Genomic DNA, 56,743 nt, shown 5'->3' with positions numbered 1-56,743 from the left:
CGACGGTGCGTGCGCGGTCGTGCTCGGCGACGAGGACACCGCGAAGGCCGCCGAGCAGGCCGGCCGCCGGGTGGCGTGGATCCATGCCACGGCGATGCGCACCGAACCCACCACCTATGCCGGGCGCGATCAGGTGAATCCGGAGGCCGGACGGGTCGCTGCCGCAGCACTGTGGAAGCAGGCCGGTATCACCGATCCGCTCGGCGAGATCGACTGCGCCGAGATCTACGTGCCGTTCTCGTGGTTCGAGCCGATGTGGCTCGAGAACCTCGGTTTCGCGTCCGAGGGGTCGGGGTGGAAACTCACCGAGGCCGGCGAGACGGCGATCGGCGGTCGGCTTCCGGTCAACATGTCCGGCGGCGTGCTCTGCTCCAACCCCATCGGGGCATCGGGCATGATCCGGTTCGCCGAAGCCGCGATCCAGGTGATGGGCACGGCGGGAGATCACCAGGTCGACGGCGCCCGCAAGGCACTCGGACATGCCTACGGCGGTGGATCCCAGTACTTCTCCATGTGGGTGGTGGGCTCCGACCGGCCCACGAATTAGGAGGCATCATGGTCTCGTTCACCGTCGGGGTCGCGATGACCCCACTCGACCAGCTCACCGGCATCGCGCAGACCGCCGAGGAGTGCGGATACACCTCGATCGCACTGCCCGACTCCCTGTTCTACATGGAGAAGCAGACGGTCGACTATCCGTACACCCCCGACGGTTCGCGGATGTGGACGCCCGACACCCCCTGGGTGGATCCGCTCATCGCCGCGGCGTCGATGGCGGCGAGCACGTCGACGATCCGGTTCTACACCCAGGTGCTCAAGCTCGGCTCCCGCAATCCGGTGCTGCTGGCGCGGCAGGTCGGATCCGTTGCGAACCTCACCGGGAACCGGTTCGGACTGGGTGTCGGAATCGGCTGGGCGCCGGAAGAATTCGAGTGGTGCGGTGTGCCCTACGCGAAGCGCGGCAAGCGCGTCGACGAGATGATCGACGTCCTGAAGCTGATCCTCGACGGCGGCATGGTCGAACATCACGGCGAGTTCTACGACTTCGACCGGCTGCAGATGAGTCCCGCGCCCACCGCACCGGTACCGCTCTACGTCGGTGGGCACACCGAGGTGGCACTGCGTCGTGCGGCCCGGGTCGGTGACGGCTGGACGTCGGCGATGATCGGGTTCGACGATCTGGTCGGGGTCATCACCCGACTGCGCGAATTGCGGGCCGAGTACGGCCGCAGCAACCTGCCGTTCGAGATCCAGACGGTGTGTGTCGACAGGTTCGGTGGTTCCGGTTACGCCGAACTGGCCGACGCCGGGGTCACCGACATCATCGTGGTGCCGTGGATCTTCGACGGCCACGGTTTCGACTCCCCGCTCGAGGCCAAACAGGAATCGCTGCGGAAGTTCGCCGACAAGTACATTCCCGGAAGGGATGCCGCATGAGCGAGGAACACCCGGCGCGTATCGCAGCGAAGGCATCGCAGGCGGCGGCGAGCGGGAAACGCAAGGACGAGTGGCTCGCGCTGTTCGCGGAGAACGCGTGCGTCGAGGATCCGGTGGGTCCGTCCGGCTTCGATCCGGAGGGCAAGGGGCACCACGGACACGAGGCGATCGCGAAGTTCTACGACATGACCATCGCGAACACCGACAAGCTCGAGTTCCTCGTCGACGACGTGCTGGTGTGCGGCAACGAGTGCGTCAACATCGGCACGATCCGCACCACGATGGCGGGCAATCTCATCGACGCGGAGGGCGTGTTCGTCTACCGGGTCGACGACGACGGCAGGATCGTGTCGCTGCGTGCGTTCTGGGAAGTGGATCGCGCGATGAAGACTCTGCGGCCGGTCTCGTAGCATCGGCGGTATGCCGACCGCCGGAATCGTTCTCGCAGCAGGGGACGGCTCTCGGTTGGGTGGACGCGCGAAGGCGTTGCTCCCCCACCGTGGCCGTCCCCTGCTGCATACCGTCGTCGAGGCACTGCTCGGCGGTGGCTGCGACGAGGTCGTGGTGGTAGTCGGGGCGTTCGGCGACGAGGTCGCCGCCGCCTGCCCGACCGGCGCCACGGCGGTGCACAATCCCGACTGGTCCGACGGCATGTCGACCTCCCTGCGCCATGGGGTCGACGCCGCGCGCACTCACGACCGGGTCGCGCTCACCGTCGTCGACTTTCCCGGCATCACGGCCGATCTGGTGCGCCACGTCCTGGACGAGCACCGGCCGGGCACGGTCACGCTCCCCGTCTTCGGAGATCACCCCGGTCATCCGGTGGTCTTCGACATCGCCGACGCGCTGACCGCGGCCGACGAGGCCGCCGGCGACGAAGGTGCGCGGTCGTTCCTCGCCCGCAACCGCGATCGGGTACGCCGGGTGGACTGCAGTGATCTCGCCGAGGCCGGCGACGTGGATACGCCCGAGGATCTTCGGCGTCTGCGCTGAACTTCCCCGACTGCAGCGCCCGACGTCGAAAGATCGGTCAGCAGGAGGCGCAGTTGTTCGCGCGGGGTGATCGGCACAGAAACGACGAGGTCCCCGGACACCTGACGGTGTCCGGGGACCTGTGCTGTGGTCGCTCAGTGCTGGACCGGGCATCCTCCCGAGGTCTTGTAGTCGACCTGGAACTCCTTGATGCCGTTGAGCCAACCCGACCGCAGACGGTGCGGGTCGCCGATCTTGGTGATGTCCGGGATGTGGTCGGCGATCGCGTTGAAGATCAGGTCGATCTCCATACGTGCGAGGTTCGCGCCCAGGCAGTAGTGCGCGCCCGTTCCACCGAATGCCAGGTGCGGGTTGGGATCACGAAGGATGTCGAACTCGCGGGGGTTGTCGAACACTTCTTCGTCGTTGTTGGCCGAGGCGTACAGCATGACGACGCGCTCGCCCTTGCGGATCGTCTGACCGCCGAGTTCGGTGTCCTCGAGCGCCGTGCGCTGGAACGAGGTGACGGGAGTGGCCCAACGGATGATCTCGTCGGCGGCGGTCTTCGGCCGATCGCGCTTGAAGATCTCCCACTGCTCGGGGTTGTCGAGAAAGGCCGCCATGCCGTGGGTGATCGCGTTGCGGGTGGTCTCGTTGCCGGCCACCGCGAGCACGATGAAGAAGAAGCCGAACTCCTCGGGAGCGAGTTCGTCGCCGTCGATGTCGGCCTCGATGAGGGTGGTGACGATGTCGTCGGCCGGGTTCTCCTTGCGGGCAGCGGCCATCTGGTAGGCGTAGCCCAGCACCTCCATGGAGGCGGCCGCCGGATCGGCGGTGTTGTCCGGATCGTCGTAGCCCGTCATCTGGTTGGACCATTCGAAGATCTTCGCGCGGTCCTCCTGCGGGACGCCGATGAGATCGGCGATCGCCTGCAGCGGCAGTTCCGCGGCGATCTGGGTGACGAAGTCGCCCCGACCGGCCTGGCAGGCCTCCTGGACGATCATCTTGGAGCGACGGTCGAGCTCGTCGCGCAGGCCGTTGATCGCACGGGGCGTGAAGCCTCGGGCGACGAGTTTGCGCAGCTTGGTGTGCTCGGGGGCGTCCTTGTTGAGCAGGACGTGACGTTGCAGCTCGACGGCCTCACGAGGAATGTCGTCGTTGAACCGCGGAATCGCAGTGTTCTCCCAGTTGGAGAACACGTCGCTCCGGCGGGAGACCTCTCGGACCTCCTCGTGCCGGGAGACAACCCAGAAACCCTCGTCGTGGAAACCACCGACGTCGGGAGACTTCTTGTTCCACCACACCGGTGCCGTCTTACGCAGTTCCGCGAACTCTTCGAACGGCATACGGTCTGCGTACAGATCGGGATCGGTGAAGTCGATGTCTTCGGGGATGTTCGGCTGCGCCACTGATATCTCTCCTGCCCTGGCGAGTACCGCTCGCGTGATTTGTAACACGTTCTAGAACCATTCAAACACAGGCGCGCCGCGCGACCAAGAGATCTGCACGTCCCGTGGATAATCGAGTTCTGTTGCCTCTCGGAGAAACCTGTTCTATTTTGCGAAGAACGTAGGAGAAAGGAGCCCGAAGTGGGCACACCAGTCATCGTCGAGGCCGCACGGACCCCGATCGGCAAGCGGGGTGGATGGCTCGCGGGCCTGCACGCTGCCGAGATCCTGGGCGCCGTCCAGGCCGGACTCGTCGAACGCGCCGGCATCGACGCCGAGCTCGTCGAACAGGTCATCGGTGGCTGCGTCACCCAGGCGGGCGCCCAGTCCAACAACATCACCCGCACCGCATGGCTCAACGCGGGGCTGCCCTGGCAGGTCGGCGCGACCACCATCGACGCCCAGTGCGGATCGGCGCAGCAGGCCAATCACCTCATCGCAGGCCTCATCGCCACCGGCGCCATCGACGTGGGCATCGCCTGCGGCATCGAGGCGATGACCCAGGTGCCCCTCGGCGCCAACGTCGGCGACCATGCGGGCCCGCGCCGGCCGGAGTCCTGGAACATCGACATGCCCAACCAGTTCGAGGCCGCCGAACGCATCGCGCGGCGCCGCGGCATCACCCGCGAGGACGTCGACGCACTCGGCGTGCGCTCGCAGCAGCTCGCGAAGCAGGCCTGGGACGAGGGCCGGTTCGACCGCGAGGTGCTGCCGGTCGTCGCACCCGTCGTCGACAAGGAGGGCAACCGCACCGGCGAGAAGGCGACCGTCACCCGCGACCAGGGTCTGCGCGAGACGTCGGCCGAGTCGCTGGCGAAGCTGAAGCCCGTGCTCGAGGGCGGCATCCACACCGCCGGCACCTCGTCGCAGATCTCCGACGGAGCCGCGGCCGTGCTGCTCATGGATTCCGACCGCGCGAAGGCACTCGGACTGAAGCCGCGGGCGCGGATCGTCGCGCAGGCTCTCGTCGGCGCCGAACCGGAGTTCCACCTCGACGGCCCGGTCCAGGCCTCCGCGAAGGTTCTCGAGAAGGCGGGCATGAGCATCGGCGATCTCGACCTGTTCGAGGTCAACGAGGCGTTCGCGTCGGTGCTGCTGTCCTGGGCCCAGGTGCACGGACCCGACATGGACAAGGTCAACGTCAACGGTGGCGCGATCGCGCTCGGCCACCCCGTCGGATCCACCGGTTCCCGCCTCATCACCACCGCGCTGCACGAGCTCGAGCGGCGTGACGCGTCGACCGCTCTGATCTCGATGTGCGCCGGTGGAGCGCTGGCGACGGGCACCATCATCGAGCGCATCTGACATGAGCACCGAAGCGGCGCCGAAGGGCCTCGACTCGAAGGCCACGATCTCGATCATCAAGTGGATGTCGCGGTTCAACGTCGCGGCGTACCGGGCGACCGGCGGTCGCATCGGCGGGAAGTGGCGCGTGGGAAGCGCCTTCCCGTGGGGCATCCCGGTGTGCCTGGTGACCACGATCGGGCGGAAGACCGGGCAACCGCGAACGGTCCCGTTGCTGTTCCTCGAGGACGGCGACAAGGTGGTCCTCGTCGCCTCCCAGGGAGGACTGCCCAAGCACCCCTTGTGGTTCCGCAACATCCAGGCGAACCCGGAGACCACGGTGCAGATCAAGTCGCGCATCCGGACCATGCGGGCGCGGGTCGCGAGCGACGAGGAACGAGCGGCCTACTGGCCACGTCTGACGGCGATGTACCCGGACTTCGACAACTACCAGTCGTGGACCGACCGTGTGATTCCCGTCGTCGTGTGCGAGTGAGCGTCCCGCGCGGCACGGTTCGCCGGGACGGTCCCGTGCGGGAATACTGAGTCTCGTACGTCCAGGTTCTCGACGAAGGGATGTCGCACGATGGAAACCACCGATCACGACAAGGTGCTCGACCGGCGGGAAATCGCGGCCGCGCTGCTCCGGGCGCTCGAACGACGCCACGAGGTGCTCGACGTGATCGTCGAGAGCAAGGATCGGGGCGACGCGGTCGCGAAGCTCGCCTCGCTGCTCGACACCGACGAGTTCTGCGCGGAGGCCGTGCTGAACCTTCCGTTCCGCCGTCTGACTCAGGCGGAGCGGAAGAAGATCCGTGAAGAACTCGACGATCTCGATGCGGTGCTGCAGTGGACGACGGCGGCGCGTCCGTACGCGACCGGCGCGCATTTCCGGTTGCGGCCCATTTCCCACAGCGCGGCCGACACGGCGCTGTTCAAGCAGCGCTGCGCCGACCAGCTGGGGGACGACAGCGACGAACAGGTCGAATCCGAGCGGCAGCGCGGCAGCGAGCTGATGGACGACGAGTCCGGCATGTGGCTTGTGGCCGAAGATCTTTCGGGCGACGAGCCGAAGGCCATCGGGTTCGCGTTCGGCGAGCTGACCGGCAACGAGGTCGAGGTGCGGATCTGGGTGCATCCCGAGTTCCGCAAGCAGGGTTACGGCACCGCCACGCTCAAGCAGGCACGTTCCGAACTCGCTGCCTACTTCCCCGGCTCCACCCTCATCGTCCGCGCGCCCGCCTAGAGCGGCGACGCCGTCCGTGCGCGTTTCCGGTGATGACCACCGGAAACGCGCGGGGACATCACGCTCCGTAGACCGGCGTCGGCGGCTGCGACGCTGCGATCAGCTTCTCGACGACGGGACCGAGTTCCTTCGGATCCCAACGGTCGCCCTTGTCGATCGCCTCACCGTGGCGCCATCCGTCGGCCAGCGACACCTTGCCGCCCTCGGCCTCGAACACGCGACCGGTCACGTCCTTCGCTTCGGCACTGCCGAGCCACACGACCAGCGGCGAGACGTTCTCCGGCGCCATGGCGTCGAAACCCTCTTCGGGTGCGGCCATCATCTCGGCCATCGCGCCACCGGCCCCGACGGTCATGCGGGTGCGTGCCGAGGGTGCGATCGCGTTGACGGTTACCCCGTAGCGGCCGAATTCGGCTGCGGCCTGGATCGTGAGCGTCGCGATACCGGCCTTGGCGGCGGCGTAGTTGCCCTGGCCGATGCTGCCCATCAGGCCGGCACCCGAGCTGGTGTTGATGATGCGGGCGTCGACGGGGTTGCCGGCCTTGGCCTCGGCGCGCCAGTAGGTCATGGCGTGACGCATCGGCGCGAAGTGCCCCTTGAGGTGCACGCGGATGACCGCGTCCCACTCCTCTTCGCTCATGTTGGCGAGCATGCGGTCGCGCAGGAATCCGGCGTTGTTGACGAGCACGTCGAGCCGGCCGAAGTTGTCGAGGGCGGTCCTGACGAGGTTCTCGGCGCCGGCCCAGTCGGCGACGTCGTCGCCGTTGACGGCGGCCTCTCCCCCGGCCGCACGGATCTCCTCGACGACCAGCTCACCGGGGCTCTCCCCCGTGGCGGTTCCGTCACTGCCGACACCGATGTCGTTGACGACGACCTTCGCGCCCTCCGCGGCGAAGGCGAGGGCGTGGGCGCGACCCAGTCCTCGTCCGGCGCCGGTCACGATGACGACGCGCCCGTCCAGCAGTCCACTCACTTCGTCTCCTTCGTTTCGGCCGCTGCCATGTAGGCAGGGCGTTCACCGCCGCCGTGGACGGTCAATGTCGATCCGCTGACGTAGGCCGACAGCGGAGAGGCCAGGAATGCGGCGCAGTGGCCGATATCTTCGGGCTGGGCCAGCCGTCCCAGCGGAACGGTCTCGCCGACTGCGGCGACGCCGGCCTTGTCTCCGTAGAACAGGTGCGACTGTTCGGTTTCGACCAGGCCGACCACCACCGAGTTCACCCGTACCTTCGGGGCCCACTCGACGGCGAGCGACTGTGCGAGGCTGTCGACGCCCGCCTTGGCCGCACCATAGGCCGCGGTGCCCGGCGAGGGGCGGGATCCGCTCACGCTCGAGATGTTGACGATCGAGCCTCCGGTGTCCTGCTTCTGCATCACCGCGTTGGCGGCCTGCGCGACCAGCAGCGGGGACAGCAGGTTCAGTTCCACGATCTTGGCGTGGAACTTCGGGCTGGCATCGGCTGCCAGCGCGTACGGTGACCCGCCGGCATTGTTCACCACGGCGTCGAGCCGCCCGTGGCGGTCGACGATGGTCTCGATCAGCGCGGCCACCTGATCGGCATCGCGGACGTCGCACGTCAGGAACTCCGCGGTCCGCCCGTCCACCTCGAGAGGCTGTTCGGGCTCGTTGCGAGCGCACGTCACGACGGTCGCACCGGCACGCAGGAACACCCTGGTGATGCCTGCACCGACTCCCCGTATTCCCCCGGTGACGAGCACGACCGCGCCGTCGAGTCCCAGATCCATTCGCTGCCTCCACGTCATTCATCCCGCGGGATGCGCGGGTCTCACGTCGACAACTTACCAAGCAATCGCTTGGTTCGGTACCGGCTCCCCCTCACCCCGCCACTGCTCCTGCTCAGTGGGAATCACGGGAACTCGCTTGTCGGCCCCACTTAGCGTGACGACGAACGCGCGCGTCGAAGAGGAGTGACTGGGCCATGCAGACCGTCGAGCAGGATTACGAGAAGTACGTCGGGCAGGTGGCCGAACCACCCCGCGTGGCCCGATACGCCGTCAACGACGCCATGATCCGCAACTGGGTCGAGGCCCACGACGACTTCAACCCGATCTACGTCGACGCCGAGGCCGCGCGCGAGACCGGACGCGACTCCGTCGTGTGCCCGCCCGCCATGATCTCCACCTGGATCATGGCCGGCTACCGCCGCTGGCGTGACGTGCAGCGCAAGCGCGCCGAGGGCGTCGTGGAGGACTTCGCATACTCCCGGATGCTTGCCGACCTCGATCGGGAGGGTTTCACCTCCGTCGTCGCGACGAACGTCGAGCAGGACTACCACCGCGAACTCGTCCCGGGCGACCACATCACCGCCCACTACACGATCGAGTCCGTATCCGAGGTCAAGCGAACGGGTCTCGGCGACGGCCGATTCTTCACGCTGTACAAGCGCTACGAGGACCAGAACGGCGAAGTCGTCGCCGAGGAACGCTTCCGGATGCTCCGGTTCAACCCGAACACCGACAAGGAGACGCGATGACCGCCGTCCCCCGGCTCACCATCACCCAGGACAACCAGTTCTGGTTCGACGCCGTCCGTGAGGGCCGACTCGAGATCCAGCAGTGCAGCGAGTGCGGCACTCTGCGCCATCCTCCGGGCCCGGCATGCCCCGCGTGCCGCTCGTTCGAATGGAAGACCGTCGAATCCTCACGGCGCGGAACGCTTCACAGCTGGACGGTCATTCACCACCCGCAGGATCCGGCCTTCGAGTACCCGCTCGCCGTCGGACTGATCGACCTCGACGAGGGGATCCGCATCGTCGCCGACATCGCGGGCGTCGACCACGACACCCTCGAGATCGGCATGGACCTCGAGGTGGGATTCGCCGAGCACGCACACGGCGAGATCCTGCCTCAGCTGCGCAAGCCCGGAGGAGACGCATGAACCTCGCCGAATGCACTGTCGGACAGGAACTTCCCCAACTCGCCCTGCCTATGGATCGCACCACCATCGTGGCTACCGCGATCGCGTCGCAGGATTTCGAGGATGTGCACCACGACCCGGACGCCGCACTCGGACGCGGCACACCGGACGTCTTCATGAGTATCAATGCCACCAACGGTTTCGTCGACCGGTACGTCACCGACTGGACCGGACCGTCGGCGCGGGTGCGCCGCGCGTCGCTGCGCCTGGGCGTGCCCTGCTTCCCCGGCGACCCCATGCACATGAACGGTGAGGTGACCGCCGTCGACGGCGCGACCGTCACCATGAAGGTGCAGGGCCGCAACAGCAGAGGCGTCCACGTCACCGCGGAGGTCGTGGTGGAGCCGTACGAGAGGAAGAGCCGATGACCGTCAAGGGCTTCTCCGGAGCCGCCGCTATCGCCGGTATCGGAGCCACCGAGTTCTCCAAGAACTCCGGCCGCAGCGAATGGCAGCTTGCGTGCGAGTCGGTCCTCGCCGCTCTCGATGACGCGCAGATCGGCGTCGAAGAGGTCGACGGCTTCGCGCTGTTCACCATGGAGACCAACCCCGAGATCGCCGTCGCCCGCGCGCTCGGCATCCCGGAATTGAAGTTCTTCAGCCGGATCCCGCACGGCGGTGGCGGCGCCTGCGCACCCGTGCAGCAAGCCGCACTGGCCGTCTCGAGCGGTGTCGCCGACGTCGTGGTCGTCTACCGCGCCTTCAACGAGCGCTCGGGTCACCGTTTCGGCGCCGGGCCGCCGCCCTTCGCATACAACTCGAACACCGACCAGGAATACCGGAACTGGATCAACCCGTACGGCCTGCTCACTCCCGCTCAGCAGGAGGCCTTCCTGGCCCGCACCTACATGCACAAGTACGGGGCGACCAGCGCGGACTTCGGGCAGATCTCGGTGCTCTCGCGCAAGCACGCGGCGAACAACCCCAAGGCCTGGTTCTACGAGCGGCCCATCACTCTCGACGACCACCAGAACTCCCGAATGCTCGCCGACCCGCTGCGTCTGCTGGACTGCTGCCAGGAGAGCGACGGCGGACAGGCACTGGTCATCGTGAGTGCCGAACGCGCACGGGATCTTCCGCACCCGCCGGCGATCATCACCGCTGCAGCGCAGGGTGTCGGTCCTCAGCAGATCTCGATGAGCAGCTACTACCGCGAGGACATCGACGCGATGCCCGAGGTGGAGCTCGTCGCCCGGCAGATGTGGGCACAGGCAGGTTTCGGTCCCGAAGGCATCGACGCCGCGATCCTGTACGACGCGTTCACCCCCATGGTCCTGCTCCAGCTCGAGGAGTACGGCTTCTGCGGTCGCGGTGAGGCGAAGGACTTCATCGCCGACGGCAACCTCGAGGTGGACGGGCGACTGCCGATCAACACCCACGGCGGTCAGCTCGGCGAAGGCTACATCCACGGCGTCAACGGCATCGCCGAAGGCGTCCGGCTCATCCGCGGCACCTCCGTGAACCAGCCGGCGAAGACACTCGACAACGTGCTCGTCACGGGCGGATCGCCGGTGCCGCACAGCGCGATCGTCCTCTCGGCCGACCGTTAGGCCCGCAACCCGGGCCCCGACCACCTCTCAGGAGACCACATGCATCCCGAGCTGTCCGACAAGTCACGGCGGCTGCGCACCGAACTGCGGGAGTACTTCGCCCGCATCATCGACGACGACGATCGACGCGCCCTGGTCGATCAGACCGAGGGTGGACCGGTCTTCGACAAGATCTACCGGCAGATGGGCGCCGACGGCTGGCTCGGCCTGGGGTGGCCCGAGGAGTACGGCGGACGCGGGGAGGATCCCGAGGCGCTGTACGTCTTCTACGACGAGACGATCCGCGCCGGCGCGCCGGTCTCGCTGGTCACGCTCAACACCGTCGCCCCCGCACTGATGAAGTACGGCACGCAGGAGCAGAAGGACTTCTTCCTTCCCAAGATCCTCACGGGTGAACTGAAGTTCGCAATCGGGTACACCGAGCCCGGTGCCGGCACCGACCTCGCTGCACTTCAGACGCGGGCACGCATCGACGGTGACGAACTCGTCATCGACGGCAACAAGCTGTTCACGAGTTCGGCCATCTTCGCCGACTGGATCTGGCTCGCCGTGCGCACCGATCCGGACGCGCCTCGCCACAAGGGGATCTCGGTCGTGCTCGTGCCGACCTCGTCGCCGGGCTTCTCCGCCACCGAGATCCAGACGGTCGGCGGTATCAGCACGGCGGTGACCTACTACGAGGACATCCGCGTTCCGCTGAGCAACGTCGTCGGTGAGCTCAACGGCGGTTGGACCCTGATCACGAGCCAGCTCAATCACGAGCGTGTCGCGCTGGCCGCCCGCGGGGGCATCGCCAACGAGATGTACGACGAGGTTCTCGCCTGGGCGAAGCAGGAGCCCTTCGGCCCCGGTGTGCTGTTCGACGTCCCGTGGGTGCGTTCGACGCTCGCGGAGGTCTACGCGCTGCTGTCGGCCGCCGACCTCGTGAACCTGCGCCTGGTGTCGGACATCGCGGCCAACACCCTCGACGGTGGCGACTCCGCCGCCGCGAAGGTGTTCGGAACCGAGGGTGTCGTCGCGGCCTACGGAATGTTGCAGGAGGTGCTCGGCGCTCGCGGTCTGCTGCGTCCCGGTAGCCGCGGCGCGGTGATCGAGGGCCGCGTCGAAGCGCTCGGCCGACGCGCGCAGAACAACACCTTCGGTGGTGGCAGCAACGAGGTGATGCGCGAGATCGTGGCGGCGAAGACCCTCGGAATGACCCTGGGCGCCCGTAGGCGCCCCGACGCGACGGCACAGGCTGTGGTGAAGACGCCGGCCGAGACGAGGAGCTGACATGGAATTCGAACTCGATGACGACCTGATCGCGGTCGAGGACCTCGCGTCGCAGGTCTTCGGTTCGCTGGCCAAGGTCGAGCGTGTGGTCGAGGTGGAGCGCAAGGAGGGCGGTTTCGACGCCACCCTGTGGCAGGCACTCGCCGACGCCGGGATCCTCGGACTCGCTCTGCCCGAGTCCGTCGGCGGCGCCGGCATGGGCATGCTCGGGCTCACGACGATCCTGCAGCAGCAGGGCCGCCGCGTCGCACCCGTTCCCGTGTGGTCCACCGTGGCCGGTGCGGCTCTTCCGCTCGCACAGTTCGGCACGGAAACCCAGGTCGAGCGTTACGTTCCGAAGCTCATCGACGGGTCGGTCGTCCTGACCGGCGCATTCGACGACACCCCCGGCGCGAGCCCCACGGTGACAGCGATCCGCAAGGGCGACGATCTCGTCATCAGCGGTGAGATTCCGTCCGTTCCGTGGGCTCCCATCATCGCCGGCGTCGTCGTCCCGGTCCGCTGCGACGACGACTCGGTCGCCGTGGTGGTCGCACCGGTGGACGCGACCGGCGTCGAGGCCGTCCCGGTCGCCGTGACCGGACGTGGCGCCGAAGCCGCGGTGCGCTTCACGGACGTGCACATCGGAGCCGAGGACGTCCTGCCCGGTGACGGTGAGGAGATCGCGACCTGGACCCGTCGTCGTATCCGCATCGCGCTGGCTGCCGTTCAGCTCGGGGTGTGCGAGGAGACGCTGCGGGCAACGGCGAGGTACACCTCCGAGCGCGTACAGTTCGGCCGCCCGCTGTCGACGAATCAGGCTGTCGCATTGCGCGCGGCCGATGCCTACCTCGACACCGAAGCGATCCGACTCACGGTGCGGAAGGCCGCGTGGTTGATCGACGTCGGACGCGAGGACGAAGCCGACTCCGCGGCCCTGGTCGCCAAGTGGTGGGCGTCCCGCGGCGGTGTGCGGGTGGGCTTGACCGGCCAGCACCTGCACGGCGGCATCGGCGCCGACATCGACTACCCCATCCACCGCTACTTCCTGTGGGGCCGGCAGCTTGCGTTCACCTTCGGCGGCGCCGACGCGACGGCAGCTGCCCTCGGGGACGTCCTGGACACCGCACCCCCGATCGGTGCGGCCGGATAGTCTTCTCGCACCGATGACGTGAGTCCTTCTCCGCAGACCGCGGAGGGGGACTCGCGTCGTTTCCGGTGCCCTACTCCGACAGGTGCGCGAGCAGCAGGTCGCAGCTCCTCCGCACATCGGCCTCGGTCTCCTCGAGGGTCGCTCCGCCGTTGAGATAGGTCACCAGCAGTCCGGACCACAACATCGACAGCAGCCGCACGGCGTTGCGATCCTCCTCTGTCGGCTCGTCGAGGCCTGCCCTCTCGAACAGGATTCGGTGGAACGTCCGCCTCACCTCGGTGGAGTCCGGAACCACCGAGGCCGGCGCGGTGCTGTTGGACAGCAACATCGCGGAGGCCAGGCGTGGTCGGTCGACGAACCGGCGGGTCATCTCGACGAGCGTCTCGGTGATCGCCTCGCGCGCGCTCGTCCCCGGTTTCCGCTCGGGCAACCGGTCGGCGCCGAGCTCGAGCCGGTGGAGCAGCAACGCCACGAACAGGTGCGTCTTCGACGGAAAGTATCGGTACAGGGTGCCGATCGCGACCTCGGCGTTCTTCGCCACCTCGGTCATCTGCACGCGGGCCAATTCGTGCTCGGACCCCAGCTGCGCTGCAGCCTCGAGGATCCGCACATGGCGTCGCCGTTGTTCGACCGAGGTCGGCTCGGCTCCGTCCCGCGCCTTACCGATTCTGGGCACCGGTCCCCCTTTCCACGATGACGACCCGTCGATTCTGCACCGAACCGCCCGGCAGATTGTCGCATCGCGGATCGTCCACGGTCCCGAACGGTGGGAGCACGGGCACCGGACGTCGTGCTGGGACGGCATCGGATCCGAGCGTCCACTGAGCGAGAAGCCGGTCCGTCCCGACTTTCTCGGGCCGTAACGTCGGAGTCGGAGAAGGACGGTCGGAGTCGACCTCCACGATCGAATCGGAGTGAGCCACATGCAGACCCGGATACCGACCCGCGACACCGACCACAGGATCGAACTGCCGGGCCCCGACGAGATGCGACGTGCCATGGGACGGTTCGCGAGCGGCGTCACCGTCGTGACCGGTCTCGACGAGGACGGGCCCACCGGCTTCGCATGCCAGTCGTTCGCGTCGGTCTCGCTCGAACCGCCCCTCGTGTTGTTCTGCGCGGATCACCGCGGGCGCGCGTGGCCGCGGATCCGCCGCGTCGGCCGGTTCACCGTCAACGTGCTCGGTGCCGACCAGAGTGATCTGTGCGCGCGTTTCGGGTCGAGCCGCGGTCCGAAGTTCGACGGTCTCCACTGGGAATTGTCCCGCTGGGACACTCCGTCGCTGCCGGATGTCCTGCTGCGGGTGCACGCATCGGTGGAGGATGTGCACGTCGCGGGTGATCACGACGTCGTCATCGGCCGGGTCGCCGAACTGGAGTGCGTCGGCGACCGGAGTCCGATGGTGTTCTACCGCGGGGCGTTCGGGCTCGACGCGCGGTAACTCCGCCGATACTTCCTCCGTCCGCCGCTACCGACGGGCGGAGGAAGTCGTCGTCACACCCTCACGGAGGGCGTCGCGCCGGCGGCAATCTTCGCGAGACGGGCCCGGCGCGACTGCGGACCGGCGACGGTGAGGACAGCCGCGGGAAGCGCGACGCCTGCGCCCGTCAGCAGGACGACCCGGAAGCCGGACTCCGTGGGAATGGTATGACCGGCGAACGGCACGCTCATCTGTGCGAGGACGACACCGACGACGGCGGAAGCGGAGGACGTGCCGACCGACCGCATGAGACTGTTCACGCTTTTGGCGGATGCGGTCTCCGTGGCAGGGACCTCCCCCATGATCAGGGCGGGCATCGCACCGTATGCGAACCCGACTCCCGTGCTGCAGATCGCGGCGACGACTGCCAGGCCCAGGACCGATCCCATCAACAGCAGCCCTGCCGTGTACCCAGAGCGATGATCAGGCATCCCACCAGCAGCGTTGTCTTCGGGCCGTGGCGAGCCGAGAGCTTTCCTCCGATGGGAGAGACCGCCATCATCATCAGACCACCCGGTGCCATGCACAGACCCATCATGGACTGGCCGAGTCCGTGACCGGTCTCTTCCGGCAGCTGCAGGATCTGCGGAAGAATCAGCGACTGGGCGTACATCGCGAAACCCACCACGATCGAAGCACTGTTGGTGAGCAGTACGGGCCGGCGGGCGGTGACGCGCAGATCCACCAACGGATCGCGAACCCCGGCTCGAACGCTTCAACAACGACATCGAACGCTTGACGGGGCATCCGTGGCCGCGACCCCCCGGGTCCGCAGTGCATCTTCCCCACGGGTCCGTCGGGGGATGTGAGCCGGGGGTACCGTGCGAACACGGTTCGGTGGCCGGCCGAGACCACCGGCAGACCGGAACACCCGCGGTACGAGTGATGCCACCGCCGTCGAGACGGCGGTGGCATCACTTCCGGTCACACGTCAACCACGATACTTTCCGTGGGCAATACCTCCGGCGGGCGTCGTCGACGGCACCAAGGACGGAAGTTCCTCGGTCCTGAGCCGGCGAGGGCGTTCCGTCATCACGGTGGGCTGGACCGTGTGCACCTCGCTGAGGAGAGCGGCCGGGAAGTAGACCGACGCCGTGACACCGGCGTTCGTCTCGGTGTCGAAGGTCGGCCTCAGACGCACGCTCATGCCGTTGCGGGCCGCCAGACGCCCGATCACGAACAATCCCAGTTGACGCGGGGCGTCGACATCGGCATTCTCACCCGCCGCGAGACGGATATTGATCTCCTCCATGATATCTCGGGGAATACCGATTCCGCGATCGGCGATATCGAGAAGCAGGCCACCCTCCACGGCGGAGGAGAACTCGAACCTGACGGGAGTGGTGGGCGGGGAAGCCCGCAGCGCGTTGTCGACGAGTTCGGCCACCAGATGCACCACGTCGTTCACCACCTTACCGACGAGATATCCGCGCGGGGTGTTCCCGATCTGCACCCGCTGGTAGTTCTCCACCTGGGACACCGCACCGCGGAGCACATCGCCGAGCGGTGCGGGCCCGCTGCGAGTACGCGGGCGCGTGCCCGCGAGAACCAACAGGGATTCGCCGGTACGCCGCATGCGCGTCGCCAGATGATCGAGAGCGAACATGCTCTGCAACCGGGCGGGATCCTTCTCCTCGTATTCGAGAGATTCGATCAGCGAGAGTTGCTGTTCGACGAGGGTCTTGTTGCGGCGTGCCAGCGTCTCGAGCATCACGTTCACCTGTTTCCTCAGGTGGGCCTGCTCGCCGGCGAGACGCAGCGCCTGCGTGTTCATCGAATCCACCGCTCGGGAGAGTTCGCCGATCTCCTCGTCCGTATCGGTGCCGACGGGAGCGAGACGGACGGTGTCGATGTCGGCCCCGTCCTTGACCGCCGCGATGGCGGCGGGAAGCTCGGTGTTCGCCGCTGCGAGAGTGTTGTCTCGCAGACGTCCCAGGGGCACCGACAGGGAACGGATGACTGCTATCGCGAGGAGCAGGGCGAGTACGAGTGCTGCCGTGACGAAGAGCGCGTCGCGGGTGGCCGCGGTACGTGTCTCGTCCGCCAGTTCTTCGAGCGTCCCGATGATACGCGCGCTGGCGCTGTCGATCCCTTCCGCATAAGACCGGGACGCCGAAAGTACGGCGTTGCGAAGGTCTTCCCCGAATTGCCTGCTCGACGTGAAGTTCTCGATCAACCTACGGCGCGCTTCGATACCGCCGAGCATCCCGTCGATCTGCCCGGTATCGAGCCCCGATCCTCGAAGGAGCCGCAGCGTCGACTCTTCGGTGTTCATGGCGCCGGTCGCCAGGATCCGGGCGGCTTCGGGGTTGGTGGCCAGCAGCCGGAAGGACTCCATCTGGTCGAGGAGGTTGAGCTGCGCGTCCCACATCAGGAGCAGGTTCGTGGCGTCGACGAGAGCGTCGTGGTTCTCGAACTGATCGAACAGATCTCGGAAGATATCCCTGCACCGCACCAGGAAGTCGGTGGTCAGGCGACCGAACTCCTCGGCTCCGAGGGAGGAGTTCATGACCGCGGCGTAGAGCTGGTCGCCCTGCGCGAGCAGCGCATCGAGTTCTACGGCGACATCGGAGCTGAGATCGCTTTCTGCGGCGAGTTCCCTCAGAGTGTTCATGGACTGCGTCACATCGTCCGCGTCCACGCTCTTGGGCGTGAATCCGAGGCTCGTGGCGGCGGTAATGCTGATCACAGCGATGGAGAAGTCGAGCAGCGCCGGCGCGACAACGGTCTGCTCGGACAATGCGGCCGACCGCTGCGCCTCGTCGAGCTGAGTCGTGACGCGCACGGCACCGAGAGCGACAGCGAGGACGAGGGGAATCGACAGCACGGCCGCGAGTCTGTATTTGAGACGCCAGCGACCGATCTGCAGCGCACCTGTTCGGCTCGGCTCCAATTCTCGGATCTCTCTTTCACGATGAAGAGAACGTGCTTTTCGGACATAAATTACATCTTTCCGAAACGTTCTACACCAGATCCTCGTTCGGGCACATACCCCGTCCCGGGCACGGAGACGAATTCCGTGCCGGTCGTCCTCGCCCGAGGACCGACTCCCTACGAACCGGTCGGCCGAACCGTCGATCGCCGCAGGACGAGCACCGCCGTCGAGGGCTGGACCGCACACTTCCGCACCGGAGACGACGAGGAATCCCGGCGGCAGCCCGCCCCCGCCGGCCCCCGACAACCGTGCCCAGTCCTGTGTTCGTTCATCGATGCCCCCTGTTCGCGGCGTCGAACATACACAATGCGTGCGGAGGACGGTGAGAAGGTCCGCCCTTTTCGTCTACGGCGACAACGCTCCTCGCGTGCTCGAATACCCGATCAGGCCGCGCACCCGGCACCGAGGTCCGGTCGCCGACCGCCGGCGCGAATTGCAGAGCCGGCGCACGGCAGGGGTCGCGAACCCGGCATCGCCCCGTGGCACGCTCGCACGACACGAGACGCGGAGCCCTCCCGGACCCGGATCCGGAATGCTCCGCTCATCGCATCCGAGGGGACATCCCGGTGCCACTCACTTCGCCGCCGCACGCATTCCCGCGTGCCGGCCGAAGAAACTACCGTCACCGAGGGAGATGCCGCTGCAGTAGCCCCACGCCGAGAGGCCGGACGTACAACGGCCCGCCGCATACAGACCGGGAATCGGATCTCCGTCCACGTGAAGAACTTCCGAGTCCACCGAGGTCTGCAGTCCCCCCAGGGTGAAACCTCCGGTCATGCCACGCAGATCGATCGCGGCGATCGGCGATCGGAGGGGCCGCACCCACTCCGCCTTCTTTCCGAGGACCGGATCCGTCCCCGATTCGGCGTGCCGATCGTAGAGCTCCACCGTCGATACGAGAGTTCCTGCGGGAAAACCTATTTCGGACTCTAGTTCCGACACCGTCTCACACACCCAGGTCGGCTGGTGACGGAGTTGCGGACTCGAAGTCGGTGTGGCCATTCCTTCCTCGTAGGCCTGTTCGTCGATGACCAGGAACGCCTGATTGTCGTTCTGGTACATGGTGAGCTGGTCGATCCGCCCGGGAGGTTGAAGGCTCCGTGGATCGCGGCACGATGGTCGGGTTCGATACTCGTTGCCGGCGTGTGGAACACCCGCTGGCTGTAGGCGCCGGGGTTGAGCCGAACCTCGATGTGTTCGATATCGTCCGGCCCCCGGCCGTGTTCACGGACGAGCGCGCGCAACGCATCGATGGAGGCACCCGTGTAGCAGCAAGGCCGGGCAGTACTTCACGGCACTGTCGAGTATCCACCAGCGGTCTCCGACGTCCTCGGTGATCGCCCGTCGACGACCTCCATGAACGAGCATGCGAGGTTGAGCCGCGCGGTCATGTCGTAGCCGACAGCGACGGCACGGAGCAGGCTGTCGCCGGACGCATCGACGCGTTCGGCCTCGGCGCGGGCCGAGGAGACCACGATCGTCGCGAAGTGCGCCGAGTCGAAGAGTGTGTCGTCCGCGTCGAGCGCGTAGGTGATATCGGAGTTGAACGCAGCAGCAACGGCAGCAGGCGCTGTGGTCGAACGGCCGAACACCGTGGCCTCCTCGACCCCACCGAGGCGGTCGATCACCTTGTGTGCCATGCGAGTACGTTCCATGCGTACTGCGGCGAGGCCGCACACGAGGGTGTCGACGACGATGGGTCCGGTGTAGTCGGCGACTTACGGCGGCAGCGCGCGGGCATTGCGCGGCAGCGAAGTCGGCGATTCGTTCGGTCAGCAGTGACGTCACAGGAGCACCTCGGGCATGCGTAGGGACGGCCCGCGTCGAGATGCGTGAGGATCCGGCACGATCTGTAATCCACATCACTCTCCCCGAAGCCTGTGACGCACCGCCTTCCGGTCCCGCTCGCCGGGAGCCGCCCTCCCGGGTGTACCGAGGCGATCGGACAGGGCCACCGACGCGACGATGCCACGGCGTCGTACGCCGTAGCATCGTCGGAAGGCATCCGGGTGGACGAACTCGATCAGCCCACCGGAGGCGAGAACGCCGCGAGCGGCTCGGAGCCCGACCAGTCGTGACCCCAGTAACTGTCCGCGGTGATTTCTTCTGCGGTGTAGAAGGTTTCGTCGACGAGCATGCCTTCGGTACCGAACTCGAGGTCCCATCCGCCGGGGGCACGCACGTAGAAGGAGACCATCTTGTCGTTGGTGTGCCGGCCCAGGGTCGACGAGATCGAGAAGCCCAACTTGTTCACTCGATCCAGGGCCTGACCGACCGCGTCGAGCGTCTCGACCTCGAGCATCAGGTGCACGAGACCGGGTTCGGCGGTGGGGGGAGCCGGGCACAACGCGAGGCTGTGGTGGCGGCGGTTGACGCCCAGGAACCGCACGCGTCGCACGGGCGGCGGTGCCGACAGGCCACCGAGCCGCGTCGCTCCGCGCGGCAGGAATCCGAGTACCTCGGTGTAGAACTCGTAGGACTCCGCGAACGCGGCGGTGGGCAGGACGACGTGGCCGAGTCCCTCCTCACCGGTGTGGAAGACACCGGCGAACGGCGTCACGAGGGGGCTGTGGTCGAGCACCGGACCGAAGAACACCTCGGTGCGGGTGCCGCCCGGATCGTCGAATGCGATGACCTGCTCGGCGTCGCGGTAGGTCGACTCCTCCTCGGAGAGGACCTCGACGGCGATGCCGGCCTTCTCGACCGCTTCGCGCACGCGACGCAGCGCGAACTCGTCGCGCACCTCCCAGCCCACGGCGAGTGCCTTGTCGACCTCACCGGGCAGCACGATCAGGCGTGCCCGCCGCTCGTCGACACGCAGGTACAGGCCGTCGGGTTCCGGGCCGGTACCGATCGCCATGCCGAGTCCGTCGACGACGAGTTCGCGCCATCGTGCGATGTCTGTGGTCTGGATCCTGAGATAACCCAGGCCCCGAATATCCGTCATATCCGAATGTTCCTTCGCCGTAATGGATGTGATGTCAGATCATCGACCGCATCATGCCCTGCGGCTCTTCGCCGAGCTGGGTGAGCGTCGCGGCGTGGAAGATCGAACCGGGGACGTGGATGGCGTGGCTCAGACCGGCGTGCGCGTCGCGCCAGAAGCGCTGCAGCGGATTGCTCAGCTGCAGCGCGCCGCCGCCTGCCCGCGAGAAGATCTCGTCGACGGCGCGCACGGCCCGCCATGCCGCGGCGACCTGGGTCCGGCGTCCGATCGCGCGTTGCTCGAAGGTGACCTCGATGCCCCGCTCGGTCAGATCCCAGAAGCGGTCGACGGTTTCGAGCAGGGCGGCGCGCGACGCGGCGATCTCCGCTGCGGCTTCACCGAGGTTCGACAGCACGTACGGGTCCTGCTTGATCGCGGTGCCGGACACCGTGACCCGCTCGCGCTGGGACTCGATGTAGCAGTTCAGCGCACCCTCGGCGATGCCGATGAGCGACGAGGTGATGCCGAGCGGGAAGATGCACGAGAAGGGGAACTTGTAGAGCGTCTCGTCGCGTCCGGCGTCCTGCCACGCCACCCCGCCCATGACGCGCTCGGCGCGCAGGGTCCGGTACTCGGGGAGGAAGGCGTTCTCGACGATGAGATCCTTCGAACCCGTGCCGCGCAGGCCGACGACGTTCCAGCTGTCGTGGTCGATCCGGTAGTCCGACCGCGGCAGCAACACGTGCAGGCTCTGTGGCGGGTTCAGGCGGTTGCCGTCCTTGTCGCCCACGGCCGCACCGATCATCACCCAGTCGCAGTGGTCGGTGCCCGACGAGAACGACCAGCGGCCGTTGAGGATGTATCCGCCGTCGACGGGGGTCGCCACACCCATCGGTGCGTACGGGGAGGCGATCCAGGTGTCGGGGTTCTCACCCCACACCTCCTCCTGGGCCTTCGGGTCGAAGAAGGCCATCTCCCACGGGTGGACACCGACGATGCCGCTGACCCAGCCGGTCGCGCCGTCCATGGCGCCGATGGCCATGGCGGTCTCCGCGAACTCGCGCGGGTGCGCCTCGAGGCCCCCGAATTCCTTCGGTTGCAGGAAACGGATGACGCCGGCGTCGCGGAGCCTCTTCGCGCTGCGGTCGGTCAGCCGCATCAGCGTGTCGCCTTCGGCGCCGTCCGCGCGGATCTCGTCTGCGAACTCCGAAACGGAGTCGAGCACCTGTCCCATGATCTCTCCAGCTCTGTGAGGGTGACGCCCCCGATACGGCGTGGTGAGCGTCGGTTCCGTTGACGCCTACGGTCTCAGGTGGACCGCTCCCGTATCGTCGTTTTTCCACTGAGCGGGAGCGGTCGATGGGGCTGAGCGGGGGCGGGTTACGAGTCCGCGCGGACGGGGCCTACGCGTCGTCGCGGCGAAGGAACGCGAGCACCGCCGACAGCCACGCCTCGCGCGCCTCGATCATCGTCCAGTGGCCGCAGTTGGGGAAGACGTGGAGCTCGCCGCGGCGCAGTTCGCGCATGGGAAGCATCGCCATGTCGACGGGGCTGACACGGTCGTCGCGACCCCAGGTCAGCAGCACCGGCGCGGTGATCTTGTGGAGCTGCGCCCAGTACGGGGTGGCGTCGGAGGCGGCAGCGGCCTTCGCGCCCGCAGCGAAGGCCGCGGTGCTGTACATGCGTCGGGCGATCTCGAGGGTCTTCGGTTCGGTGGCCAGTGCCCACCGCTCCTCGATGAGTTCCTCGGTGACGATCGCGGGGTCGTAGACCATCGACCGCAGCCAACGGACGAGCTTGTCGCGCGTGGGGTCGTCCGTGAACTCCATGAGCAGCCGGATGCCCTCGCCCGGCGACGGCGCGAAGACCGAACGGCCGGCGCCTCCGATGGTGACGAGCTTCTTCACCCGCTCGGGCTGCGCGATCGCGAACTGCGTCCCGACGATGCCGCCCATCGAGTTCCCGATGATCGACACGCGGTCGAGGCCGAGTCCGTCGAGGAAGTCGGTCACCGCGACCGAGGCCATCGCCATCGGGTGTCCTTCGCACGGGTCGCTCACGCCGAAGCCGGGGAACTCCAGGACGAGGCACCGGTAGTGCTCGGCGAGATCGGCGAGCACACCGCGGTAGTTCCGCCAGCCGGTGACGCCCGGTCCGGAGCCGTGGAGCAGCAGGAGTGGTTCACCCTGACCGGCTTCGTGGTAGCGGAGGGTGCCGCGGTCGGTCGCGAGTTCTCTCGCCGTGTTCTCGAAAGTCGATACCGTCGTCATGACGAGAAGGTTTCCAGTGATCCACCTCACGCGGCTCGAACGTTCCCGATCACCGGGATGTTCCGCCCGCCGCGGGGTGGTGCGTGATGTTGCCCGGCTCCGGCCGTCAGATCCAGCCGTTCGACTGCGTGGCGAGCATTCGCTCCATGACCTGCGGCGACCACGACGCTCCGGACGTGCGTGCGGCGCGATTGCGTCGAGGGGTGTCGAGTTCGGGATAGAGCGTGCGCGAGATCGTGCGGACCGCATCGGCGACCAGCGGCGCGATGCGTTCGAGGTGTCCGGGGCGGGTGGGACCGCACAGGGAGATCGCGGCGACCGACGATGCAGGGCTGCGGATCGCGGCGCCCGCACAGGACATACCGGCGGTGGCCTCTCCGGTCTCGAAGGCCAGACCGTGGCGACGGCGGATGCGGTTGAGTTCGAGGTGCAGGGTCGACAGATCGGTGATGGTCCGCTCGGTGCGACGCGGCAGTTGCGGGCCGGGGTAGAGGGCATCGACCTGCTCCGGCTCGAGTCCGGCGAGCAGCGCCTTGCCGCCGGCGGTGACGTAGGCGGGGACACGTCCGCCGACCCGCGACGGCAGTGCCGCGGCGAGCTGGCCGCCGATCTTGTCGAGGTAGACGCAGTCGGGCCCGTCGAGCACGGACAGGTGCGCGACCATCCCGGTGGTCATGTGCAGTTCGTGGAGGAGCGGTGCCGCGGCCTCACGGACGCGGATGTGCCCACTGTCGCCCTCTCCCATGGGCTTCGCACGACGTCCGAGGCAATACCCGAACGACGCGTGGTCGATCCAGTCGAGTCGCACCATCTGGTCGAGGATGCGGTGGACCGTCGAGCGCGGAAGCCGGGTGCGGCACGCGACTTCTTCCAGGGTGAGCCGCGACGAGAGATCGTCGAAGGCATCGAGGATGAGGGTCATTCGCTCGACCATCGATGCAGGCAGTTCGCGCTTCGGTGCCTGGGAGACCTGCGTACGTTGCGCCTCGGACATCGTCACCCTTTCTCCGGAATCCGATCACCCACGAAAGCAAGAATTGAAATTGATTCTTGTGAGTGATGCCCAGGGTACAAGGCGAGTGACCTGTCGCACAATTCCCGATCAGCGGACTCGATGCTCCCGCGATCTACGTCCCTCCCCTCGCGCTTCCGCCGGCACGTCTCACTGAGCAGGAGGTCCCTGTCCCGCGGACCGGGCGGTGGGTACAACCTCGGATGTGGGCCGAACCCGCCTGCACCCGTCGCCCGCACGAGCCGAAAGAGTCGAGACCACGATGCCGGATACCGAGTCCGCCCTCTTCCGTCCCCTGACGGTCCGTTCCCTCGAGCTCCGCAACCGCATCGTGATGTCGCCGATGACCCGCTCGCACTCGCCGGGTGGCGTGCCCGGCCCGGATGTCGTGGAGTACTACCGGCGACGCGCCGCGGGCGGCACGGCCCTGATCCTCACCGAGGGCGTCGCGATCGATCACCCGACAGCAGTCGACAATCCCCGCGTGCCACACATGCACGGCGAAGAAGCCCTCGACGGCTGGCGTCGCGTCGTCGACGCGGTTCACGCCGAGGGTGGACGCATCGTCCCCCAGCTCTGGCACGTCGGCCCCCTCTGGGGCGCGATGACCGCAGATGTCGACCCCGACCTCGTCCCCATGCGGCCGTCGGGAGTCTGGGGCGAGCTCGGCGTGACGTCCTACGGCGAGGACTACATCTCCCGGGCCTCAGCGCCTACGCGGGCCATGACCGTGGAGGACATCGAGCAGGTCGTCGCGGCCTATATCGACGCGGCGGCCGCCGCTGCCCGAGTCGGATTCGACGGCATCGCACTGCACGGTGGGCACGGCTATCTGCTCGACGCGTTCCTCTGGGAGGGAACGAATCTCCGCGACGACGAATGGGGCGGCGACCTCGAGCGCCGCACCCGTTTCCCCGCCGCGGTGGTCGCCGCCATCCGCGCGCGCATCGGCGACGACCTGCCGATCTTCTACCGGTTCTCGCAGCACAAGCAACAGAACTACGAAGCCCGGATCGCCCACACCCCGGACGAACTGAAAGCCGTCCTCACCCCATTGAAGGAAGCCGGCGTCGACGTCTTCGACGCGAGCATCCGCCGCTTCGACATGCCGGCCTTCGAAGGCAGCGACCTGACACTCGCAGGCTGGGCCAAGAAGGTCACCGGCGCACATTCGATGGCCGTAGGCAGCGTCGGAATCGCAACGACGTTGCGGGAGAGCCGCCTCCAGGGCAGCGCACCTGTGCGCAACAACGTTCCCGAACTCGAACGACGCCTGGGCGACGACGAGTTCGATCTGATCGCCATCGGTCGGCTCCATCTCGCCGACCCGTCGCTCGCGACAACCCTTCGCAACGGCGCGGAACTGCCCGAGTTCGACCGCGCAGTACACGAGGCCGCGCTCATCTGACCCACCAAAATCGTTCTCGCTCAGCGAGATAGAACAGCGTGACAGCCCTCACCTGCGATACCAAGTGATCCGAGCCACTCCCATTCGTGGGGCAGGAAACACGGCCCGCGATCGGGCCGCCGAGAGTCTGGAATGCGCTTTGACGTCCTACGCCAATGACCTCTCCCAGCCGGAATCCGCAACGCCGAAGGGGCGGAGCCGGTTCGACCGGCAGCAGCCGGTATGGGTGATCGTGTCGGTCCTGATCGCCGTCGAGATCATCAGTGCGTTCGAAACATCGATGATGTTCGCCGCGATCCCGACGTTGATCGTCGAATTCGACAGCAACGCATCGACGGTCGGATGGGCGGTGACGGCCTTCCTCCTCGTCTCGGCCGCCTCGGCCGCCGTGTGCGGCCGGCTCGGCGACATGTACGGCCGGGAACGGATCCTGATGGTCCTGCTCGCCGTCGCGGCGCTCGGCTCGATGGTCAGCGCCCTCGGTGACAGCCTCACCAGCATCATCATCGGCCGCGCGATCCAAGGTGTGGCCGGTGCGATCCTGCCGCTGTGCATCGGGCTGGCGCGCGAGCATCTTCCCGCTTCCCGCGTTCCCGTTGCCGTCGCACTGATCTCCGGCTCGGCGGTCGCCGCCGGTTCGGCGTCGCTGCTCGTCGCCGGTCTGCTGATCGACAACGCCAGCTGGCACATGATCTTCGTCGTCGCCGCCGTGTACGCGATCTTCGCCCTGCTGCTCGTCTGGTTCGTCCTCCCGTGGCGCCGGCCCACCGGGACCTCCGAGAAGATCGACTACATCGGTGCGGTCACCTTCGCCGGCGCGGTCGCCGCGATCCTGCTCGGCGTCAACAAGTCCCAGTCATGGGGCTGGTCGGACCCGCGGACCCTCGGTCTCATCCTGGGCGGGGCCGTCGCTCTGGTCCTGCTCGTGCGGTGGGAACTGCGCACACCCTCCCCCATCATCAACGTGCGCCTGTTCGCCGACCGCAAGTTCTCGCTCACGATGCTGGCCACCGTCGCGATCGCGGTGGGACCGCTGGGCGTGGTCACCATGATCATTCCGATCATCATGCAGACGCCGTCCACCGGCGACTTCGGCCTGGGCCTGAGCGCGACACACGCGGGTTGGCTCTCGTTCATCGGCTCCCTGTTCGGATTCGTCTGCACTCCGCTGAGCGGCCGGATCTCCGCCGCGGTGGGTTCACGCGCGTCGATGCTGCTCGGTACCGCCCTGTTCATCGTCGGCGTCGTCGTCATGCTCACCGCGCACCACTCCGTGGTGGCCATGACCGCGATGGTCGTCGTGGTGTCGGTCGCGACCGCCTTCGCCTACACGGCGATTCCGAACCTGATCGTCGAGTCCGTGCCCGAGCACAACACCAGCGAGACGACCGGCACGAACGCCGTGCTGCGTACCGCGGGTCAGGGTGTCGGAACGTCGATCGCGACCATGCTGCTCGCGTTCGCTGCGACCCCACTCGCGGGAATCAACATGGTCGGCGGCATGCTCATCGCGCTCTCCGTGGTGACCATCGGGATCACCTTGCTGATCCCACGCAGCGTGCGCACCGCCTGATCCGAACGCCCGTCTCCTCCCGTGTCCCGATTACCGGGAGGAGACGGGCGTCGGCGTCCGTCGGCGTTCTACGGTGATCCGATCGAGAAGTATTCGTATCGAAGGGAACCACTGCGATGACAGCCGTTGAGACACCGGTCGGTTCACGCTCCGTCGTACTGACCGTCGGTGCAGTCGTCCAGGAAACCGCCGACGCCGTTTCGCTGGTGTTCGACGTGCCAGAAGAGCGCCGCGCGGGCTTCGCCTACAAACCGGGACAGTTCCTCACCCTGCGCATCCCGAGCGATCGGACCGGTTCCGTGGCACGGTGCTACTCGCTCGCGAGCTCCCCCCACACCGGCGAGCCTCTCAAGGTCACCGTCAAGCGCACCGCCGACGGATACGGATCGAACTGGCTGTGCGACAACATCACTGCAGGGCAAACCCTCGAGGTTCTGCCCCCGGCGGGCGTGTTCACTCCGGTCGATCTCACCGAGAAACTCGTACTGTTCGCCGGAGGCAGCGGTATCACGCCGGTGTTGTCCATCCTCGAGTCGGCTCTCCACAGCGGCAATCGCAACGTGGTGCTCGTCTACGGCAACCGCGACGAGAAGTCCGTCATCTTCGCCGAGAGGCTGCGCGAACTCGCCGCCCGGCACGCCACTGCCCTCACCGTCGTGCACTGGCTCGAGAGCGTGCAGGGCCTGCCGACGCCGCAGCAGCTCGCGACCCTGGTCTCTGCCTTCGCCGATCACCGCGCGTACATGTGCGGACCCGGACCGTTCATGGATACCGTCCGCGAAGGCCTGCTGCTGGCCGGCGTCCCGAAGGACCGCATCCACGCCGAGGTCTTCACCTCCCTGTCCGGCGATCCGTTCGCCGACGTACCTGCCGTCGAGATCGACGAGTCGGACACCGACGCCGCCTCCGTGACGGTGCAGCTCGACGGCGAGGAACACGACCTCGTCTGGCCGCGCAGCGCGACTCTCGTGGACATCATGCTCTCGAAGGGCCTCGACGTGCCCTACTCGTGCCGGGAAGGCGAGTGCGGGTCGTGCGCGTGCACCGTCGTCGAAGGCGACGTCGACACCCCGCCGTCCGCGATCCTCGACGAGGAGGACATCGCCAACGGATACGTCCTCGCGTGCCAGGCCAAGCCGAAAAGCAAGCACGTGCGCATCGACTTCTGACCCCCGACAATGAAGCGTCCCCGGCTGCCGTTCCGCAGCCGGGGACGAGTCGTAGAGGAAGCGGCAGAGCTCAGCGGTTCAGGAGCGCTCGCATCGCGGCAGCCGCGCCTCGGACGAGCTTGTCGCGCGGGAATCCGCTGCGCTTGACCGCAGCCTCGTAGTTGCCGCCGGCGACCCACACGGGACCGTCCTGGAGGCGTTCGAGACCTTCACGCGCAACGTCTTCCGGCTCGGCGACGAGCATCCCCGGGATGTCGAAGTTCAGGCCCGCGCGCACCATCGCCGGGGTGCGGGTGACACCGAGTACCAGTTCGACCACGTGCACGCCGTGCGGTGCGAGCTCGAGCCACAGACTTTCGGCGAAGACGCGGCTGAACGCCTTCGAGGCCGCGTAGATGCTCTGGTGTTCGGCACCCATGTAGCCGGAGAGCGACCCGAGCAGCATGATGCCACCGCGCCCGCGCTCTTTCATCGGTCCACCGAACAGGTGCGACAACTCGATCTGCCGGTGGACGTTGAGTTCGATCACGCCGCGGAACCCGTCGAGGTCGCCGGTGACGAACTCGTGGCCGTAGCTGTTCGCGCCGGCGTTGAAGATGAACAGGCCGACCTCGATGTCCTCGGTCGCCTTGCGGATCTCTTCCACGGCATCGTCGTCGAGCAGATCCAGCGCGAGGGTGCGCACCTGCACGCCGTTGCTCCGTGCCTTGTCCGCCGTCTCCTCCAACGGGCCCGGCTTACGCGCGATGAGCACGAGATCGAAACCCGCGCGGCTCAATTCGTCGGCGAATGCCGCGCCGACGCCTTCGGAGCCCCCGGCGACGACGGCCCACGGGCCGTAGTACGAGCGGTCGAGATCGAGGGTTTCGGTCATCACTGGTCCTTCGGGAGGTAGTCGGAAGCTGAAGAGGTCACTGCACGATGGGGGCTCGGATCGGGGTGTCGTCGAAGACCTCGATGACTCCCGAGGCGGCCGCCTTGGCGATCGCGGCGTCGAGGTGCGTGCACGACATCCGGGGCGCACCGGGGCGGCCGTCGCGCCCGTCGTCGTCCCGGACGACGGGACAACGACGGTGCGCGTCGGTGTTCCACTGGATGGACGTGTGCTCCCAGCTGTTCTTCTGGACGAGCACCTGCGCGGCGCATTCGCCGCAGCGCAACGGTTCCATCCGGTTCTGCATGTCTTTGGCTCCTAGCCCGTCGTGGTGGACTGCTGCGCGCCTGCCTGCTCGTCGAGGGCTGCCTTGCGGGCAAGGTTCTCCTCGACCTCCTTCATCCATGCGGCCACCGGACGGGTGGTGTCCATCTCGAACTCGAAGCGGTCGGTCATCGCCGGCTCGACGTCCTCGACGTCGACGTAGAACTGCTCGTACCAGCGTCGCAGCTGGTAGACGGGGCCGTCCTCCTCGCACAGGAGCGGGTTGTCGATGCGGGTCTTGTTCCGCCAGATCTCGATGTCCTGTTCGAAGCCCTTCGCGATGAAGTTCCCGAACTGCTGGGCGGTCTGCAGGGCCTGCTCGCCTTCGAGGCGATCGGACTTCTTGACGATCATGCCGTACATCAGGACGAACTTGTCCTGGGAGACCGGGTAGTGGCAGTTGATGAGGACCGACTCGACGTCGTAACCCTCGTACTGGTAGACGAGATCGTCGATCATGAAGGACGGTCCGAAGTAGCTCGCGTCGGAGCGGCTTCCGAGCATCTTCGGCTGTCCGTCCGCGTGCGGACGAGCGTCCATACGAGCCTGACCCCGCATGAACTGGCTGGCCACGTGGCCTTCGAAGACGTTCTTGAAGTAGACCGGGAAGGAGTAGTGCACGTAGAAGAAGTGCGCCATGTCGACGATGTTGTCGATGATCTCGCGGCAGTTCGTGTCGACCTCGGTGGTGTACCAGACCCAGTCGGTCCACTCGTCGCTCGTGGCGCCCTCGATGTGCGGGATGGTCACGTCCGCGGGCGGCGGGTTCCCCTGGGGGTCGTGCCACACGAAGAGCATGCCGTCCTGGTCGAGAGTGTGCCACGCGCGGGTCTTGGCGATCGGAGGAACACGCCGCGCGTACGGGATGTTCTTGCAGCGCCCGTTGCCGCCCCAGCGCCAGTCGTGGAACGGACACGCGATCTCGTCGCCCTTGACCGTGCCCCGGCTGAGATCCCCACCCATGTGCCGGCAGTACGCGTCGAGGATCTTGATCTCGTCGTTGCTGTCGGCCCACACCACGAGCTTGGTCCCGAATGCCTCGATCGAGTGCGGCTTGCCGTCCTTGAAGTCCTTCGACAGGCCGAGGCAGTGCCAGCCCCGGGCGAAGCGGGCGGGAGCCGACCCGGCGACGATCTCGCGGATCTCGGATTGTTCGGAAGTGCCGATGCTCACGGTCGTCCGTCCTTTCGGGAGGGAAGCGTTGAGGAGGTCAGGCGGCGGAGTCCGCTGGAGCATTCCGTCGCGATACGACCGAAACGCTAGGTGATCGGTATCACCCCTGATGAGGACATCTCACTGGTCGAGACCTTCCGATGTCGTGAGACCGGGCCGGACCGCGATCATGCAACCGGCGCAGGTTCGGTGGTCGGCAACAGGGCCGCCCGGCCGTTGGCCACGAACTCCCGCTCGATGCGCGCGCGTTCCGCGTCGTCGAGCAGGACGTACTCGGAGGTCCGTCCGACACGCACGTAGACCGTGTCGGGGGTGCTCCACGCGACCGCCCGCAGCGGGGCCTTGTTCACCTTGTTGCTGCCCGTCAGCGGGATCTGCGCGGTGACGCGCACGAATCGCGGCCACCACTTGTCTCCCATGTCGGGCTGCTCGGCGAGGGTCGCCCCGAACACCGCCGGGTCGAACTCCGCGCCGGGCTCGAGTTCGACGGCGCACATGACCTGATCCCCGGTCGTGGGATCGGGCACGGCGAAGACCGGGGCGGACAGGATGCCCGGCACCCGCAGGATGATGCGCTCGACGGGAGTGGCGGAGAAGTTCTCGCTGTCGACGCGAAGCCAGTCGGAGGATCTTCCGGCGAAGTAGAAGAAGCCGTTCTCGTCGCGGTACCCGAGGTCCCCCGACCAGAAGTCGTCACCCTTGACCCGATCGGCCATCGCCTCGGGATTCTTGTAGTAGCCCTCGAAGGTGTGGGCGGCACCGCACGCGACGATCTGTCCGACGGCGTCACTGTTGAGGAGGCGACCGGTCTCGTCGAAACGGGCGCGGGGGCACTCCTGCCCGGTGTCCTCGTCGAGGATCCGGACATCGACGCCTCCGACGGCGACCCCGAGCGATCCGGTCGGGGTGTCGGGGGTGCGGTTGATGCGGAAGACGCCTTCGCTCATCCCGTAGCCTTCGACGACCGTGCAGCCGAAGCGTTCGGAAAAGCGGGCCACGTCGGCTTCGGATGCCTCGGTGCCGAACGCGAGTTCGAGGGTGCTCGCGCGGTCGCGGGGGTCTTCCGGCCGGCTGAGGATGTACGACAGGGCCCGGCCCACGTAGTTGACGAAAGTGGCGCCGTAGCGGTGGATGTCGTCGGAGAACCGGCTCGCGGAGAACCTCCGGATCAGGCAGACGGTCGCGCCGGCCCGCATGGCCGTGCCGAGGTTGAGCATGAGTGCGTTTCCGTGGAAGAGCGGCATGCACAGATAGGCGATCGAATCCTCGCGCATGCCAACACGTTCGGTGAGCGGACCGAGGAGGCGTGCGAGCCGGCCCTGGCCGACGATCACGGCCTTCGGAGCGCCGGTGGAACCGGAACTGAACAGCAACAATGCGATGTCGTCGGTGGACGGGATCGTCTCCGGCAGATCCGCACCGCGGAACGGCGCGAGGAACTCCGCGTAGCGATCGTCGTCGATGTCGAGGATGCGGTCGGCCGGCAGTCCGTGGCCGGTGTCCTCGAGCAGATGGGCGAGGCGGGATTCGGTGACGACGAGGTCGATGTCCGCGTGCGCGATGTCGCGGGCGATCTCGGGGCCGCTGCGGCTGGCGTTGATGCCCACGACGGCTGCTCCGGCCAGGGCGCCGGCGCCGATCCAGAAGACGAAGTCCGGGACGTTCTCGAGCAGCACCCCGATGTGGCGCTGCCGATCTGCGGGAGCAGGCACGGTCGCGACGATCGCGGCGGCACGATCGGCGCTTTCCTGAACCACCTCGCCCCAGGTCCACTGTTGGTCCTCGAAACGCAACCCCACCTTCGGGTCACCGTGACGAGCGCGCACTATATCTGCGAACGTGTCCAAGTCTTTCCTCCAGACGGTTGTGGCGATCAAGCGAAAACGGCGCGACCGCCGGACAGAACGGCGCCGGTCGCCGTGACGATGTCGAACCGAACATCCGCTGCGTCACCCCAGGCGCGGACCTGTGCCGCATCGCCGGGGAAGACCGGGGCCGCGAAGCGCCCGAACAGCGTCTTCAGGTCGGCGGGGTGCCCTCCGAGCATGTCGGCCAGAGGCAGGGTCGCGGCCGCCAGCGTGCACAGGCCGTGCAGGATGGGGCGGGGTTGTCCGATGCGCGCCGCAGCCTCGGGATCGATGTGGATGTGGTGCCGGTCGCCGGTCAGCCGGTAAAGCGCCGCCTGGTCGACGCGTGTGGCGAGCGTGCCGACCACGTCGGCATCCCCCTCCGGTGCGGACGGCGCCGACGGTCCGCGCTCGCCGCCGAAACCTCCCGCTCCCGGTGCGAACAACGACCACGTCGCGATGAAGAACTCGCTCTCGACGACGACCTCGAACACCGCTGCCCGGCCCTTGTCCCAGACCTCACCGACGCGCGCCGACATCGCGATCTCCCCGGAGCGTGGCAACGGTGCGAGCACCTCGAGGCTCTGGGAACCGTGGAGCGCGGTGGCCGTGTCGAAGGCACCGAGCGCACCGAGCGCATCCGGTGCCCACTGGGCCAGCGTCAGGGCGAACGTCGGCAACACCCGCAGCCGGTCCTCGAACACGAGATCGAGGTCCGCCGCGCCGGCGCCCACCGCGAGCGCGTACAGGATCGCGTCCCGCTCGTCGTAGCGGATCGTGCGGGCACCCAGGTCGTGGCCTCGCCACTGCGCGGGCGTCGGCGTCGTTGCGGTCATTCGTCTTCGGTCCTTTCTCACAGGGGCGCCGGGCGGCGGCCCGACGGAGACAGGACCTCGCTTTTCCACAGACGCCCAGGTCACAGGCTAGGGAGAGCGATGGTGACCGTCACCGCCCGTCCCACTCACCGGTACATTCGAAGTCGGGGTGACCCGTCGTGAGATTCTGGCGGTACGCACTCGATGGAGGAGGGGACGTCCGTGAAGCGTGCAGGGTCACCGGTGGGATACAGGCGATGACCATCCCCTCCGATCCCTCCCATTTCCTCGATCAGCTGGTATCGCGACTCACCGGTCCGGGTGGCGAGTTCGAGATCGTCGTGCAGGACGTCCTGGGCACCGAGATACCCGTCATGCGCAGACGCGACGTCGCCGTGGCGGATCTGCTCTCGCAGTCCCTCGCCTGGGGCGACCGCGAGTATCTGGTCACGACCGATCAGCGGATCACCTTCGCCCGGAACGCGCGCATGTCGTACGCCCTCGCCGCGGCGCTCCACGAGCGGTACGGGGTGGGCGTGGGCGACCGGGTCGCGATCCTGTCGGCGAACCGGCCCGAGTGGGTCACCGCCTTCTGGGCGACGCAGGCCCTCGGTGCGATCTCGGTGGGCCTGAACGCGTGGTGGGTGCAACCGGAACTCGAATTCGGTATCCGTCATTCGCGACCCCGGGTGCTCTTCGTCGACGGTCCGCGTGCTGCGGCCGTGGCCGGCATCGACCGTGCGCAGACGGTGGTGCTGTCGATCGAGGAGGATCTACCGCGCCTCATCGCCGAATTCGACGGCGCGCAGCCGCCGCCCCCGAGAGTCGCCGAGGACGATCCGGCCGTCCTCCTGTACACCTCGGGCACGAGCGGGGATCCGAAGGGTGCGTTGCACTCGCAGCGGAATCTGCTGGCAGTGGTCGACTACCACCGGTACCTCGACGCGATCGCGACGATCTGGACCGGCGGCACATACGACCGGTCCGCACCATCGGACTCCCGCTATCTGCTGACGTCCTCACTGTTCCACATCACGAGCCTGCACAACACGATCGTGCCGCGCCTGGCCACCGGCAGCACCGTGGTGATGAACCAGGGCTGGTACGGCGTGCGTCCCGTGCTCGAACTCATCGAGGCGGAACAGGTCACCCACTGGATGGCCGTGCCGTCGATGGCGGCGCGGATGCTCGAGGACGAAGATCTCGACAGATACGACCTCACCTCGCTGAGCCGGTTCACTCTGTCCTCAGAACCTTCGACGCCGGAATTCAAACAACTTCTGCGCGAAGGGCTTCCGTTCGGCAAGCATGCCATGGTCGACAGTTACACCATCACCGAGTGCAGCACGTCGATCGCTGTGGCCTCCGCCGCCGAACTCGAGGAGTTCCCCGGCACGGTGGGCGCGCCGATCATCACGGTGAGCCTCGAGATCCGGGATCAGAGCGGCGCCTGGCTGCCCGACGGCCGCGTGGGCGAGGTGTGTGTGCGCAGCCCCTTCGTCATGCTCGGCTACTGGGACGACGAGGCGGCGACCGCCGAGGCGATCACTCCCGACCGCTGGTTGCGCACAGGTGATTTCGGCGTGGTCGAGAACGGCCGTCTGCGTCTGGTGGGCCGGCGCGCCGACCTCATCCACCAGAACGGCGAGAACGTCTACCCGTCGGAGGTCGAGCGCGTCCTGGCCCTGCACCCGGCGGTCCGCGAATGCATGGTGACCGGCGCGCCCCACCCGGAATGGGGCCAGGAGGTGGCTGCGGTGGTCGTGCTCGTCGAAGGCTCCACGGTCACCGTCGAGGAATTGACGACCTTCGCATCCGAGCGTCTCGCCTACTTCAAGGTGCCGACGCAATGGACGCTGACGTGCAATCTGTTGCCGCGCAACGCCACCGGGAAGATCATCCGCAAGGGCTGGCGCGACACCCACGGCCACTGGTGACGACGGATCTGCACATCTACGGCCGGAGCAGGCGCTGCAGGGCGTCGCGGAGCGTTTCCTGTTCGAGCACGGGGTCGAAGGACGTCTCGGCGGCGACGACGCCGAGGTAGCCGTCGAGCAAAGCCTGTAGCCAGGTGACGAGCCGATCCGCGGGCAGGTCGGTCCGGATCTCTCCGGCCTGCTGCGCGAGCCGCACCCAGGGAAGCAATCCGTCGCGCAGCGCGCGGGCGTCGCGGTCGAGAGCAGCCGCGATCTCCGGCCGGGTCATCACAGCCCCGACCGCTCGGACGAAGCCGGCCGTACGGGGATCCGACGCATCCTCTGCTGCCCGAACGGCGTATTCGTCGAGTACACGGGTGGCGTCGGTTCGCCCGCTCTGCGCCTCGAACCACGCCACGCTTTCGGCTGTGCCCAGTTCGAGAACGGCCACCATCAGCGACAGTTTCGTGGGGAAGTAGTGGAAGAAGGTTCCGGACCCGATGCGGGCCTCGCGGCAGATCGCGGCCGTGGTCGTGCCGTCGTAGCCGTGTCGGGCGAAGCAGGTCAGAGCTGCGTCGATGATCCCGAGGCGGCGCGCCTCGTGCCGGACCGGATCGACCGTACGTGCCATGTCCCCGGCTCCCTGGATGCCATTGATGGAGTGTCCGCTCTATTATTACTGTATGCCGAAGACTCCGGAGCGCTGGCTGCTCACCTGGGAGAGCGCCGAGCACGCCGTGGAAATCGACGATGCCGGGCTGGGCCGCAGGATCACCTGGACGATCGACGGCGAGGAGATCGCCACGAAGAAGACCTCCGACGACAAGGTCGTCCTCGACGGGCACGAACGCGGCGCGATCGCCGTCAGGCTCCCCACCTTCATCGGACCGGCCCGACGAGTCACCTGGTGGGACGACGACACCGAACTCGGTGCGGCAGCAGCCGCCCTCACCGGCATCGGCGGGGTCGACCTCGACCCCGAGCCCGGATCCAAGGCGGCTGTTCGCGAGGAATGGATCCGGGCGCACCCCCGGAAATACGCCGCCCAGCGCACGGCGGTCGCCGTAGCCGGGGTCGCCGTGCCGCTGATCGTGCTCTGGCTGCTCGCACAGATCCCGATCCCCGAAATCGATTGGCCCGACTGGGATATCAACATTCCCTGGCCGGACATTCCGTGGCCCGACATTCCGTGGCCGACCATCTCCCTGCCGGAATTCTCCCTGTTCGACTTCACCGTGCCCGAGTGGGTGAAGGCCGTCGCAGACAAGGCGAAGTACGTCTGGCCGGTCGTGCTCGCGGCCGTCCTCGCGAACCGGGAGGTCGCGCGCCGCCGGCGCCAGGACGAGCGCAAGCGGCAGACCGACGACCCCCCGACCGACTCGGAGGACTGAGCTCAGCTGAGGCGTTCGAGCACCATCGCCATGCCCTGACCCCCACCGACGCACATCGTCTCGACGCCGAACTGCTTGTCGTGGGTCTGCAGGTTGTTGATGAGTGTCGCGGTGATGCGGGCACCGGTCATCCCGAAGGGGTGACCGAGCGCGATCGCACCGCCCGAGACGTTGAGCTTGTCCTCGTCGATCTTCAGCTCACGCGCCGAACCGAGCACCTGCACGGCGAACGCCTCGTTGATCTCGAACAGGTCGATGTCGTCGATGCCCATGTTCGCGTTGGCGAGAGCCTTGCGGGTCGCGTCGATCGGTCCGAGACCCATGATCTCCGGCGACAAGCCCGAGACACCGGTGGAGACGATGCGCGCGAGCGGGGTCAGTCCGAGTTCCTTCGCCTTCGTGTCGGACATGATCACCAGAGCGGCCGCACCGTCGTTGAGCGGGCACGCGTTGCCGGCGGTCACCGTGCCGTCCGGGCGGAAGACCGGCTTGAGCTGACTGACGGCCTCGTAGTTGGTGCCCGGACGCGGACCGTCGTCGGTGCTGACGACCGTGCCGTCGGCGAGGGTCACCGGAGTGATCTCCCGCTCGAAGAAGCCGCTCTTGATGGCTTCCTCGGCGCGGTTGTGCGAGCGCACGCCCCAGCGGTCCTGGTCCTCGCGCGAGATGCCGGTGTGGGACGCGACGTTCTCGGCGGTCTGTCCCATCGCGACGTAGACGTCGGGGAGCAGACCCTCGGTGCGCGGGTCGGTCCACGGCACTCCGCCTTCGGCGAGCTTGGCGGTACGCGCCTGGGCGTCGTCGAACAGCGGGTTCTTGGTGTCGGGCAGACCGTCGGCGTTGCCGGTCACGAAGCTCGACACCGATTCGACGCCGGCGGAGACGAACACGTCGCCCTCGCCGGCCTTGATGGCGTGCAGCGCCATGCGGGTGGTCTGCAGCGACGACGAGCAGTACCGGTTGACGGTCACGCCGGGAAGGAAGTCGTAGCCGAGTTGCACCGCGACCACGCGGGCGATGTTGAAGCCGGACTGTCCGGCGGGCTGGCCGCAGCCGAGCATGAGGTCGTCGATCTCGGTGGGATCGAGATCGGGGACCTTCGCGAGCGCTGCGGCGACCATCTGGGTCGCCAGGTCGTCCGGGCGGATCGACGCGAGCGAGCCCTTGCGTGCTCGCCCGATCGGCGACCGTACTGCGGACACGATTACTGCTTCGGGCATCTTCTCTCCTCGATGATCGGTCGTACCTCGACCCTACGGCCTTTCGACCCTCTGGGTCCGGCGGCTATCCTGTGCTAACTTACCAAGCAATCGCTTGGTTCGGTACAGACGTTAGGAACATGCCATGGGCATCACCTCGACCTCCGACAGCGCCGGTATCACCACGGTCACCGTCGACTTCCCGCCCGTGAACGCTCTCCCCTCACAGGCCTGGTTCGACCTGGCCGAGGCCGTGACCACGGCCGGGCGCAGTCTCGACACCCACGCGGTGATCCTGCGCGCCGAGGGCAGAGGCTTCAACGCGGGTGTGGACATCAAGGAAATGCAGGCCACCGAAGGGTTCGACGCCCTGATCGCCGCCAACCACGGGTGTGCCGCGGCATTCGCCGCCGTCTACGACTGCGAGGTACCGGTCATCGTCGCCGTCAACGGCTTCTGCGTCGGAGGCGGCATCGGCCTCGTCGGCAACGCGGACGTCATCGTCGCCTCCGACGACGCCGTCTTCGGCCTGCCCGAGGTCGACCGCGGTGCACTGGGCGCCGCAACGCATCTCGCGCGCCTCGTCCCCCAGCACATGATGCGCACCCTCTACTACACGGCGCAGAACGTCACCGCGCAGCAGCTCGAGCACTTCGGCTCGGTGTACAAGGTCGTGCCGCGCAGCGAACTCGACGCCGCCGCACGCGAGGTCGCCGAGATGATCGCCGCGAAGGACACCCGCGTCATCCGCCGTGCGAAGGAAGCCATCAACCGCATCGACCCCGTCGACGTGAAGACGAGCTACCGCCTCGAGCAGGGCTTCACCTTCGAGCTGAATCTCGCCGGCATCGCCGACGAGCACCGCGACGAGTTCGTCGCAACAGGAAAGCCGCGCAGCAACAGCTGACGCCTCACACCACCAGGAGTTCGGAACACCATGCGTGACAAGAGAATGTCGCTCGACGACGTGGTCGGCGAGCTGCGCAGCGGAATGACCATCGGCCTCGGCGGCTGGGGATCGCGCCGCAAGCCCATGGCCCTCGTGCGGGCCATCCTCCGTTCGGACGTGAAGGATCTGACCGTCGTCACCTACGGCGGTCCCGATCTGGGCCTGCTGTGTTCGGCGGGCAAGGTGAAGAAGGCGTACTACGGATTCGTCTCGCTCGACTCGGCACCGTTCTACGACCCGTGGTTCTCCAAGGCCCGCACGGCCGGCGAGATCATCGCCCGTGAGATGGACGAGGGCATGATCAAGTGCGGCCTGGAAGCCGCCGCCGCGCGCCTGCCGTTCCTGCCCCTCCGCGCGGGCCTGGGTTCGGCCGTGGTCGATTTCTGGGAGGGTGAACTGAAGACCGTCACCTCGCCGTATCCCGGACCGGACGGCACCGAGACCCTCATCGCCATGCCGGCGCTGAACCTCGACGCCTCGTTCGTGCACCTCAACATCGGCGACAAGCACGGCAACTCCGGTTACCAGGGCGTGGACCCCTACTTCGACGACCTCTACTGCATGGCCGCCGAACGTCGCTACGTCTCCGTCGAGAAGATCGTCGAGACCGAGCAGCTCGTGAAAGAGGTTCCGTTGCAGCAGCTCCTGCTCAACCGCATGATGGTCGACGGGATCGTCGAAGCACCGAACGGGGCGCACTTCACCCTCGCGGGCGACAGCTACGGCCGCGACGAGAAGTTCCAGCGCCACTACGCCGAGTCCGCCAAGGACCCCGAGGCATGGCAGGCATTCGTCGACCGCTTCCTCTCGGGCAGCGAGGACGACTACCAGGCCGCAGTCCAGAAGTTCGCACAGGAGCAGGCATGACCACCACCGAGACCGTGACCCGCGCCGAGTACTGCGCGATCGCATGCGCCGACATCTTCTCGGGTGCCGGCGAGATCATGGCGAGCCCGATGGCGACACTGCCGCAGATCGGTGCACGCCTGGCCAAGCTCACCACCGAGCCCGACCTGCTGATCACCGACGGTGAAGCACTCATCCTCGCCGACGTCCCGGCCCTCGGCGCGAAGGCACCGATCGAAGGCTGGATGCCGTTCCGCAAGGTGTTCGACGTCGTCGCGTCGGGTCGCCGTCACGTCGTGATGGGCGCCAACCAGATCGACCGGTACGGCAACCAGAACCTGTCGGCCTTCGGTCCGCTCCAGCAACCGACGCGCCAGATGTTCGGTGTGCGCGGCGCTCCCGGCAACACGATCAACCACGCGACCAGCTACTGGGTCGGCAAGCATTCCTCGCGCGTCTTCGTCGACACGGTCGATATCGTCTCGGGTGTCGGATACGACAAGGTCGATCCCGAGAACCCGGCGTACCGCTTCCTGGACATCGCGCGGGTCGTCACCAACCTCGGTGTCTTCGACTTCGGCGGTCCCGACCACACCTTCCGGGCGCTCTCGTTGCACCCGGGTGTCGAGGCGTCCACCGTCGCGGAGAACACCTCCTTCGAGGTCGCCGGCCTGGACGAGGCGGGCGTGACCCGCGAGCCGACCTTCGAGGAACTGCGTCTGATCCGCGAGGTGATCGACCCCAAGGGTCTGCGCGACCGCGAGGTCTCGCTGTGACCGTCCTGCGCACCGCCCTGACCGACCTGGTGGGGATCGAGCACCCGATCGTTCAGACGGGCATGGGCTGGGTCTCCGGTCCCCGCCTGACCGCCGCGACGTCGAACGCCGGTGGTCTCGGCATCCTCGCCTCGGCGACGATGATCTACGCCGAACTCGAAGCGGCGGTCGCGAAGACCAAGTCGCTGACCGACAAGCCGTTCGGCGTCAACATCCGCGCCGACGCCTCGGACGCCGGTGAGCGCATCGACCTGCTGATCCGCGAGAAGGTCAAGGTCGCGTCGTTCGCCCTCGCACCGAAGAAGGAGCTGATCGCCAAGCTCAAGGATCACGGCATCGTCGTCGTGCCGTCGATCGGTGCTGCCAAGCACGCCGTGAAGGTCGCCTCGTGGGGCGCCGACGCGGTGATCGTGCAGGGCGGCGAGGGCGGTGGCCACACCGGTCCCGTCGCGACAACCCTGCTGCTGCCGAGCGTCCTCGACGCCGTCGACATCCCCGTCGTCGCCGCCGGTGGCTTCTTCGACGGTCGTGGGCTCGCGGCCGCGCTGTCCTACGGCGCGGCCGGCATCGCGATGGGCACTCGGTTCCTGCTCACGAGCGACAGTGCTGTTCCCGATTCGGTGAAGCAGCAGTACCTTTCGCGGGGACTGCAGGACACCACGGTGTCACTCAAGGTCGACGGCATGCCGCACCGGGTCCTGAACACCGACCTGGTGAACAGCCTCGAGAAGTCCACCTACGCGAAGGGACTGCTCGCGGCCGCGCGGAACGCGACGAAGTTCAAGTCGATGACGGGCATGAAGTGGTCGACCATCGTCAAGGACGGCCTCGCCATGAAGAAGGCGAGCGACCGCACCTGGCAGCAGATCATCATGGCCGCCAACACCCCCATGCTCCTCAAGGCCGGTCTCGTGGAAGGCAACACCGAAGCCGGTGTGCTCGCCTCGGGCCAGGTCGTCGGCATGCTCGACGACCTGCCGAGCTGCCAGGAACTGATCGACCGCATCGTCGCCGAGGCAGTCGAGCGCATCGACGCCCTCTCCGCCCTGCGCGATCAGGGGCGTCCCGCCGCCTGATTCCGATTCCCAGCAGATCGAGACCGGTGTTGTTGTCGAGTTTCCGCGAGAAATCGACAACAACACCGGTCTCGATCGGTTCCGACGTGCGCAGACTCCGCCGCGCGTCGCCGGACACAGGCGCTGGGTCGTTCACGATGCCTCCCGCGGTCCGGAAAATCGACCCCACTCCGCCGAAGCCCAAGCCACAGCCCGGTCAGGAAGATTCCCGATACCGCGTGACAACAGTTCGCCGCTGTTTCAGTGAATTGCGCTCGGCACGGAGCCAGGCAGGGGTATCAGTGTCCCGTTGCGCACGGCACAGGCGCGGTCGACGAGAGTCAGCCGGCTCAGGTCGTGAGTGACCATCACGATCGCCACATCCCGATCCCGGCTCAGATCGGCGAGCAGGGCCACGACCTCGCGGCTGCGGTTCTCGTCGAGGGCCGAGGTGGGCTCGTCGACGAGCAACACCGAGGGGTCGTTCATCAGTCCTCGCGCGATCGCAACCCGTTGCCGTTGCCCTCCCGACAGTTGGTGGGGACGCCGGTCCAGGTGCCCTTCGAGACCCAATGAACACAACAGGTCCGTGGCACGGGCACGACTCTCGCGGACCGAGTCGCCCGCGAGATGGGACATCATCTGCAGTTGTTCGACTGCGGTCAACGAGGGCAGCAGATTCGACTGCTGGAACACGAATCCGAGCTTCTCGCGTCGCACGGTCGTGCGCTCGTCACGGTCCAGTCCCGTCATGTCGCTGCCGTCGATAACGACACGACCCGAATCGGGGGTGATGAGAAGGCCGGCGACAGCGAGCAGGCTCGATTTGCCGGACCCGGACGGACCGGTCACAGCCACGAATTCGCCGCGTCGGACCTCGAAATCCACGTCGTCGAGGACGCGTCGATGCCCGTCACCGTCGGGATAGCTGAGGACGATGTTGCGTAAGCAGATACTCATGTCGAAGTCCTTCGTTCTCGGTAGATGACTCATCGAGCGGCTGCAAGGGCAGCGAGCGGGTCGACCTTGGCGATACGGACCAGGGAAGCAGCCGCGCCGATCATGCCCGTCGCAACGAGGGCGAGGAACGGAACCACGGTGGTGGACATCGTGAGCGAGAACGGAACCGACTGCGAGGCTGCCGTTCCGAGACCGGCTGCGGCCAGGGTTCCAAGTCCGGATCCGAGTACCAGCACGATCGAGCTCTGCCCGAGTGCGTCCTGGAGCAGATAGCGGGTGGAGGCACCGACAGCCTTGAGCACAGCGAGGTCCTGGCCGCGCTGGATGGTCCATACCGTGAAGAAGGCCCCGACGACCAAGGCGCTGACGATCATCAGCATCGTCTGCATCAACAGCAGCGATCCACGCTCGGAGGTGTACGACCCGATCGCGTTCAGCGCACCGCGGCCGTCGGTGACGGCCGTCCCGGTCGCCTCACCGACAGAATCGGCGTCGAACCCTGCGGAGGTCCGCAATGCAACGACGGTGCCGTCACTGCCACCGGCCGAAGGCAGTGACATCCATGCGTCGTGGTCCATCCAGACCACGGGCTGATGACTGTAGAACGAGTCGTCGACCAGAGCGGTGATGGTGAATACCTTTCCGCTCATCGAAATCCGGGTTCCGTTCGTCCATCCGTTGTCATTGGCGAGGTCGGCGTCCACGGCTACCGAGCCGGCACCGAGCACGACCGGAGCGGCGAAAGAATGCCCGTCGACGCCGAACGCAGAAGCGGCAACTTCTCGACCGTCGACGCTGATCCGAGCGGGTGCCACCCCGATGATCGACGCAGCATCGACACCGTCGGCCTCCGCAAGTTCCGCATACTGCCGCGTCGTCACGGTCGACTCGGCGAACGAGACCGAGCGGCCATCGGGGGGAGCACCGAATGCGAAGTGGTCGGCGCCGATGTTCTCGATCGCAGCGATGGACCGATTACCCAGTCCGGAGGTCAGCCCCGACAGCGTGACCACCATCAGCGAAATGAGGAACAGGGCCGAGGTCATCAGCGTGAAGCGACCTTTGGCGAACCGGAGATCACGGAAAGCGAGGAACATGCATCTCAGTGTCGTGCAAGGCAACATTCCCGGCATCGCGCATTGGTTGGGTTCGCTGATCCATCGAAAGTCGGAGATCGTCGATCGGTGCGGTCGACGGCATAGTGCGGTATTAGAGTGGGCGAGATGCGGAATTCCGATGGGTCTGACTCGGGCGGGGCCGTGCCGGTGCTACGCGCCATGCAATTCGGCGCCCATCTGCTGTTCTTCCTGCTCCTCGCGGTGGGTGTCGTGCGCACGGTTACCGACAGTGCTCATCCCGTTCCGATCGTCGCGCTCGCTGTCGTGGTAGCCGGGTGGTATCTCTTCGGGATCTGGTTCGCGCAGCGTGAGGGCTTCGAGAACGGGGAGCCGGTACAGCGCCGGTCGGGGCAGATCTGGTTCGCGGCGCTCGGGCTGGGCTGGTTGGCTCTCGTGGTGGCGGATGTCAACTTCGTCTGGCTGGCGTTCGCCCTGTTCTTCCTGTGCTTTCCCCTGTTCTCCACTCCGGTCGCGTTGACGGTGACGATCATGCTGACCGCGATAGCGATCGCAGCGACGCTGTGGCACGGCACCACGAACACGGTTGCCTCGATTCTCGGACCGGTGTTCGGGGCGGCAGCTGCCGCCGGAATGGCCGTCGTCTACCAACAGTTGGTGCGGCAGTCCGCGCAGCGACAGCAGTTGGTGGACGAACTCACCGAGGCGCACCGAGAGTTGCTCGGGGCGCAGGACGAATTGGTCGCGCTGCAACGGGAAGCGGGCGCACTGACCGAACGTTCCCGCCTCGCGCGTGACATTCACGACACTCTGGCGCAGGGATTTTCGTCCATTCTGCTGCTCTCTCGAGCCGGGCAGCGCGCTCCCGACAATTCCGCGGCGGTCTTCGCGCAGATCGCGGACACCGCGCAGCAGAATCTGATCGAGGCCCGCCGAGTGGTCGACGCGCTCGCGCCGGTTGCGCTCGAGTCCGCACCGCTCGAATCCGCGTTGCGGCGCCTGCTCGACCAACTCGAGCAGCAGACCGGGATCACCGGTGACCTACTCACCGACAGCGATCCGATCCCGCTGGTGACGGACTTCGACGTCGCCTTGCTCCGCGTCGCCCAGAGTGCTCTCGCCAACGTGCGGTTGCATTCGCGGGCGCGTCGGGTACGGGTGACATTGAGCTACGCATCCGACGAAGTACGGCTCGATATCGTCGACGACGGTATCGGCTTCGATCAACGTCAGGACGGTGGATTCGGCTTACGGTCGATGCGGGAACGACTGGCCGAACTGGGTGGCACACTCGTCGTGGAATCGGCACCCGGAGACGGAACCGCGGTCGCCGCAACCCTTCCGATCGGGCGGGTCGCATGAGTGCGGTACGTGTACTGCTCGTCGACGATCACCCGGTGGTACGGGCGGGACTACGCGCGTTGCTGGCGTCGCACGATGACATCATGGTGGTCGCCGAAGCATCGTCGGGTGAGGAAGCCGTGGCTTCGGCGTCGGCCGAGAAACCCGATGTGGTGCTGATGGATCTGCGTCTGGGATCGGGGATCGACGGGGCGCAGGCGACCGCCCGGATCCTGACTGCGGCCGATCCGCCGAGGGTCGTCGTACTCACCACCTACGACACGGACGCGGACATTCTGCGCGCGGTCGAAGCCGGTGCGGCGGGCTACCTCCTCAAGGACACCGACCCGAAAGTGCTGATCGAATCGGTGTTCGCGGCGGCCCGTGGGGAGACCGTCCTGGACCCGGACGTGGCCCAGCGCCTTTACCGCCGCATGCAGCAGCCCCGCACCGACCTCAGCGCCCGCGAAATCGAAGTGCTGTCGCTGGTCGCCGAAGGGTTGTCCAATCGCGCGATCGCCAAACAGCTCTTCGTCAGTGAGGCAACCGTGAAATCCCATCTGGTGCACGCTTTCACCAAATTGGACGTGGACAATCGCACCGCCGCAGTGGTCGCGGCGCGCGAGCGGGGCCTGATCGCGTGATCGGTGTCGAGGATCGGGCCAGGAGAACGAACCGTACCTGCCCTCCCCGGACGCGAACCGCGCTGCCCCTCCGACCGTGTCGCTTCCAACGGACTCCATACCGAGGGCGAATACGAATCCGAGCGCCTCGGATTCGGAGCGGCCGACCTGTTCGTAGACCGAGCGGCGGTCGTTGCGCATGCAGGTCTGTGGGAAGACTGTGACAGTTCGAGTCCACCGGCAACCGCGTAGCCTTCCACCGCCGCGATCACCGGTTTGGAGAGCACGAGGCGCGTCGGCCGGTTCGGCGGCCATCGGACCGTCGACCGCGTTCCGGCGCTCGGGACGGGCCATGATCACGGTCGTCACCCGATCGCGCGTCTCGACGCGGATCGATTCGTACGGCGTCATGCCCGACCTCCCTGCTCAACAGCATCGGCTTCCCGGGTTCGCATCTGCTGCGGCGTGCCGCTCACGCCAGTAGTCGCGTTCGCTCAGCGGCGGCCGATCGGGATGCAGCCGGCGGTGCAGTTCGACGTACCTCGCGTAGTCGTGGTCGCCCATGACCGCCCCGACCCACCACCACGCCCGACGCAGTGCTGTGATCACGACCCACCTCCGTCCCCGTCGCGATGCCGCGAGGCATGGGTGTGTGCGGCGCCCGGGGCGCGGACCTTGCCCGATGCGATCAGTTCGTCCCACTCCTTCTGCAGTTCCCTCTCGGCCGGGGTCGGCACGAAGCCCGCGGGCGCGAATATCTTCGACGGCACGTCGGGTGTTTCGGTGGTGGGCATACCTCCGGCCCGGACCGATCTGGTACACACCACTACTCCTGCGGCGACCACGATGAGCACGAGCACTGCGAACACGATCGACAACGTGCCCTGGATGAATGTGTTGCGGATGACGGCATCGATCTCGTCGGCAGTCTTCGCCGAACCGAATGTGGTTGCGCCGGAGTTCTTCGCGTCGACGAAAGCTCGGTGCTGGGCCCAGTACCCCACCGCGCGGTCGCCGGAGAAGATCTTCTGCCACGACGCCGTCATGGTCACGATCAGATCCCACACCAACGGCACGCCGGGGATCCACGCCCACTTCACCAGTCCCTTCTTCACGACGACGGTGAGCACGACGGTCAGGGCGATCGCGGCGAGCAACTGGTTGGCGATGCCGAACAGTGGGAAGAGCGTGTTGATGCCGCCCAGCGGGTCGGTGACGCCCATCAGCAGGATCGCACCCCACAGGCCGACGACGACCGCGGAGCACAACCAGGCGCCGGGACGCCAGGACGGATCCTTGAAGCGACGAGCGGGACCGCCGAAGTTGCCGAGCGAGTCCGAAAGCATGAACCGCGCGACACGCGTTCCCGCGTCGACGGTGGTGAGGATGAACAGCGCCTCGAACATGATCGCGAAGTGGTACCAGAACGATTTGAGGCTGTCGCCGCCGAACAGGTCGCTGAGCACCTGGGACATGCCGAACGCGAGCGTCGGGGCACCACCGGTACGGGAGATGATCGACTCCTCCCCGACGGATTCGGCTGCCGCCGAGATCTGTTCGGGGGTGATGTCGGGCGACCCCAGCCCGAGACCGTTGACGTAGGCGGCGGCGGTCTCCGGGGTGCCGCCGGTGAGGGCGGCCGGAGCGTTGAGCGTGAAGTACAGGTGCTGGTCGATGATGCAGGCGGTGACCAGCGCCATGATCGCGACGAACGACTCGGTGAGCATGCCGCCGTAGCCGATCAGCCGGATCTGTTTCTCCTTCTCGAGCAGTTTCGGGGTGGTGCCCGAGGAGATGAGCGCGTGGAATCCAGACAGTGCGCCACATGCGATGGTGATGAACAGGAACGGGAACAGCGACCCCGCGAAGGCCGGGCCGTCACCGTCGATGGCGAACGACGTGATGTCGGGCATCTCCAGGTTCGGTCGTGCGACGAGGATCCCGATCGCGAGCAGGACGATCGTGCCGACCTTCATGAAGGTCGACAGATAGTCGCGCGGGGCGAGCAGCAACCACACCGGCAGCACCGACGCCGCGAATCCGTAGGCGATCATCAGCCACGAAATCGTCACCGGGGACAGGGTGAACCAGTTCGTTCCCCAGTCGGTCTCGGCGACCCAGCCACCCGCGATGATCGCGACGAGCAGCAGAACGACGCCGATCAGCGACACCTCCGCGACCCTGCCGGGTCGCAGATAGCGCAGATAGACGCCCATGAACAGTGCGATGGGAATGGTCATCGCGATGGAGAACAGGCCCCACGGGCTGTCGGCGAGCGCGTTCACGACCACCAATGCCAGCACCGCGATCAGGATGATCATGATGACGAAGACCGCGATGAGCGCCGCGACGCCGCCGATCGGCCCGAGTTCCTCGCGGGCCATCTGGCCGAGGCTGCGTCCGCGGCGGCGCGAGGAGATCCACAGGACGAGGAAGTCCTGGACCGCACCGGCGAAGACGACGCCGACGATGATCCAGATCGTGCCGGGCAGATAACCCATCTGGGCGGCGAGCACCGGGCCGACGAGCGGGCCCGCGCCGGCAATGGCGGCGAAGTGGTGGCCGAACAACACCCGACGGTCCGTCGGCATGTAGTCCTTGCCGTTCTCGAGTTCCTCGGCAGGTGTCGCACGGTCGTCGCGTGGCTGCACGATCTTGCGTTCGATGAACTTCGCGTAGAAGCGATAGGCGACGAGATAGGTGCACACGGCGGCGATGACGAACCAGACCGCGTTGATCTCCTCGCCGCGGACCAGCGCGATGATCGACCAGGCGACCGCCCCCAGAATCGCGAGCACGACAAAGACGATCCTCGCGGTGGGTGATATCGGTGTCCGGTCGACGACACCGACCGGTGGAAGATCGGGATCGGTCCGGAGGTACTCGACTTCGCTCGTTCTCGACGCAGGATCGACGGCCATATCGGCTCCTCACCAGGCTCGCCCGCAGACCCGCGGAGGTCGCGACGGGCCTCGAACGTGCTCGAATCTCGACCAGCGTCACGCTACCCGCGCGCGTCGACGAACGAACCGGAATCGATCAGCCGCGTGCGGCGATCCTGGCTTGCACCTCGGGCCGACGTAGCGGCGGCACCGAGGGCGGTGGTTGCCGCCGCTCGGGAAGGGCCGCGAGCAATCTCGTCGTCGTCGCGGTCACTTCGGCGACGGCCTGTTCGAACGGCTCCCGGGTGGCGTCGGAGAGTTTGTGGATCCCGCTGACCTTACGGACGTACTGCCGTGCGGCCGCTTCGATCTCCTCGGCGGTCGCAGCCGGCTCGAGCCCCCGCAGCTCCGTGATGTTCCGGCACATGCTTCGAGGGTAGACGTCACCTCCGGACCGGACCATACGTTCGCTTCCGCGCGCCCGCTGTCCGTCCGCTGCGGCGATCGCAGCAGCGGATGACGAACGGGCGCGCGGATGTGAAGGGGGTGGGTCAGACGCGTTCGATGATGGTCGCGTTGGCGGTCCCGCCACCCTCGCAGATGGTGAGCAGGCCGTAGCGACCACCGGTGCGCTCGAGCTCGTTGAGCAGTGTCGCCATCAGCTTGGTGCCGGTCGCGCCGAGCGGGTGGCCGAGGGCGATCGCGCCGCCGTTGACGTTGACCTTCGACGGGTCGGCGCCGATCTCCTTGATCCACGCCAGGACGACCGGCGCGAAGGCCTCGTTGATCTCGATGAGGTCGATGTCGTCGATCGTCAGGCCGGCCTTCTCGAGGGCGTACTGCGTGGCGGGGATCGGGGCGGTGAGCATGAAGATCGGGTCGTCGCCGCGGGCGCTGAGGTGGTGGATGCGCGCGCGGGGCTTCAGGCCGTACTTCTTCACGGCCTCGTCGGAGGCGAGCAGCACCGCGGATGCGCCGTCGGAGATCTGGCTGGCGACGGCGGCGGTCAGGCGTCCGCCCTCGACGAGGGTCTGCAGCGACGCCATCTTCTCGAGGCTGGTCTCGCGCGGGCCTTCGTCGACGGTGGCGTCACCGAAGGGGACGATCTCGTTCTCGAAGCGTCCCTCGGCGATGGCGGCCTTGGCGCGCTCGTGGCTCTGCAGCGCCCACTTCTCGAGTTCCTCGCGGCTGAGGTCCCACTTCTCGGCGATCATCTCGGCACCCTTGAACTGCGACACCTCGTCGCTGCCGTAGCGCTCCGTCCAGCCCTTCGACCCACCGAAGGGGGTGTCGAAGCCGTACTGCTGCCCGACGATCATGGCCGCGGAGATCGGGATCTGCGTCATGTTCTGCACGCCACCGGCGACGATGAGATCCGCGGTGTCGCTGAGGATCGCCTGGGCACCGAAGTGCAGGGCCTGCTGGCTCGACCCGCACTGACGGTCGACGGTCACGCCGGGCACGTGCTGCGGGTAGCCGGCGGCCAGCCACGCGGTGCGGGCGATGTTGCCGGCCTGGCCGCCGATGGCGTCGACGCAACCGAACACCACGTCGTCGACGTCGGCGGGGTCGATGCCTGTGCGCTCGACGAGCGCCTTGATCACGTGCGCGCCCAGGTCGGCCGGGTGCACGTCCGCGAGCCCACCCTTCTTCTTGCCGATTGGGGTGCGCACCGCGTCGACGATGTAGGCCTCGGTCATGATGTCTCCTTACGAAGAATTCTGGTTCGACAGTCCGTCGAGAACGATGGAAAGGTATTGCTGGGCAACCTGATCGATACTGAGGGAGCCTCCGGGCCGGTACCAGCGCACGGCCACCCACACGGTGTCGCGCAGGAACCGGAAGACCAGTTCGACGTCGACGTCGGGCCGGAACGAACCGTCCGCGACGCCGCGTTCGATCACGCCCACCCACAGGTCGCGGAACTCGGTGTTGAGTTCGCCGATGTAGGCGAAGCGGTCGCCCTCGAGATGCTTGGCCTCACCCTGGTAGATCGCCACCGCGGCGTGCGACCGGTCGATCGCCTCGTAGGAGGTGGTGACGAGTGCCGCGAGGGTTTTGCGGGACGGCAGACCCGACGCGACGATCTTGCGGTACCGGTCGAACAGGTCGTCGAGGAAGGCCCGCAGGATCTCGTCCACCATCGACTCCTTGGAATCGAAGTGATGGTAGAGGCTGCCGGAGAGGATTCCCGCCGCGTCGGCGATGTCGCGCACGGTCGTGGCCCGCACACCGCGCGACGCGAACAGGTCGGCTGCGATGTCGAGCAGTTCCGCGCGGCGTCCGGACTTGCTGGAGGTGTCGTCGCGTGAGGGAGTCATGACGGACATCCTTTCAAGCCGACCGAGAGCGGGTTCATGCGCGCTGGGAGGAGACCGACACGACCTCGCCGGTCAGATAGGTCGTGTAGTCGCTCGCGAGCATCGCGATGGTCGTCGCGACCTCCCAGACCTCGGCGGCGCGGCCGTAGGCCTCACCGGCGGCGAGGTTGTCGAGCAGTTCCTCGCTGGTGACCTTCGCGAGGAAGGGGTGTCGGGCGATGGACGGGGCGACGGCGTTGATGCGCACGCCGTATTCGGCGGCCTCGATCGCGGAGCAGCGGGTCAGGGCCATGACGCCGGCCTTCGCCGCCGCGTAGTGCGCCTGCGAGTGCTGGGCGCGCCAGCCGAGTACCGACGCGTTGTTGACGAGCACGCCGTTGTGGTCGACCGAGCGGAAGTAGCGCAGTGCCGCGCGGGTCGCGCGGAAGGTGCTGGTGAGGGTGATGTCGAGGACGCGATCCCATTCCTCGTCGGTCATCTCGACGACGGGCGTCTCGCCACCGAGTCCAGCGTTGTTGACGAGCACGTCGATGCGCCCTAGCCGGTCGGCGGCGCCGGTGATGAGGGCGTCGACCTGTTCGGTGGACGACACGTCGCACACGATCGTCGCGACCTGCTGTTCGGGGAACTCGGCCGCGAGCTTCTCCGCGGACTCGCCGAGCCGGCGCTCGTGGAAGTCGGAGACGAGCACGTCGGCGCCCTCGAGCAGCGCGCGACGCGCGGTGGCGAATCCGATGCCGGTACCGGCGGCGGCGGTGACCACGACCTTCTTGTCGCGGAGCAGTCCGTGGCCGGGGGTCTCGACCGGCGGGGTCGCGAGCGGGGATGCGGGACGGGGTGTTGCGGTCACGGACGTGCCTCCCGGGGAAGGCCGAGCACGCGCTCGGCGATGATGTTGCGCTGGATCTCGTTGGATCCGCCGTAGATGGTGTCGGCGCGGGTGAACAGGAACAGCCGCTGCCATTCCGCGAGCTCGAGATGTTCGGGATCGGTGATGTCGGAGGGATTTCCGGCATGGTCGTGATCGGGGCCGACGAGCGATGACGATCCCTGCACGTCCATGGCGAGTTGCCCCAGGTCGCGATGCCAGTTCGCCCACAGCAGTTTCGCGACCGAGGCCTGACCCGGGTCGGCGTCGCCGAGGGTGCGCAGGGCGTGGGCACGCATGACCCGCAGTTCGATCCGCGCGCGGGCGATGCGTTCGCGGAGGTGCGGATCGTCGATCGCACCGTTGCTCTCGGCGACGGAGACGATGCCGTCGAGTTCGCGGGCGAAGCCGATCTGCTGCCCGAGGGTGGAGACGCCGCGTTCGAAGGTCAGCAGACCCATCGCGACCTTCCACCCGTCGCCGGGGGCACCGACGACGAGGTCGGCGTCGGTGACGGCGTCGTCGAAGAAGACCTCGTTGAACTCGGAGGTGCCCGTGAGCTGCTGAATGGGCCGCACCGTGACGCCGGGCTGGTCGAGGGGCACGAGCAGGAAGCTCAGGCCGTGATGGCGGGTCGAACCGGGTTCCGTCCGCGCGACGACGAAGGCCCATTGTGCGACGTGTGCGAGCGACGTCCAGACCTTCTGACCGTTGATCACCCACTTGTCGCCGTCGAGGCGGGCGGTGGTGGAGACGTTGGCGAGGTCGGAACCGGCTCCCGGTTCCGAGTAGCCTTGCGCCCACAGTTCGGTGACGTTACGGATCCCGGGCAGGAAGCGCTGCTTCTGTTCCTCGGTCCCGAACGCGATGAGGGTGGGGCCGAGCAGTTCCTCACCGAGGTGGTTGACGCGCGCGGGCGCGTTCGCCTTCGCGTACTCCTCGTGGAAGATCACGCGCTGATCCATGCTCGCGCCGCGCCCGCCGTACTCGGTGGGCCAGCCGATGCAGGTCCATCCGGCAGCGGCCAGATGTCGGTCCCACGCGAGTCGCTGTTCGAAGAACTCGTGTTCGCTTCCGGGTCCGCCCTTGCCTCTGAGCTCGGCGAATTCGCCGGTCAGGTTGTCTTCGAGCCACTGTCGGACGGTGGCTGCGAACTCCGCATTTTCCTGGCTCTCGCTCTCGTGCACATCCGTACGATAACCTACCAAGCAATTGCTAGGTAGGGAGCTCTGTGAACACACGACCGAGAACCACTCCGGCCGCACTCGTACGTGCCGCCGACACCTGGCCGGACCTGCTCGCGATCGCCGATGGCGACACCCGGCTGACCTTCGCACAACTGCGCGACCACGTCCGCGATGTCGCCGCGGCGCTCGTCTCCCGCGGCGTCGAACGCGGTGCGCGCGTCGTCATCTGGTCACCCAACACGTTCCACTGGGTGATCGCTGCCCTGGGTACACATTGGGCCGGCGGGGTCGTCGTACCCCTCAACACCCGCTACACCGGAAACGAGGCCGCCGACGTCGTCGAGCGCGTCCGCCCCGAGGCCCTCGTCGTGGTCGGCGACTTCCTCGGTACCGACCGCTACACCGAACTGTGCAAGGCCGCTCCGGAACTGTCGATCCCGACGACCGTGCGGGTCCCGCTGGGCGGGAACGACGCGCCGATCGACGGGGTCGTCGAGTGGGCGGACTTCCTGTCCTCCGCCACCGACGCCGCCCGCACCGAGGCCGACGCGCGCGCCGCGGCCGTGACCCCCGACGACGTCTCCGACATCCTGTTCACCTCGGGCACGACCGGCCGCAGCAAGGGCGTGCTCAGCGCCCACCGTCAGTGCATCGGTGTCGCGCAGGCGTGGGCTGAGTGCGCCGAATTGACGATCGACGACAACTACCTGATCATCAACCCGTTCTTCCACAGCTTCGGGTACAAGGCCGGCTTCGTCGCCGCACTGCTCGAGGGCTCCACGGTCATCCCCCTCGCGACCTTCGACGTAGAGAAGGTCATGGCGATGGTCGCGGCCGAGCGCATCAGCGTCCTCCCGGGCGCCCCGACGATCTACCAGTCCATCCTCGACCACCCGCGGCGCGGCGAGTACGACCTGAGCAACCTGCGCATCGCCGTCACCGGCGCCGCACCCGTGCCCGTCTCCCTCGTCGAGCGCATGCAGAACGAACTGAGCTTCGACGCGGTGCTCACCGCCTACGGGCAGACCGAGGCGGTCGTCGCGACGATGTGCCGCACCGACGACGATCCCGTCACCGTCTCCACCTCGTCCGGACGCGCCACCGCGGAGTTCGAGGTGCGCATCGGCGACAAGGGCGAGATCCTGCTGCGCGGCCCGAACGTCATGCTCGGTTATCTCGACGATCCCGAGGCCACGGCCAAGACGATCGACGAGGACGGGTGGCTGCACACCGGCGATGTCGGGACCGTCGACGAACGCGGCTATCTCGACATCACCGATCGTCTCAAGGACATGTACATCAGCGGCGGATTCAACGTCTATCCGGCGGAGGTCGAAGCGGCACTGCTGCGCCTGCCGGGAGTCCACGAGGTCGGGGTGATCGGTGTCCCCGACGAGCGCATGGGTGAGGTCGGCCGGGCGTTCGTGGTCCCGCTGGACGGACATCCGCTCACCGAGGACGACGTGATCACGTACGCCCGAGAGAAACTCGCCAACTTCAAAGCGCCGCGATCGGTTCGGTTCATCGATGCGCTGCCCCGAAACCCGTCCGGCAAGGTACTGAAGAACGTTCTGCGTGAGGAGAAGTCATGACCGTCCCGTTCGAGCCCGATGTCGTCACCTACGAGGTGCGCGACGGCGTCGCGATCGTCACTCTCAACCGACCCGATTACCGCAACGCCCAGAACTCGGTCATGACCTACGCGCTCGACGCCGCCTTCGAGAGGGCCGTCGAGGACGACGAGGTCAAGGTGATCGTGCTGGCCGGCAACGGCAAGCACTTCTCCGCCGGCCACGATCTGGGCACCCCGGGCCGCGACCACCACGTCCACTACGACAACAAGGCCGTGATGTGGTGGGACCACGTCGACAAGCCCGGCGGCGACCAGCGCTACGCCCGTGAGATGGAGGTCTACCTGGGGATGTGCCGCCGCTGGCGCGAGATCCCCAAGCCCACCATCGCGTCCGTGCAGGGCGCCTGCATCGCCGGTGGTCTCATGCTGGCGTGGGTGTGCGACCTGATCGTCGCGTCCGAGGACGCCTTCTTCTCCGATCCCGTGGTGCGCATGGGCATCCCGGGTGTCGAGTACTTCGCGCACCCGTGGATCCTCGGAACGCGCTTCGCGAAGGAGATCCTCTACACCGGTGACCGTTTCAGTGCCCAGCGCGCCTACGAGGTGGGCATGGTCAGCCGCGTCGTGCCGCGTGAGGAGCTCGAGAACGAGACGCTCGCCCTCGCCGCCCGCATCGCGGAGATGCCCCGCTTCGGGCTCGCGCTCACCAAGCGCGCCGTCAACCAGTGCGAGGACCAGATGGGCATGCGCAACGGCATGGACTCGGTCTTCGGCCTGCACCACTTCGCGCACGCGCACAACGCCGAGGTCGGCGCCGACTCGCTCGGCGGCATGAACGCCAAGTCGATGGCCGCGAGCGCTCGTCCGGTGGAAGGAGCGAAGTAGTGGATCTGCAGCTCGACGACGCCACCCTCGCGTTCCGCGACGAGGTACGCGCCTTCCTCGCCGAGAACGTCCCGAAGACGCCGCTGAAGTCGATGGACACGGCCGAGGGCTTCGAAGAACACCGGCAGTGGGAACGGACCCTCGCCGATGCACGCCTGTCGGTCGTCTCGTGGCCCGAGGAACTCGGCGGCCGCGACGCGACCCTCGAGCAGTGGGTCGTGTTCGAGGAGGAGTACTACCGCGCCGGTGCGCCCGGCCGGGTGAGCCAGAACGGCATCTTCCTGCTCGCCCCCACCCTGTTCGAGCACGCCCACCCCGAGCAGCTCGCCCGCATCATGCCGCGCATGGCCCGGGCCGACGACATCTGGGCCCAGGCCTGGTCGGAACCCGAGTCCGGCTCCGACCTCGCGTCGCTGCGCTCGACCGCCACGAAGGTCGACGGCGGCTGGCTGCTCAACGGCCAGAAGACATGGAGCTCGCGGGCGTCCTATGCCGACAGGGGTTTCGGTCTGTTCCGCTCCGACCCGGAGGCCCAGCGGCACAAGGGCATCACCTACTTCATGTTCGACCTGCGGGCCGAGGGCGTCACCGTGCGACCGATCCCGCAGCTCGACGGTGAGCCGGGCTTCGCGGAGATCTTCCTCGAGGATGTCTTCGTCCCCGACGACCCGGAGCGTCCCGGTGAGTCCGGTGTGATCGGTGCGGTGAACGAGGGATGGCGGGTCGCGATGAGCACCGCCTCCAACGAGCGCGGTCTGTCGCTGCGTGCGCCGGGCCGATTCCTCGCGGCCACCGACCGGTTGCTGCGCGCCTACGGCGAATCCGACCTCCACGGCGACACCGCGCTCCGCAACCGCGTCGCCGACGCGTGGATCGGGGCCCGCGCCTACGAGCTGTCGACCTGGGCCACCGTCACGCGCCTGACCGCGGGCGGGCAGCTCGGCGCCGAATCGTCGATCAACAAGGTGTTCTGGTCCGAGTGGGACATCGCCGCGCACGAGACGGCGCTCGACCTGCAGGGTGCGGACGCCGAACTCGTCGACGGCTGGACCGACGGTTATCTGTTCTCGCTGTCGGGCCCGATCTACGCCGGTACCAACGAAATCCAGAAGAACGTCATCGCCGAGCGGCTGCTCGGCCTTCCGAGGGGTGATCGATGAGATTCGCACTCGACGAGTCCCATGAGGACTTCGCGTCCAGTATCGACGCCCTGCTCACCAAGTCGGACATGCCGCAGGTGATCCGTGCGTGGAACAACGGCGACACGGCACCGGGTCTGCAGGTGTGGGAGCGACTGGCCGAGACCGGCGTCAACGGTCTGCTCGTCGCCGAGGAGCACGACGGCCTCGGGGCCGACGCGGTCGACCTCGTCGTCGCCGTCGAACAGCTCGGCCGCCACGCCGTGCCCGGTCCGGTGGTCGAAACCGTCGCGGTGGCACCGGTTCTGCTCGCCGCCGTGGCGCCCGAGCGTCTCGGCCCGCTTGCCGCCGGATCGCTCGCCACCGTCGCGATGCTCCCCCACGCGCCGTACGCGGTCGACGCGCACGTCGCCGACCTCGCGCTGCACGTCGCCGACGGCACCGTCTCGATGGGCACCGCCGGGGACACGCGCGAGTCGGTCGACCGGTCGCGCACGCTTGCCTCGCTCACCGTCGGCGAGTCGCTCGGATCCACAGATACCGCTGCGGCTTTCGACATCGGTGTCCTCGCGTCTGCAGCTCAGCTCCAAGGCCTGGGCCGGACTCTGCTCGACACCACCGTCGAGTACGCGCAGCAGCGCAAGCAGTTCGGCCGCGCGATCGGCTCCTTC

At 67.2% G+C, this 56,743-nt stretch carries 55 protein-coding genes and 3 pseudogenes (2 of these 58 cut by a window edge); 29 read left to right on the top strand and 29 right to left on the bottom strand.

The genetic code is table 11. The annotated features are described in order from the left end of the window. The 4 genes in view from RBB84_RS24075 to RBB84_RS24060 are tightly spaced (at most 10 nt apart) and all read left to right on the top strand, a layout consistent with a single transcriptional unit that may run on beyond the window. On the top strand, positions 1-547 hold the final stretch of the coding sequence (locus tag RBB84_RS24075; protein ID WP_064256911.1) for a thiolase domain-containing protein. It extends 629 nt beyond the left edge of the window; only the last 547 of its 1,176 coding nucleotides appear in the window; the start codon falls outside the window, past its left edge; its stop codon occupies positions 545-547. Positions 548-555: 8 nt separating this feature from the next. Further along, a complete protein-coding gene (locus tag RBB84_RS24070; protein ID WP_006551915.1) occupies positions 556-1,437 on the top strand; it encodes a TIGR03619 family F420-dependent LLM class oxidoreductase in 882 nt (293 codons plus the stop codon). Beyond that, positions 1,434-1,847, top strand: a complete 414-nt coding sequence (locus tag RBB84_RS24065; protein WP_024102939.1) for a nuclear transport factor 2 family protein — start codon at positions 1,434-1,436, stop codon at positions 1,845-1,847. Before RBB84_RS24070 ends, RBB84_RS24065 begins: the two co-directional genes overlap by 4 nt. 10 nt (positions 1,848-1,857) lie before the next feature. Continuing rightward, a complete protein-coding gene (locus tag RBB84_RS24060; RefSeq protein ID WP_064256912.1) occupies positions 1,858-2,430 on the top strand; it encodes a nucleotidyltransferase family protein in 573 nt (190 codons plus the stop codon). A gap of 134 nt (positions 2,431-2,564) precedes the next feature. Here RBB84_RS24060 and RBB84_RS24055 read toward each other — a convergent pair whose 3' ends face one another. After that, positions 2,565-3,818, bottom strand: coding sequence for a cytochrome P450 (locus RBB84_RS24055; RefSeq protein WP_019290108.1), 1,254 nt, complete (start codon positions 3,816-3,818; stop codon positions 2,565-2,567). 180 nt (positions 3,819-3,998) lie between these two features. Between RBB84_RS24055 and RBB84_RS24050 the strand changes: the two genes are divergently transcribed. The 3 genes from RBB84_RS24050 (at position 3,999) to RBB84_RS24040 (ending at position 6,387) form a co-directional block, all read left to right on the top strand. After that, positions 3,999-5,162 carry a steroid 3-ketoacyl-CoA thiolase gene (locus RBB84_RS24050; RefSeq protein ID WP_064256913.1) on the top strand — a complete coding sequence of 388 codons (1,164 nt, stop codon included), beginning with the start codon at positions 3,999-4,001 and terminating at the stop codon, positions 5,160-5,162. A 1-nt stretch (position 5,163) separates the two neighbouring features. Next, positions 5,164-5,637, top strand: a complete 474-nt coding sequence (locus tag RBB84_RS24045; protein WP_064256914.1) for a nitroreductase family deazaflavin-dependent oxidoreductase — start codon at positions 5,164-5,166, stop codon at positions 5,635-5,637. Positions 5,638-5,727: 90 nt separating this feature from the next. Next, positions 5,728-6,387 carry a GNAT family N-acetyltransferase gene (locus RBB84_RS24040; protein WP_064256915.1) on the top strand — a complete coding sequence of 220 codons (660 nt, stop codon included), beginning with the start codon at positions 5,728-5,730 and terminating at the stop codon, positions 6,385-6,387. 58 nt (positions 6,388-6,445) lie between these two features. Here the strand turns inward: RBB84_RS24040 and RBB84_RS24035 are convergent, their stop codons facing one another. Together RBB84_RS24035 and RBB84_RS24030 are read right to left on the bottom strand one after the other, a co-directional pair. Then, the gene (locus tag RBB84_RS24035; RefSeq protein ID WP_006551923.1) at positions 6,446-7,360 is read right to left on the bottom strand and encodes an SDR family oxidoreductase; all 915 of its coding nucleotides are present in this window, start codon (positions 7,358-7,360) and stop codon (positions 6,446-6,448) included. Beyond that, on the bottom strand, positions 7,357-8,133 hold the full coding sequence (locus RBB84_RS24030; RefSeq protein ID WP_006551924.1) for an SDR family oxidoreductase: 777 nt from the start codon (positions 8,131-8,133) through the stop codon (positions 7,357-7,359). Before RBB84_RS24030 ends, RBB84_RS24035 begins: the two co-directional genes overlap by 4 nt. A gap of 194 nt (positions 8,134-8,327) precedes the next feature. On the opposite strand from RBB84_RS24030, the gene RBB84_RS24025 reads away from it, so the two are divergent. The 6 genes from RBB84_RS24025 to RBB84_RS24000 are packed head-to-tail and all read left to right on the top strand — an operon-like array spanning position 8,328 to position 13,278. Beyond that, a complete protein-coding gene (locus RBB84_RS24025) occupies positions 8,328-8,882 on the top strand; it encodes a MaoC family dehydratase N-terminal domain-containing protein (RefSeq protein ID WP_024102933.1) in 555 nt (184 codons plus the stop codon). After that, positions 8,879-9,286 carry a Zn-ribbon domain-containing OB-fold protein gene (locus tag RBB84_RS24020; protein WP_064256916.1) on the top strand — a complete coding sequence of 136 codons (408 nt, stop codon included), beginning with the start codon at positions 8,879-8,881 and terminating at the stop codon, positions 9,284-9,286. Before RBB84_RS24025 ends, RBB84_RS24020 begins: the two co-directional genes overlap by 4 nt. Further along, a complete protein-coding gene (locus RBB84_RS24015; protein ID WP_024102931.1) occupies positions 9,283-9,693 on the top strand; it encodes a MaoC/PaaZ C-terminal domain-containing protein in 411 nt (136 codons plus the stop codon). Before RBB84_RS24020 ends, RBB84_RS24015 begins: the two co-directional genes overlap by 4 nt. Further along, complete coding sequence (locus tag RBB84_RS24010; RefSeq protein WP_060653715.1) at positions 9,690-10,874, top strand: lipid-transfer protein; 1,185 nt, start codon at positions 9,690-9,692, stop codon at positions 10,872-10,874. Before RBB84_RS24015 ends, RBB84_RS24010 begins: the two co-directional genes overlap by 4 nt. Before the next feature lie 39 nt (positions 10,875-10,913). After that, the gene (locus RBB84_RS24005) at positions 10,914-12,146 is read left to right on the top strand and encodes an acyl-CoA dehydrogenase family protein (RefSeq protein ID WP_064256917.1); all 1,233 of its coding nucleotides are present in this window, start codon (positions 10,914-10,916) and stop codon (positions 12,144-12,146) included. Between the two features lies 1 nt (position 12,147). Continuing rightward, positions 12,148-13,278, top strand: a complete 1,131-nt coding sequence (locus RBB84_RS24000) for an acyl-CoA dehydrogenase family protein (protein ID WP_064256918.1) — start codon at positions 12,148-12,150, stop codon at positions 13,276-13,278. 70 nt (positions 13,279-13,348) lie between these two features. Here RBB84_RS24000 and RBB84_RS23995 read toward each other — a convergent pair whose 3' ends face one another. Beyond that, positions 13,349-13,888: a TetR family transcriptional regulator gene (locus RBB84_RS23995; protein WP_006551931.1), complete on the bottom strand. Its 540-nt coding sequence runs from the start codon at positions 13,886-13,888 to the stop codon at positions 13,349-13,351. 313 nt (positions 13,889-14,201) lie between these two features. On the opposite strand from RBB84_RS23995, the gene RBB84_RS23990 reads away from it, so the two are divergent. Further along, positions 14,202-14,720, top strand: coding sequence for a flavin reductase family protein (locus RBB84_RS23990; RefSeq protein WP_006551933.1), 519 nt, complete (start codon positions 14,202-14,204; stop codon positions 14,718-14,720). Between the two features lie 53 nt (positions 14,721-14,773). Here RBB84_RS23990 and RBB84_RS23985 read toward each other — a convergent pair. From RBB84_RS23985 to RBB84_RS23950, 8 genes and pseudogenes are all read right to left on the bottom strand, one after another. After that, positions 14,774-15,453, bottom strand: a pseudogene (locus tag RBB84_RS23985) (MFS transporter); the annotation flags it as partial. A 237-nt stretch (positions 15,454-15,690) separates the two neighbouring features. Further along, a complete protein-coding gene (locus RBB84_RS23980) occupies positions 15,691-17,940 on the bottom strand; it encodes an ATP-binding protein (RefSeq protein ID WP_350246953.1) in 2,250 nt (749 codons plus the stop codon). A 327-nt stretch (positions 17,941-18,267) separates the two neighbouring features. Beyond that, a pseudogene (locus RBB84_RS23975) lies at positions 18,268-18,780 on the bottom strand (FAD-binding protein); the annotation flags it as partial. A 203-nt stretch (positions 18,781-18,983) separates the two neighbouring features. Further along, the gene (locus RBB84_RS23970) at positions 18,984-19,334 is read right to left on the bottom strand and encodes an MmgE/PrpD family protein (protein WP_024102921.1); all 351 of its coding nucleotides are present in this window, start codon (positions 19,332-19,334) and stop codon (positions 18,984-18,986) included. 383 nt (positions 19,335-19,717) lie between these two features. Then, complete coding sequence (locus RBB84_RS23965; RefSeq protein ID WP_006551938.1) at positions 19,718-20,641, bottom strand: VOC family protein; 924 nt, start codon at positions 20,639-20,641, stop codon at positions 19,718-19,720. A gap of 34 nt (positions 20,642-20,675) precedes the next feature. Next, positions 20,676-21,854 carry an acyl-CoA dehydrogenase family protein gene (locus RBB84_RS23960; protein ID WP_064256923.1) on the bottom strand — a complete coding sequence of 393 codons (1,179 nt, stop codon included), beginning with the start codon at positions 21,852-21,854 and terminating at the stop codon, positions 20,676-20,678. 169 nt (positions 21,855-22,023) lie between these two features. Next, positions 22,024-22,890, bottom strand: a complete 867-nt coding sequence (locus RBB84_RS23955) for an alpha/beta fold hydrolase (RefSeq protein WP_064256924.1) — start codon at positions 22,888-22,890, stop codon at positions 22,024-22,026. Between the two features lie 106 nt (positions 22,891-22,996). Next, positions 22,997-23,884: an IclR family transcriptional regulator gene (locus RBB84_RS23950; RefSeq protein ID WP_064256935.1), complete on the bottom strand. Its 888-nt coding sequence runs from the start codon at positions 23,882-23,884 to the stop codon at positions 22,997-22,999. 280 nt (positions 23,885-24,164) lie between these two features. On the opposite strand from RBB84_RS23950, the gene RBB84_RS23945 reads away from it, so the two are divergent. The 3 genes from RBB84_RS23945 to RBB84_RS23935 all read left to right on the top strand — a co-directional run bounded on the left by RBB84_RS23945 (position 24,165) and on the right by RBB84_RS23935 (position 28,052). Then, positions 24,165-25,310, top strand: a complete 1,146-nt coding sequence (locus RBB84_RS23945; protein WP_064256925.1) for a 12-oxophytodienoate reductase — start codon at positions 24,165-24,167, stop codon at positions 25,308-25,310. 226 nt (positions 25,311-25,536) lie between these two features. Continuing rightward, on the top strand, positions 25,537-26,883 hold the full coding sequence (locus RBB84_RS23940) for an MFS transporter (protein ID WP_006551942.1): 1,347 nt from the start codon (positions 25,537-25,539) through the stop codon (positions 26,881-26,883). Between the two features lie 116 nt (positions 26,884-26,999). Then, positions 27,000-28,052, top strand: a complete 1,053-nt coding sequence (locus RBB84_RS23935; protein ID WP_064256926.1) for a ferredoxin--NADP reductase — start codon at positions 27,000-27,002, stop codon at positions 28,050-28,052. A 70-nt stretch (positions 28,053-28,122) separates the two neighbouring features. Here the strand turns inward: RBB84_RS23935 and RBB84_RS23930 are convergent, their stop codons facing one another. The 5 genes from RBB84_RS23930 to RBB84_RS23910 all read right to left on the bottom strand — a co-directional run bounded on the left by RBB84_RS23930 (position 28,123) and on the right by RBB84_RS23910 (position 33,106). Further along, positions 28,123-28,926, bottom strand: coding sequence for an SDR family NAD(P)-dependent oxidoreductase (locus RBB84_RS23930; RefSeq protein WP_064256927.1), 804 nt, complete (start codon positions 28,924-28,926; stop codon positions 28,123-28,125). Between the two features lie 37 nt (positions 28,927-28,963). Then, complete coding sequence (locus tag RBB84_RS23925) at positions 28,964-29,233, bottom strand: hypothetical protein (protein ID WP_082921078.1); 270 nt, start codon at positions 29,231-29,233, stop codon at positions 28,964-28,966. 11 nt (positions 29,234-29,244) lie between these two features. Then, positions 29,245-30,423: a Rieske 2Fe-2S domain-containing protein gene (locus tag RBB84_RS23920; RefSeq protein ID WP_064256928.1), complete on the bottom strand. Its 1,179-nt coding sequence runs from the start codon at positions 30,421-30,423 to the stop codon at positions 29,245-29,247. Positions 30,424-30,590: 167 nt separating this feature from the next. After that, positions 30,591-32,270, bottom strand: coding sequence for an AMP-binding protein (locus tag RBB84_RS23915; protein WP_064256929.1), 1,680 nt, complete (start codon positions 32,268-32,270; stop codon positions 30,591-30,593). A 26-nt stretch (positions 32,271-32,296) separates the two neighbouring features. Further along, on the bottom strand, positions 32,297-33,106 hold the full coding sequence (locus RBB84_RS23910; protein ID WP_064256930.1) for a MaoC/PaaZ C-terminal domain-containing protein: 810 nt from the start codon (positions 33,104-33,106) through the stop codon (positions 32,297-32,299). A 236-nt stretch (positions 33,107-33,342) separates the two neighbouring features. Here RBB84_RS23910 and RBB84_RS23905 point away from each other — a divergent pair, with 236 nt between their 5' ends. Next, the gene (locus RBB84_RS23905; protein ID WP_006550411.1) at positions 33,343-35,022 is read left to right on the top strand and encodes a class I adenylate-forming enzyme family protein; all 1,680 of its coding nucleotides are present in this window, start codon (positions 33,343-33,345) and stop codon (positions 35,020-35,022) included. Positions 35,023-35,038: 16 nt separating this feature from the next. Here RBB84_RS23905 and RBB84_RS23900 read toward each other — a convergent pair whose 3' ends face one another. Beyond that, complete coding sequence (locus RBB84_RS23900; RefSeq protein ID WP_024102909.1) at positions 35,039-35,632, bottom strand: TetR/AcrR family transcriptional regulator; 594 nt, start codon at positions 35,630-35,632, stop codon at positions 35,039-35,041. A gap of 52 nt (positions 35,633-35,684) precedes the next feature. Here RBB84_RS23900 and RBB84_RS23895 point away from each other — a divergent pair, with 52 nt between their 5' ends. Beyond that, on the top strand, positions 35,685-36,392 hold the full coding sequence (locus RBB84_RS23895) for a hypothetical protein (RefSeq protein ID WP_064256931.1): 708 nt from the start codon (positions 35,685-35,687) through the stop codon (positions 36,390-36,392). Between the two features lie 2 nt (positions 36,393-36,394). Here RBB84_RS23895 and RBB84_RS23890 read toward each other — a convergent pair whose 3' ends face one another. Beyond that, entirely contained in the window at positions 36,395-37,612 is a 1,218-nt protein-coding gene (locus RBB84_RS23890) for an acetyl-CoA C-acetyltransferase (protein WP_006550414.1), read from the bottom strand. 124 nt (positions 37,613-37,736) lie between these two features. On the opposite strand from RBB84_RS23890, the gene echA20 reads away from it, so the two are divergent. From echA20 to RBB84_RS23870, 4 genes are read left to right on the top strand one after another with little or no spacing between them, the layout of a single operon-like run. Further along, a complete protein-coding gene (echA20, locus tag RBB84_RS23885; protein WP_024102907.1) occupies positions 37,737-38,498 on the top strand; it encodes a (7aS)-7a-methyl-1,5-dioxo-2,3,5,6,7,7a-hexahydro-1H-indene-carboxyl-CoA hydrolase in 762 nt (253 codons plus the stop codon). Between the two features lie 30 nt (positions 38,499-38,528). Beyond that, positions 38,529-39,407, top strand: a complete 879-nt coding sequence (locus RBB84_RS23880) for a CoA transferase subunit A (protein WP_197481879.1) — start codon at positions 38,529-38,531, stop codon at positions 39,405-39,407. Next, positions 39,404-40,162: a cholesterol ring-cleaving hydrolase subunit IpdB gene (gene ipdB, locus RBB84_RS23875; RefSeq protein ID WP_024102905.1), complete on the top strand. Its 759-nt coding sequence runs from the start codon at positions 39,404-39,406 to the stop codon at positions 40,160-40,162. Before RBB84_RS23880 ends, ipdB begins: the two co-directional genes overlap by 4 nt. After that, positions 40,159-41,238 (top strand): nitronate monooxygenase, encoded by a 1,080-nt coding sequence (locus RBB84_RS23870; RefSeq protein ID WP_064256933.1) that lies wholly within the window; start codon positions 40,159-40,161, stop codon positions 41,236-41,238. The genes ipdB and RBB84_RS23870 overlap by 4 nt, the downstream gene beginning before the upstream one ends. Positions 41,239-41,478: 240 nt before the next feature. Here RBB84_RS23870 and RBB84_RS23865 read toward each other — a convergent pair whose 3' ends face one another. Together RBB84_RS23865 and RBB84_RS23860 are read right to left on the bottom strand one after the other, a co-directional pair. Continuing rightward, on the bottom strand, positions 41,479-42,177 hold the full coding sequence (locus tag RBB84_RS23865) for an ABC transporter ATP-binding protein (protein WP_350246947.1): 699 nt from the start codon (positions 42,175-42,177) through the stop codon (positions 41,479-41,481). 29 nt (positions 42,178-42,206) lie between these two features. Then, on the bottom strand, positions 42,207-43,274 hold the full coding sequence (locus RBB84_RS23860; protein ID WP_024102903.1) for an ABC transporter permease: 1,068 nt from the start codon (positions 43,272-43,274) through the stop codon (positions 42,207-42,209). Positions 43,275-43,400: 126 nt separating this feature from the next. On the opposite strand from RBB84_RS23860, the gene RBB84_RS23855 reads away from it, so the two are divergent. Both RBB84_RS23855 and RBB84_RS23850 read left to right on the top strand, forming a co-directional pair. After that, positions 43,401-44,615, top strand: a complete 1,215-nt coding sequence (locus RBB84_RS23855; protein ID WP_050993522.1) for a sensor histidine kinase — start codon at positions 43,401-43,403, stop codon at positions 44,613-44,615. Beyond that, entirely contained in the window at positions 44,612-45,238 is a 627-nt protein-coding gene (locus tag RBB84_RS23850) for a response regulator transcription factor (RefSeq protein WP_006550423.1), read from the top strand. The genes RBB84_RS23855 and RBB84_RS23850 overlap by 4 nt, the downstream gene beginning before the upstream one ends. A gap of 27 nt (positions 45,239-45,265) precedes the next feature. On the opposite strand, the pseudogene RBB84_RS23845 reads toward RBB84_RS23850, so the two are convergent. The 8 genes and pseudogenes from RBB84_RS23845 to RBB84_RS23810 form a co-directional block, all read right to left on the bottom strand. Continuing rightward, positions 45,266-45,628: pseudogene (locus RBB84_RS23845) on the bottom strand (enoyl-CoA hydratase); the annotation flags it as partial. Between the two features lie 15 nt (positions 45,629-45,643). Next, complete coding sequence (locus RBB84_RS23840) at positions 45,644-45,781, bottom strand: YbdD/YjiX family protein (protein WP_244866468.1); 138 nt, start codon at positions 45,779-45,781, stop codon at positions 45,644-45,646. 41 nt (positions 45,782-45,822) lie between these two features. After that, a complete protein-coding gene (locus tag RBB84_RS23835) occupies positions 45,823-48,138 on the bottom strand; it encodes a carbon starvation CstA family protein (protein WP_064256781.1) in 2,316 nt (771 codons plus the stop codon). A 118-nt stretch (positions 48,139-48,256) separates the two neighbouring features. Next, positions 48,257-48,526 (bottom strand): DUF2277 domain-containing protein, encoded by a 270-nt coding sequence (locus tag RBB84_RS23830; protein WP_006550426.1) that lies wholly within the window; start codon positions 48,524-48,526, stop codon positions 48,257-48,259. A 124-nt stretch (positions 48,527-48,650) separates the two neighbouring features. Further along, on the bottom strand, positions 48,651-49,799 hold the full coding sequence (locus RBB84_RS23825) for an acetyl-CoA C-acetyltransferase (protein ID WP_033096893.1): 1,149 nt from the start codon (positions 49,797-49,799) through the stop codon (positions 48,651-48,653). A 9-nt stretch (positions 49,800-49,808) separates the two neighbouring features. Beyond that, on the bottom strand, positions 49,809-50,420 hold the full coding sequence (locus tag RBB84_RS23820) for a TetR/AcrR family transcriptional regulator (protein WP_006550428.1): 612 nt from the start codon (positions 50,418-50,420) through the stop codon (positions 49,809-49,811). A 34-nt stretch (positions 50,421-50,454) separates the two neighbouring features. Continuing rightward, positions 50,455-51,270, bottom strand: coding sequence for an SDR family oxidoreductase (locus tag RBB84_RS23815; protein ID WP_064256780.1), 816 nt, complete (start codon positions 51,268-51,270; stop codon positions 50,455-50,457). Beyond that, positions 51,267-52,475: an acyl-CoA dehydrogenase family protein gene (locus RBB84_RS23810; protein WP_064256779.1), complete on the bottom strand. Its 1,209-nt coding sequence runs from the start codon at positions 52,473-52,475 to the stop codon at positions 51,267-51,269. The genes RBB84_RS23815 and RBB84_RS23810 overlap by 4 nt, the downstream gene beginning before the upstream one ends. A gap of 44 nt (positions 52,476-52,519) precedes the next feature. Between RBB84_RS23810 and RBB84_RS23805 the strand changes: the two genes are divergently transcribed. The 4 genes in view from RBB84_RS23805 to RBB84_RS23790 are tightly spaced (each overlapping or abutting the next) and all read left to right on the top strand, a layout consistent with a single transcriptional unit that may run on beyond the window. Beyond that, positions 52,520-54,067, top strand: a complete 1,548-nt coding sequence (locus RBB84_RS23805) for a FadD3 family acyl-CoA ligase (RefSeq protein WP_064256778.1) — start codon at positions 52,520-52,522, stop codon at positions 54,065-54,067. Then, the gene (locus RBB84_RS23800; protein WP_019290144.1) at positions 54,064-54,933 is read left to right on the top strand and encodes an enoyl-CoA hydratase; all 870 of its coding nucleotides are present in this window, start codon (positions 54,064-54,066) and stop codon (positions 54,931-54,933) included. Before RBB84_RS23805 ends, RBB84_RS23800 begins: the two co-directional genes overlap by 4 nt. After that, entirely contained in the window at positions 54,933-56,093 is a 1,161-nt protein-coding gene (locus RBB84_RS23795; RefSeq protein ID WP_064256777.1) for an acyl-CoA dehydrogenase family protein, read from the top strand. Before RBB84_RS23800 ends, RBB84_RS23795 begins: the two co-directional genes overlap by 1 nt. Further along, a protein-coding gene (locus RBB84_RS23790) for an acyl-CoA dehydrogenase (protein WP_064256776.1) crosses the window boundary here: on the top strand, positions 56,090-56,743 show its 5' portion. Its footprint extends 318 nt past the window's final position; 654 of the gene's 972 nt are visible here — the first part of the coding sequence; its start codon is at positions 56,090-56,092; the stop codon falls past the right edge of the window. Before RBB84_RS23795 ends, RBB84_RS23790 begins: the two co-directional genes overlap by 4 nt.

Source organism: Rhodococcus sp. D-6 (genome assembly GCF_040256695.1).
Classification (GTDB): Bacteria; Actinomycetota; Actinomycetes; order Mycobacteriales; family Mycobacteriaceae; genus Rhodococcus; species Rhodococcus pyridinivorans.
This window is presented reverse-complemented; position numbering and strand designations above follow the sequence as displayed.

Coding starts and splice junctions, on each gene's coding strand:
- RBB84_RS24070 (WP_006551915.1), top strand. CDS start 556: ATGGTCTCGTTCACCGTCGGGGTCGCGATGACCCCACTCGACCAGCTC.
- RBB84_RS24065 (WP_024102939.1), top strand. CDS start 1,434: ATGAGCGAGGAACACCCGGCGCGTATCGCAGCGAAGGCATCGCAGGCG.
- RBB84_RS24060 (WP_064256912.1), top strand. CDS start 1,858: ATGCCGACCGCCGGAATCGTTCTCGCAGCAGGGGACGGCTCTCGGTTG.
- RBB84_RS24045 (WP_064256914.1), top strand. CDS start 5,164: ATGAGCACCGAAGCGGCGCCGAAGGGCCTCGACTCGAAGGCCACGATC.
- RBB84_RS24040 (WP_064256915.1), top strand. CDS start 5,728: ATGGAAACCACCGATCACGACAAGGTGCTCGACCGGCGGGAAATCGCG.
- RBB84_RS24030 (WP_006551924.1), bottom strand. CDS start 8,133: ATGGATCTGGGACTCGACGGCGCGGTCGTGCTCGTCACCGGGGGAATA.
- RBB84_RS24025 (WP_024102933.1), top strand. CDS start 8,328: ATGCAGACCGTCGAGCAGGATTACGAGAAGTACGTCGGGCAGGTGGCC.
- RBB84_RS24020 (WP_064256916.1), top strand. CDS start 8,879: ATGACCGCCGTCCCCCGGCTCACCATCACCCAGGACAACCAGTTCTGG.
- RBB84_RS24015 (WP_024102931.1), top strand. CDS start 9,283: ATGAACCTCGCCGAATGCACTGTCGGACAGGAACTTCCCCAACTCGCC.
- RBB84_RS24010 (WP_060653715.1), top strand. CDS start 9,690: ATGACCGTCAAGGGCTTCTCCGGAGCCGCCGCTATCGCCGGTATCGGA.
- RBB84_RS24005 (WP_064256917.1), top strand. CDS start 10,914: ATGCATCCCGAGCTGTCCGACAAGTCACGGCGGCTGCGCACCGAACTG.
- RBB84_RS24000 (WP_064256918.1), top strand. CDS start 12,148: ATGGAATTCGAACTCGATGACGACCTGATCGCGGTCGAGGACCTCGCG.
- RBB84_RS23990 (WP_006551933.1), top strand. CDS start 14,202: ATGCAGACCCGGATACCGACCCGCGACACCGACCACAGGATCGAACTG.
- RBB84_RS23970 (WP_024102921.1), bottom strand. CDS start 19,334: ATGGCACACAAGGTGATCGACCGCCTCGGTGGGGTCGAGGAGGCCACG.
- RBB84_RS23965 (WP_006551938.1), bottom strand. CDS start 20,641: ATGACGGATATTCGGGGCCTGGGTTATCTCAGGATCCAGACCACAGAC.
- RBB84_RS23960 (WP_064256923.1), bottom strand. CDS start 21,854: ATGGGACAGGTGCTCGACTCCGTTTCGGAGTTCGCAGACGAGATCCGC.
- RBB84_RS23955 (WP_064256924.1), bottom strand. CDS start 22,890: ATGACGACGGTATCGACTTTCGAGAACACGGCGAGAGAACTCGCGACC.
- RBB84_RS23950 (WP_064256935.1), bottom strand. CDS start 23,884: ATGTCCGAGGCGCAACGTACGCAGGTCTCCCAGGCACCGAAGCGCGAA.
- RBB84_RS23945 (WP_064256925.1), top strand. CDS start 24,165: ATGCCGGATACCGAGTCCGCCCTCTTCCGTCCCCTGACGGTCCGTTCC.
- RBB84_RS23935 (WP_064256926.1), top strand. CDS start 27,000: ATGACAGCCGTTGAGACACCGGTCGGTTCACGCTCCGTCGTACTGACC.
- RBB84_RS23930 (WP_064256927.1), bottom strand. CDS start 28,926: ATGACCGAAACCCTCGATCTCGACCGCTCGTACTACGGCCCGTGGGCC.
- RBB84_RS23925 (WP_082921078.1), bottom strand. CDS start 29,233: ATGCAGAACCGGATGGAACCGTTGCGCTGCGGCGAATGCGCCGCGCAG.
- RBB84_RS23910 (WP_064256930.1), bottom strand. CDS start 33,106: ATGACCGCAACGACGCCGACGCCCGCGCAGTGGCGAGGCCACGACCTG.
- RBB84_RS23905 (WP_006550411.1), top strand. CDS start 33,343: ATGACCATCCCCTCCGATCCCTCCCATTTCCTCGATCAGCTGGTATCG.
- RBB84_RS23900 (WP_024102909.1), bottom strand. CDS start 35,632: ATGGCACGTACGGTCGATCCGGTCCGGCACGAGGCGCGCCGCCTCGGG.
- RBB84_RS23895 (WP_064256931.1), top strand. CDS start 35,685: ATGCCGAAGACTCCGGAGCGCTGGCTGCTCACCTGGGAGAGCGCCGAG.
- RBB84_RS23890 (WP_006550414.1), bottom strand. CDS start 37,612: ATGCCCGAAGCAGTAATCGTGTCCGCAGTACGGTCGCCGATCGGGCGA.
- echA20 (WP_024102907.1), top strand. CDS start 37,737: ATGGGCATCACCTCGACCTCCGACAGCGCCGGTATCACCACGGTCACC.
- RBB84_RS23880 (WP_197481879.1), top strand. CDS start 38,529: ATGCGTGACAAGAGAATGTCGCTCGACGACGTGGTCGGCGAGCTGCGC.
- ipdB (WP_024102905.1), top strand. CDS start 39,404: ATGACCACCACCGAGACCGTGACCCGCGCCGAGTACTGCGCGATCGCA.
- RBB84_RS23865 (WP_350246947.1), bottom strand. CDS start 42,177: ATGAGTATCTGCTTACGCAACATCGTCCTCAGCTATCCCGACGGTGAC.
- RBB84_RS23860 (WP_024102903.1), bottom strand. CDS start 43,274: ATGTTCCTCGCTTTCCGTGATCTCCGGTTCGCCAAAGGTCGCTTCACG.
- RBB84_RS23855 (WP_050993522.1), top strand. CDS start 43,401: ATGCGGAATTCCGATGGGTCTGACTCGGGCGGGGCCGTGCCGGTGCTA.
- RBB84_RS23850 (WP_006550423.1), top strand. CDS start 44,612: ATGAGTGCGGTACGTGTACTGCTCGTCGACGATCACCCGGTGGTACGG.
- RBB84_RS23840 (WP_244866468.1), bottom strand. CDS start 45,781: ATGGGCGACCACGACTACGCGAGGTACGTCGAACTGCACCGCCGGCTG.
- RBB84_RS23835 (WP_064256781.1), bottom strand. CDS start 48,138: ATGGCCGTCGATCCTGCGTCGAGAACGAGCGAAGTCGAGTACCTCCGG.
- RBB84_RS23830 (WP_006550426.1), bottom strand. CDS start 48,526: ATGTGCCGGAACATCACGGAGCTGCGGGGGCTCGAGCCGGCTGCGACC.
- RBB84_RS23825 (WP_033096893.1), bottom strand. CDS start 49,799: ATGACCGAGGCCTACATCGTCGACGCGGTGCGCACCCCAATCGGCAAG.
- RBB84_RS23820 (WP_006550428.1), bottom strand. CDS start 50,420: ATGACTCCCTCACGCGACGACACCTCCAGCAAGTCCGGACGCCGCGCG.
- RBB84_RS23800 (WP_019290144.1), top strand. CDS start 54,064: ATGACCGTCCCGTTCGAGCCCGATGTCGTCACCTACGAGGTGCGCGAC.